The organism is Sulfurospirillum sp. 1612 (assembly GCF_036556685.1).
In the GTDB taxonomy this organism is placed as follows: domain Bacteria; phylum Campylobacterota; class Campylobacteria; order Campylobacterales; family Sulfurospirillaceae; genus JAADIZ01.
Map to the genome: position 1 here is coordinate 1,325,065 of NZ_CP140614.1, position 57,671 is coordinate 1,382,735.

Genomic DNA, 57,671 nt, shown 5'->3' on the forward strand with positions numbered 1-57,671 from the left:
AGATACTATCGCGGGATATTTTCTAGAAAAACTTCACAATACATCACCTCGTGAAGATCAAATACGCTGCATGCATGTCTCTTTGATCTTATATGCAGAACATGAATTTAACGCATCCACGTTTGCCGCTAGAATTTGTGCCTCAACACTCTCAGACACTTATAGCACAATCACCACAGGGATTAGTGTATTAAGAGGACCATTGCATGGTGGTGCCAATGAAGCCGCTATGAAATTAATCGACTCATTTGCCAATGAAGAAGAAGCCACTAAAGGTGTGTATGAGATGTTAGAGAAAAAACAGTTATTGATGGGATTTGGACATAGAGTCTATGGATTAGGCGGAGACCCAAGGAGCCCTATCATCAAATCGTGGTCCAAAAAATTAGGAGGCGACACAGCAACCTTTCGTATTAGTGAGACCATTGAGGCTATCATGAAGAAAGAAAAACCACAATTACCAACCAATGCGGACTTTTTCTCAGCCTCTGCTTATAGATTCTTGAATATCCCAACGGATTATTTCACGCCAGTGTTTATCATGAGCAGAACGACCGGATGGGCCGCACATGTCAAAGAACAACGCGCCAACAACAAACTGATCCGTCCAAGTAGTGAGTATAATGGACCTGACAACCGCGAATATATCGCATTAGACAAACGATAAAAGGATGAAATTTGAGTAGTGAATTAGGAATATTAGAGACTAAAAGACCAGAATTTGACCAAATTTTGACAGACATCGCACACTATGCACATGATTATGTCATCAAAAGTGATGAAGCCTATGATACGGCACGATATTGTCTTATGGATACCATTGGATGCGGATTATTAGCGCTAAAATACCCAAACTGTACCAAACTTTTGGGACCGGTAGTACCCGGAGCTAACTTTCCAACGCTGGGTGCAAAAGTTCCTGGAACCTCATACCAACTCGACCCAGAGCGTGCCGCTTTTAACATCGGAGCAATGGTGCGATGGCTGGATTATAACGATACCTGGCTTGCGGCAGAATGGGGACATCCGAGTGATAATCTAGGAGCTATTTGGGCGGTGGCTGATTATTTGAGTCGCAAAAATCTCAGCGTTGGCAAAGCACCACTCAAAGTGAGAGATGTGCTCACCGCAATGATTAAAGCGCACGAAATCCAAGGGGTATTGGCACTAGAGAATTGTTTCAACCGCGAAGGGATGGACCATGTGCTCTTAGTTCGCATCGCCTCCACAGCAGTGGCTTGCGCGATGATGGGTGGCAGTTTTGAAGAAATCCGAAATGCAGTCAGTCATGCATTTATAGATGGTGGCGCTCTGAGAACATACCGCCATGCTCCCAATACGGGATCTAGAAAATCATGGGCTGCTGGTGATGCTAGTAGTCGTGGTGTCAATCTTGCCCTTAAAGCATTGAGTGGTGAGATGGGCTATCCCTCTGCCATCAGTGCCAAAGCGTGGGGTTTTGAGGATGTCAAGATGCGCGGTAAAAAACTCAGCGTTCCGCAACCTTATGAGAGCTATGTCATGGAAAATGTCCTTTTCAAGATCAGTTTTCCTGCTGAATTTCATGCACAAACCGCATGTGAGTGCGCCGTGACACTTCATGATGAGGTCAAAGACAGACTCAATGATATCGAGAAGATTGTCATCACAACGCAAGAGTCCGGACATCGTATCATCAACAAAGTCGGACCGCTAGCCAATCCAGCTGATCGTGATCATTGTATCCAATATATGGTGGCCATTCCACTTATTTTTGGAGAATTAACCGCTGATTATTATGAAGATGAAGCCGCATGCGATCCACGGATTGATGCCTTGCGGGATAAGATGGAGGTCGAAGTTGATGATGATTACACCAAAGAGTATCTTGAAGCAGATAAACGCTCCATCGCCAATGCCGTGCAAGTCTTTTTTAAAGATGGTAGCAAAACGGACAAGGTTGAAGTGAGATATCCGATAGGACACAGAAGAAGACGTCACGATGGTATTCCATTATTAATCGAAAAATTTAAATCCAATCTCAAAACAAGATTATCTCCTAAAAATTCCGCTTTAATCGCAGAAATCTGTGAGTCAAAAGAGGCACTAGAAGCGATGAACTTTAATGAGTTTAGCGATTTATTCGCCCTGTAATAGGAGCATTAGAGGTGCCCATGGCACCTCTAAAAACAAGCCTTTAGATTAACTACAAATAACGACTGATTTGATTTGAGTATATTCTTCTTCGAGGGCATATTTTGGCCCTTCTTTGCCGATACCACTCTCTTTGATACCACCATATGGCTGAATATCAAAACGCAATGTTGGAATGTCATTAACAACCACACCACCCGCATCTAGTTCATCAATCGCACGTTTTGCTAGTGATAAATCATTGGAGAAGATAGAGTGTTGCAATCCGTAAGGAGAATTGTTCATCTTTGTTTTAGCTTCATCAAAATCCTTGACTTTTACGAGTGAAACAATCGGAGCAAACACCTCTTCACAAACGATGTTCATCTCTTCAGTCACATCACTCATGATAGTCGGTGGAAACATCAAGTTTTCACAAGGCTCCCCATAAAAGAGTGTCGCGCCCTCATCAATAGCATTTTGAATCCAACTTTTTGCTTTAGCAACTGCCCCCTCATTAATCATCGGACCGATGAATGTTTCATCATCATAAGGACTGCCGACTTTAAGCGCTTTACTCTCTTTAGCAAGAGCGCTTGCAAAGGCATCATAAATACTTTCATTAACATAAATACGTTGCAAAGAGATACATACTTGTCCTGAGTTGATAAATGCACCCAATGCACACTTTTGTGCGGCCATGTCAATATCGGCACTTTTGTCGATATAAGTTGCGGCATTACCACCAAGTTCTAAGCCTAATTTTTTGATTCCGGCATGACGGGTAATATCATTTCCAACGGGTACAGAACCGGTGAAACTGATGATTCTTGGAATCTTACTTTGTACCAAAGCCGCATTCACACCTTCACCACTATACACAACACTCAAAGCATCTTTGGTAGCAAAAGGACTCTCGATAAACATTTTAGCAAATTTAAAAGCCGTCAAAGGAGCTGAACCGGTCGGTTTTAAGACCACGCTATTACCTGCTACTAATGCGGGAGCAATTTTATGGGCTACAAGATTGAGAGGGAAATTAAAAGGGGTGATAGCCAAAACGACACCGACAGGCTCACGTTTATAAAAAGCAAGCGTCTCTTTACCACTAGGTGTTGCAGTCGTATCAAAAGTCTCTCCATGGAGATTCATCATCGCATGGGCAGAGAGTCGTACGGTCTCAATACAACGGTCGACTTCACCACGTGAAAAACGTATTGGTTTACCCACTTCATCGGTCATGGTTTTTGCCATGTCTTCTTTATTTTTTTCAAGTTGCTCTGCTACATCCAAAAGCCAACTCACTCGTTGATGAAGAGGAGCTTTTTTTGCCAAAGGAGCACTTTTCTTTGCAATTTCCAACGCTTTTTGCGCATCTTCGGCAGTACAAATGGCAACTTCTGAGGCCACTCTACCATCATAAGGACTCAATACTTTTTTATGCGCCATTCGCGCTTCACAAGTAGAACCAAAATAAATCTCTGCTTTCATCTTATCTTTCCTTTTTTCTATTTTTTATTGTGAACATTATCGCGTTCGTTATAAATTGTCAAGTCGAATCACAAAGACAGAACATTTTGCGTGACGAATGACACGCTCTGCTGTACTGCTTATAAAATAGCTACCAAAACTAGGTTTTGTTGCCATCATAACAATAGCATCTGCATTCATATCTTTGGCTTGCTCAAGAATTTGTTGGTGTACTGCACCATGTCGTACTATCAATTCCACTCGCTCTAAGGGCAACTGATACTCAGAGGCTATCTCACTTAAAAGCTTCAAAGCCTCTTCTTTGTAATCACTATCATGATCTTGATTTAGGATTGGTGAAACCCCTGCATGTGCACTACTTTCATCAACGTTAAACAATGAAATCTTTCCCGTTTCCTTGTTCAATACTTCAAGCGCACCCATCAATAACTTTTTATGGTTTTTTTTGTATTCCAAATGAATTGGAACTAAAATATTTTCAAACATGCTATGCTCCTTTATCCCATCACCAAATTAGGTAACCACAGTACGATTTCTGGGAATATCATACAACTGGCTAAGACAACCAAATTAATAATGACAAATGGGGTGACGGATTTATAAATCTCACCCATACCAACATCTGGTGGGGTAATTCCTTTAAGATAAAAAAGGGCAAACCCATAAGGAGGTGTTTGCACCGCAATCAAAATATTGATAATCATCAAAACGCCAAACCAAATTGGATCATACCCCAAAGATACTGCAATCGGAGTAAAAAGTGGCGCACACATCAATACAATCACGTAATCATCAAGAATAAATCCTAGCAATATCATGATGAGTTGAAATATCATGATAACAACAATCGGTGGTAGATTTAATCCTCTTGTAAAATCAGCAATCATACCTTGAATTCCCATCAATAACTGAAAATTACTAAACAATGAAGCCCCGAGGATAATCCACATCGCCACACTAATTAAAGCAGCGCCTTGAAACCCGGCTAATTTTAAAATACGAAATTTAAACCGTTTAAAATACATCGCCAAAAGCACGGCACCAGCAACACCCAAAGCACCTGATTCTGTAGGGGTAGCAATCCCGGCTATAATACTACCAAGTACAAGAAAAATCAAGCCAATCGAGAAAAAGCCATCTCGGGCAATCTTAAATTTTTCGCGCGTATTGAGTACTGGCAACAAATCGGTTCTCTCACTCAATAGTGGAGCACGTTTTGGATTGAGCTTGGTACTAATAAGAATATAAAGCACAATCAATGTAATCGATAAGAGCGCGGGCATAATACCGCCTATAAAGATACGACCAATGGAGTTGTGTGTGGAGGCAGCAAACATGACCATAGGAATACTCGGCGGAATCAAAATCCCCAAGGCTCCTCCTGCCATAATGGTCCCAAGTGCTAATTTTCGATCATACCCAGCATCCATCATCGGCTTGAGCGCAATCGTACCAGAACTCATAATCCCAGCACCAATGATGCCGACCATCGCACCAATCATCGCACAGATAAATACCACACTAATAGCAAGTGATCCGCGCACTTTACCAATCATCATCTGACTGGCTTTAAACATCGCCTCACCAATACCCGTATGAGCCAAAAGTTGTCCCATGTAAATATAAAGAGGAATGGCGAGTAAAATATAACTAAAATATGTCCCTTCTATCGTAGTGGGAATCACATTGAAAATTCCTGCACCCCAAGAAAAATATCCTACCAACATCGCGATACCACCCAGGGCTAAGCCTACTGGCGTGCCAATCACGAAGAAAAACAAAAGGCATAATAACAAAACCATCGTTAAGGTTTCAATTCCCATTTTCAAGCTCCTTTTCCAATAGTGACGAACCGGTAAATAAAAAATAGAGTTCTACAATCATATCGCGAAGTAATTGAATCGTAAAGAGTGCACTTGCAATACAAAACATCAGCCAAAAATGCCACATTGGCGGGGCCCATTCACTTTGACGGTGATAATTAAACTTGATCGCTTCATTAAATTTTGTCACACTAAGATAAAAAACAACGACCAGAAAAAAAATGGCTAAAGTATAAGAGATCACATCAAAAATCGCTTTTACTTTAGGAGACACTCTCAAATAAAAGATATCAACATTAATATGTGCTCTTTTTTGCTGTGCGTAAGCGCCTCCTAAAGCAGCAGCATAACCAAATAAGAATAGCGCCGTATCAAATGTCCATATAGGAGGAGCATCAAAGAGATATCGGGCAACTGTTCCATAAAAAACGACAAAGGCCAGTATGGGCACCAATATTGATGCCCCCTTGCCGAACCACATAACCACTTGATCAACAGTGATACAAAATAATTGTAAGGTTCTTTTTAACATGATAATGCCTATTACAATTTAATTATTGATTTTCTGTTTTTTTAAGAACGTCTATCAACTCTTTGCAATATGGACCTTTTTTAGAGTATTCTTCCCATAAACCTGCCCCTGCTTTCTTCCATGCAGCTTTATCTGCAGCCGATGGTTTTGGACTCCATTTCAGACCTTTTTTAATCATTTCATTGAGTGCTTCTTGCTCCCATTTTCTAGATTTTGTTAACTGTTCTTTTGCATGATCTACTGTTGCAGCATAAACCTCTTTTTGCAATTTTGGAGTCAATTTATTCCAAGCTGCTTGATTGACAAGGATTGGTAAGACTTGAGCACCAGCCTCTGGTAGTGGATACATATATTTTGCTACTTCTTCATGATTACCATCACGGTGATCGATCATATTACTACCGATTGAGCCATCAATAACGCCGGTTGCCAAACTGGTATAAATTTCACTCCACGCCAATGAAACAGGAGACGCACCTAAATTTCTAAGAAATTTACCGTAAGCACCTGGAGCTCTGATTTTAAGTCCTTGGAAATCTTTTACTGATTTGATTGGTTTTTTGGTGATGATATAAACTGCCGGTTGGATGTATGGTTCTAACCAAACCAAACCTTGTGTCGCATAAGCTTTTTTCAAGATTTTACCCCATCCGTCTTTATGAAAAAGTTTTTGTAATTTTGCAGGATCATTGGTACCACCGGGCAATCCGAGCTCTATAACGCCAGCAGGAAATTCGCCTGCATTCATCGCTTGAAACGGTGCAATCATTTCGATTAAACCCGTTTTAGCCGCTCCAAAAAGTCCTTGTGTTCCAACACCTTCACCAGAAAAAAGTACTTGAACTTTGATTGCACCGTGAGTTCTTTTTTCGATATCTTTTGCTAGGTCTTCATAGATTTTACCAAAGGCAGTACCCCGTCCATAAAGATTAGCAAATCGCCAATGATATTGCGCCGCTGCAAAAGCAGACTGGCTCATCATGATAACTCCAAATAATGCAACTAATATTGTAGCAACTGTATTCTTTTTTACATTTCCAAATAAATTACTCATCTATCTTCCTTCCTTTTTTTGATTTTTTTAAATAATGCAACTTTTAGCGCACAATCACCCTCTTGGTGTTTGGGCTAAAAATCAATTACAATCCTTCTACTGTTTGTGCTCATCTCCTCCTTTATATTATTTTTTTACCAAATCTGCAAATAAGGCACTAAATTTATCCAAGCCTTCATTTACCAATGCATCACTAATGGTTAAAGCTGGTAGAAATCTAATAACATTACTATTAAAACCACAAGATAACAGTATCAAACCATACGCTGTCGCATGCGCAATTATCTCTTTGGTTAATGCCGCATTAGGTTTATCTTTGTCCCCATCAGACATTAATTCGATGGCAATCATAGCACCTTTGTTTCTGACATCACTAATAAGCTCTGGATATTGTGCTTGCAATGCTGTTAATCTTGTATGAAATAATGTGCCTATTTCATTGGAGCGATTGATTAAATCTTCATCTTTCATGATATCTTGCACCGCTAGTGCTGCAGCACATGCAACTGGTGAGCCACCATACGTACCACCTAGTCCTCCCGCAACTGGAGCATCCATAATCTCTTGTTTCCCGACTACGGCTGAGAGTGGATATCCTCCGGCAATTCCTTTGGCTACGGTCATCAAATCAGGTTCAATATTACTATATTCCATACAGAACATTTTACCCGTGCGACCAAATCCGGTTTGAATTTCATCCGCTATCATGACAATATTATGCGCATCACAAATGTCTCGCAATGCTTGTAAAAACTCTATTGGTGCTGGATAAAATCCACCTTCCCCTTGAACGGGTTCTACGATAATAGCCGCAACATCATCGGATGAAATATCATATTTAAAAAGATTTTTGATGGCTTTGAGAGAATCTTCAACAGAGACACCATATGCAGCTCCAGGAAAAGGAACATGGTAAATTTCACTAGGAAAAGGTCCAAAACTATTTTTATAAGGGGCCATTTTGCCAGTGAGTCCCATCGTCATATTAGTACGACCATGGAAGGCACCATTGAAGGCAATAATACCTCTTTTACCCGTATAGGCTCTGGCAATTTTCACAGCATTTTCCACAGCTTCTGCCCCTGAATTTAAAAAGATTGCCTTTTTCTCCGTTGTTCCTGGTGCTAATTTTGTTAATTTTTCAGCAAGCTCAACCGCTACTTCATAAGGGTTAACCATCAAGCACGTATGACTAAATTTCTCTACTTGTGCTTTTACAGCTTCAACAATCTTTGGATGTGCATGCCCCGTGTTACACACAGCAATCCCCATACCAAAATCAATATACCGATTTCCATCAACATCCCAAACTTCAGAATTTTTTGCATGGTCAACAAAAACAGGATACATATTGCCCTGTCCTCTTGCAAAGACTTTATTCTTACGATCTTGTAACGCTTGGTTCTTCATGTTTCTTCTCCTTTTCTTATTTTTACGTACACCTTACACTCTTTAAGTGTGCTATAAGTGTGTACTTGCAAAAATGCACATAAAAAAATTATGAAATAATCACGATGTAACAAAAAGTAAATTTTTATTATGATAGGATTCCAAAGTTTTTTAATTTTATTTTGGGGTGCTTGATGCAAGAGATAGACTATGGAGATGATATGTTTAATGAAAAAAATATTCCAAGACTCATTATCTTAACACCAATTCTTACGATTATTGTCTTAGTCATTTTGATACTCTACTCCTTTATCAAAACGCAACAAGATTATTTTCTACAAGAGAGTACACAACTAGAAAAGAATTATTTAGCACAACAAAAAAACTTATTGCAAAAAGAGGTTGATGATGTCTTCTCTTATATCAAATATCACAAAAATTTGATGCTTGAGAATGAGAAAAAAGACATTGAAATACAAATGAAGGCCTTTATGAACGTCATTTTGAGCCAAAATGCCACGCCAGATAAATATTTGACCTACATCAAACAAAATTCCAATGATGACACGGATTTTATCATCTATGATGTACGACATGACCGATTGATTCAAGATGAAAATGTCTTTTTCGATAAATCACAACTGCCACTACACCGCAAGATGGATGGCACCTTTATGCTAAAAGATACGATTGATCTCTTCTTCTTCCGTTATATTCCTAGTAGAGAGATTTTAATTATACTAGAAAAAGATATTTATTATAAATTAGCAGATTTAAAAATTTCCATTGCACGATGGATAGAAAATATTCGATTTGGTAACAACAACTACTTATGGGTTTATTCCAATACCAATAAATTAATCGCTAACCCCTATAGAAAAGAGGATATTGGAAAGGATGATACCTTTACCAAAGATGCTAACAACACTTTTTTTGTTCAAAAGCTTGTCAATCTTGCCATAAAGAATCCTAAGGGCAGTTTTTTTGAATTTTATCCTATTGAATCCAATAAAAAACACCAAAATGAGCAATTGGGATTTGCTAAATATTATAGTGAGTGGAACTGGATTGTGGGGTGTGGTGTCAACACAGACCAAATGCAAAAAAATATCAAAGATAATAAGCTTTTATTGGAACAAAGAATCAACAAGTATATTCAAAGTACCGTTTTTATTGCACTGTTGTTAATCTTTTTGATTTCAGTATTATCCATTTTGACCTCTTACAAAATCAACAAAACCTTTAAAGCCTATCAAGATAAAGTCAATAAAAAAGAGATGGATTTACAAGGAAAGATTGAAAAAGCGCTCCTTGAAGCAAAAGAAAAAGATAAAGCGATGTTGCATCAATCACGCTTGGCGCGTATGGGAAATATCATCAATATGATTTCGCATCAATGGCGCCAACCGCTCAGCCAACTCTCCGGTATCATGATGGAATTAGAAACTACGGTAAAGTTTAAAAAGGCAGACGATAAATTTCTCTTTGCTTGTGCTAATGATGCATCAAAAATTATCCAATTTATGTCTTTGACCATTGAAGATTTTAGAAACTTTTTCAAACCTGACCGCGACAAACAAGACTTTAGTATCGCTGATGCCTGCGATGGCGCTATTGGCCTAATCAAAGCATCGCTCAACAATCAACACATTACTTTGAATTACGAAGTCCAAAATGACAAAATGGTCACGGGATATAAAAGAGAATATTCTCAAGTTATTTTAAATTTATTGCTCAATGCTAAAGATGCTATAATTATGAATAATATAAAAAATGGAACCATCAATTTAAGTGTGAGAACCGAAGAGAACCGATCAATTGTAACGGTACAGGATAATGCCGGTGGCGTTGATGAAGAAAATATAAATTCTATCTTTGAACCCTATTTTTCAACCAAAAAATCACAAGGTACCGGCTTGGGACTCTACATGTCCAAAATGATTATTGAAAAAAATATGCAAGGCCAACTGAGTGTAAAAAATGATGAATTTGGCGCAATATTTACCATACTTTTATAAGAACAAAGGCGAATGATTATGGATCAACTCGAACAAATACTCTCAAAATGTACTGTCTTATTGGCAGAAGATGATGAAGAGGTCAGAAAAAGATTAAAAAATACATTGCAATTTTATTTCAAAGCGGTTTATGAAGATAGTAATGGCGATGATGCGTATGATACCTTCATTGAAAAAAAACCGGACTTGCTTATTTCTGATATTGAGATGAGTGATGGTGATGGTATTGAACTTGTCAAACGCATCAGAAAAGTCAATCTTAATACTCCTATTATCATCCTGAGCGCTTACTCCAAAGAGGAGTATTTACTCAAGCTCATCAACCTCAAGATTGACCATTATATTTTAAAACCAACAAATAACAAACAACTCTTTGAAGCGATTTCAAAAGCGTTGCTTTCAGAAAATAAAAAAATTTTAGAGCTCTCTTCTAAACTTTATCTCAATATTGATGATAATACCCTCTCCTATCAAGGACAAAAGATTATCTTGCGAAAGAAAGAGAAAGATTTCTTGGAGCTTTTATATCAAAACAAACATAGAATCACAAAGTATGATATTTTGCAAGAGTATATCTGGGGTGATAAAATCATGACACAAAATGCGCTCAAAACATTTATCAAAGAATTAAGACGCAAACTTCCTATTGATATTATCAAAAATGTCAAACAAGAAGGCTATATTATCACCACAGAAAATTAGAACATTTTTTACTTTAAATTTTGATGATGGCACGCCCCACGCTTTGACCTGCTAACATCGTTTGAATCAAAGAAGGAATCTCTTGTAGTGTATGTTCGTGCACCACGTCGCTAAGATCAATCTTCCACTCATCAGCCAATTTATTCCACAATGCAAACCGTTGCGTATTTTCAAGTTCCGCTGAATCAATACCTAAGAGATTATTACCCCGCAAAATAAAAGGAAACACGGTCGTATTGAGCTTCGGTGAGCCAACCAATCCACAGATTGCTACGCTACCTGAGTGTTTGATTTGCTTCAATATATTTTCCAAAAGCACCCCACCGACCACATCAATCGCCCCATCATAAAGCGGCTTTAGAAGTGGCCTTTTTGCATCCATCACAAAATCATCTTTGAGAATCACCGTATCGGCACCAATTGAGTATAAAAACTCTTTTTTGTCTGCCTTAGAACTCAGTGCTGCCACTTTGAACCCAAGATGGTGCAAGAGCTTCACACTAAAACTTCCCACCACGCCAGTTGAGCCTGTTACTAAAATCGTATTGCCTTTTTTTTGGCCGTTTTTAAGTAGTTTATCCACCCCAATGGCTGCGGTCAAACCCGCTGTTCCAATCGTCGCGGCTTCTTTAAGACTCAAATTCTCAGGCAATGGCACGACCCAATGAGAGGGCACACTAATATATTCACTAAAAGCCCCATTGGTATTCATCCCCAAATCAAAACTCGTCACAATGACCTCATCACCCACTTTAAAGGTATCATGATTGCTTCGCACCACAGTGCCCGCAGCATCAATCCCCGGTGTATGGGGGTAATGTTTCGTTACCCCTTTATTGCCAATACAACTCAGCGCATCTTTATAATTGAGAGCACTGTATTTCACACGTACTAAAATATCATTTTTATCTAAATCTTCTAGCAACAATTCTTCAATGGTTTGTGTAAATTTTCCATCAACTTCTTTGACAACCAGAGCCTTATAAGTCATCTTTGTTCCTTTTTTTCTTTCGTAAATACAAAAGCTTTATAAACTATAAAAATGATACCTATTTCTAACAATAAAAGCAAGATATATAAATCATACACTTGAGTCTGTTTATCGATGATTTCCATAAAGTCTAAGGTTTTGTAGAAGCCATACGACAAAACCAAACCACTCAGATAACCTTTTTGCTTCATCGCATCAGCCCATGAGAGGACTCTTGTTTTGTGTAAGGCAATCGTCTCCATTCTAACAAGGTAACTCCCAAAGACAAAAGTGAGCTGATAGCCAATATACACAAGCAAGGCACTGTGATAGGAATATTTTAAAATCAAAAAAGCCGCTACAAAAGCCAATACGATACTCTCTACTAAAAAGGTAATATAAAAGAATGCCCTTATATTCATAATCTTATAATAAATTTTTGCCAAAGCCAACATTCCCAAGGCCAAGACAATCCCACCGATGGAATAAATAGAAGGCTCAAGCGGTGTGTACAAAACAAAGACACTCCCCACACTCAAGCCTAAAAATAGTGAATTTAAAAATTTGTAATAGAGATAATATCGTATTTTAATATTTTTCAAAATCGTGCACTCAATCCAACATAAAAGCTGCGTTCATAATTGACAGGATAGACACCTAGATTGTAACCATCATAGGCAAACAACGCATTTTTTCTCCCAAAGATATTGTTAATCTTGGCAAAATATTGAAACTGTTTGTAATGGTATGTGATGGAGAGATCAGTAGAGTTATATGAGGGCATCTTGCCCAGATTTTCTTCAAAATCACTCATGGCATAGGCTTTTGATTTGTAGATATGAGAGAGTACCACATTAAGCCGATAGGTTGGTTTATACATCAATGAGAGTTTAATATTATGTGCCGCAACTCCGGGGATTTCATTGCCTACAATGCTTGCATTGGCACTATCAGAGACAATTTTTGTCTTGACAAAAGCATAATTCACACTCAGTGCTATATTGTAGAAAATATTATATTTGTCATAAACTTCAAAGCCATATTTTCTTGTTTTATCTAAATTAGTATTGGTATAGGTTGCGCCATTGTAATAAATTTCATCTTTTATTTTAGAGTAAAATAGTGAAATTTTTGTTTTATTTGGATACCCTAAATAATTATATCCCATATTGAGTGTTTGCACCTTCATCGGCTTGATAAAACCATTAAATGTATTGGTAAAAGCATTAAAAAATCTGTCAACATCGGGTGCTTGAAAGGATTGGTTTGCATTGATAAAGATTGAGGATATTTTATCAAATTCATAATTATATCCCATATCATATGCTTGTAAAAAATAACGATCTGAGAGTTCGCTTGAAGCCGTATGGTAGCGATAATCCACCCGCTCACCTCTTGCCCCAAAGGAAATCGTACTGTGGTTTTTTTGATAATCTACTTTTGCATAGTAGCCTAGATTATTTTTTTGTGTGCTTTTGGTATCGTTGTAACGCTCCCCATCAAACTGTTGAATCCCCAACACACTTTTGAACCCATCTTGGGTGTAATATATCTTGGTATCATAGGTTTTATAATCATAATAGTTTATCGAATTATAGGTGATAAAATCTGAGGTTTTATCTTCGTTGGTGCCTTGAAATGCTATGGTTATCTTCTTGTTTAATTTATATTTGAGACCATAACTCAAAACATCAGATGACAGCGATTGCTCTGAATAATCTGTCCCATAACTGGACGCAGGAATACTATTGGCACTTTGATTGTATTGTTCCCACGTCAACGCATTGGGATATTTAAAGTGCATTTTTGAAAATGTCTTTCCCAAATGCAAGGTCACATTCTCTGTTGGTGTAAATATTCCTTTGATGCCTTTATTGGTGCTAGAACTATCATTTTTGGTTCCATCAAGTGCAATCTCTTTTTCGCCATTACTCTGCATCCCATCAACATAACCACTAATTGAAAATTTTTCTTTTTTGATACCAAGCGCAAGCGCCCCATAGCGAAGCCCATTGCTTCCGATATAAGTTTTTACTCCCACTCCTGTATGGTTTTTGGTCATGATATTTATCACTCCTGCATTGGCACCATCGCCATATTCTACAGAACCGGAACCTTTGATAATCTCAATCTTTTGAATATCTTCAAGGGGAATCGAAGATAAGAGTTGGGGTGTCAGATCAATGTTATTAAGTCGTTTTCCATCGACATTGACGACGATATTTTCATATCCATTTTCAACACCATAGCCTCTTAAATCTAGCTTTTGGGTAAATTGATTGCCGAAACTTGGCATGGTTGAGATTGAAGTCTGAGTATTGAGAAAGTCGTATAAATTTTGAGAGTTGGATCTTTTTATTTGTGCATTTGTATAAATTTCTGATGCAAATGGAGCATTGAGAGATTTAACTTTAATCGCCTTAGATATGACGACAACGGGGGCTAATTCTTGTGGGGGTGTCTCTTCTTCGCTTTCGCTGTATGTCTCTTGCTTTTGAGTTTGATTGACTGAATCAGTGTAACTTTGAGTGGAACGCGCCAATGTTACAGTCGTACTCACAGCAAGAATAGCAGCAAGTGAAAAATACTTCCCACGAAATCCTTGTGGATTTTTCATTTTTTCTCCTAAGATTAATTTGAATTCAAATTCTACACAAATACGGCTTAAAAATTATGATACAATTCGACAAAATATAACCAAAGGGATATCATGCAATACAATAAACTAACACCAGAAGAAGAGAGAGTGATTCTCGAAAAAGGTACAGAGATGCCTTATAGTGGCGAATATGATGCTTTTTATGAAGAGGGGATCTATCTTTGCAAACGTTGTAATACTCCTTTATTCACATCAAATGCAAAATTCAAATCAGGCTGTGGTTGGCCGAGTTTTGATGATGCCATTGATGGGGCTGTTCATGAAACACTAGATGCTGATGGCAGAAGGACAGAAATCACTTGTGCCACTTGTGGGGCACACTTGGGTCATGTTTTTGAAGGAGAAGGATTCACCCCTAAAAATACGAGACATTGTGTCAATTCTATCTCATTAAAATTTCAAAAAAACAAGTAAGGCTATCATGATAAAACAAGAATTGAAAAATTATCTTTATATACTCTTAGGCTCTATTATTTTGGCCTTTGGTGTTGTATGGTTTTTTGCTCCCAATCACATGATTACAGGTGGTACGGCAGGTCTTGCCTTGTTGATTCACTATATCAGCCCTTTTAGTATCGGATCACTCATCATTGCTATTAATATCCCTCTTTTGATTATTGGTATCAAATACTTAGGGAAAATGTTTGCCATTCGTACGATTATCACACTCGTATTGATTTCTACATTTATTGATATCATGATTAGATTTTTTCATCTTAAAGCCCTTGTGATGGATACCCCCCTTGCCGCTATATTTGGAGGTATCTTTATCGGTGTGGGCATTGCCATCATTATCAAAGGCAATTCAAGCGCAGGAGGCTCTACGATTATCGCGAGAATTGTTGCTTCAAATACCGAAATCAAACCGGGACAAGTATTATTGTTTTTAGATTTTTGTATTGTCTTTTCGGCACTCTTTATCTTAGATGATAATGTGAGAGTGTTATGGAGTATTGTGAGTATCTATATCACCTCTCGCGTGATTGATATGGTCTTGACCGGAAATCTCAACAAAAAAGTTGTCAATATCGTCACCGAAAAAGCAGACCTCTTAAAAGTACGAATTCGGGAAGATTTGGGAGAATATGGGACGATTATCACAGGAGATGGTTTGTATGGAGAACACAAAACGATGATTCTCATCATCGTGGAAGTCACCAAATTACAATACCTCCGAGAACTTGTAAAAAACAATGACCCGGAGGCTTTTTTGATTATTTCAGAAGCAAATGAGATGCTAGGACGCGGCAATTAAATACTAAAATAGAGTGCTTCTTGATGATGTACGACCATCGCGGTGGTACTTTGTTCTGGGTGAATCTGAAACGTTTCACTCAGTTCAATACCAAACTCTTCAGGTTTCAATAAATCAAAAATCACTTTTGAATCACTGAGTTCCGGACAAGCCGGATAACCAAAAGAGTAACGACATCCTTGATACGCCCGCATTTTGACATCTTTGAGGGCATGTCCCTCTTTTTCGGCAATACCCAAATCAAGTCGGATTTGTTTGTGCGCTACCTCAGCCAACGCTTCTGCTAGTTCAATACTCAAACCATGCACCAAATGATACTCTTTGAAATTTCCTTTGTCATAGAGCTCTTTTTCATACGCACTAAAACGACTCCCAGCACTCACACAAGTAAAGGCCACCACATCATCTCTTTCTGATGAGAAAAAATCACTCAAACATCGAAACGGTTTGCGTGTCTGTCTTGGAAAATCAAGCGTATGCGTGATGTCAGCCTCATGTAAAGCGTCACGATTGACTTCATTGTCACTAAAATATCCTCGATTTTCATCCAAAATATAGAGTTTATTTTCATCACTGCGACAAGGATAATACCCATAGATGATGGTCGGGTCAAACAAATCCATCTTTTCTATGTCTGTTTTCAATCGCTCATAAAGTGGCCACAAAACCTCATCCCTTTGTTTTAGTTTCGCTTCGCGCCCCATGCCCTTGCCACTATAACCCCAAGCACGAGAGAAAAGAATTTTATGATTAATCCACTCATAAGCAATCTGTTTAAGATCAGCTTGTAGCGTTCGTCTTCCCCAAAAAGGAGGCGTGGGGATTGTAATATCACGACGCGGCATCTTAATCTCATCATAAGGAGGTATGTCTACCTTTTTCTTTTTGACTTTTACGATATTTTCATCCGTTTTTTTACGCTCAAAGTCGGTATTGAAATTCCCTTTTTCGATGCGTGTCATGGCCTCAATTCCCTCAAAGGCATCTTTACAATAAAAAATCGGACCATCATAAATCGGCCGACAAAAATCTTCAACAAAATTATCCGTCAATGCAGCTCCTCCGAGTATGACCGGCACCTTCAGACCGATGGATTGTAGTTTTTCAAGATTCTCTTTCATCACACCGGTTGATTTCACTAATAACCCACTCATACCAATCGCACTGGCTTGGTGCTCATTATAGTTTTTAATAAAATCATCAATATCTACTTTAATTCCCAAATTAATCACTTTAAAACCATTGTTGGAGAGGATAATATCTACTAGGTTTTTACCGACATCATGAACATCACCTTTGACCGTGCCGAGTATGAGCGTCGTATCGCTGGCTTTGTCGATTTTTGGTAAATACGGATTGAGAAAATCGACACTGGCTTTCATCACTTCAGCAGATTGCAATACAAAAGGTAGTTGCATCTGTCCACTTCCAAAAAGCTCACCCACCACTTTCATCGCATCAATTAAAATCTTATTGACGATAATCTCTGGAGCAATGGTCTCTTTAACGCGATCAAGCAAGGGCATCATCCGCTCTTTATCACCATCAATCAAAAGTTTTGCCAGTTTTTCTTCATCACTAAGTTTTAGATAAGCCGCATCTTCTTCATCTTGATTGACCTCTTTAACATCTTCAAAATATTCAATAAATTTAAAAAGAGGATCCCCTTCACTGCGATTATTAAAGAGTAAATCTTCACAGATTTTTCTTTGTTCATCGGTGATTTTATGCATCGGGATTGTATTTTTAACATTCACAATTGCCATAGAGAGTCCGGCTTGAACACAATGATATAAAAATACGGAATTGAGATACTCTCGTGCTTTTTTGGCCAACCCAAATGAGATATTAGAAACGCCTAGCACAAAACCGACTTCAGGGTGCATCTCATGAAAAGCTTTGATTGCTTCGATGACATCAATCGCCGCGGTAAAATACTCTTCATCCCCACTTCCTACGGTAAACGTCAGCAAATCAAAGACTAAATCATTAGGATTGATACCATGCATTTGTGTGGCACGTTCATATATTCTTTGTGCGATTTGGATTTTTTGCTCTTTTGTCTTAGCCATCCCTTTTTCATCGATGGTCAAACAAACCAAAGCACAGCCAAAGCGTTTAGCAAGAGAACAAACTTTATCGAATTTTTCAATACCATCTTCTAAATTGACTGAATTAATGATGGGTTTACCACCAATATGTTTGAGTGCTACCTCAAGAGCATTAAGCTGTGTGGTATCGGGCATCAAGGGTAAGGAGATTTTTTGTGTATATCTACTGACCACTTCTTGCATATCACGACTCTCATCGCGTCCGGCAAAACCAACACTCACATCAATCCCATGGGCGCCACTTCTCACCTGTTGTTGCGCGACAGACAAGGTGCCATCATAATCACTACTTAAGAGTAATTCACGAAATGCTTTTGAACCCGTCGCATTGGAGCGCTCTCCTACGAGAAAAGGGGCAGGGTCTTGTTTGATTGATCGTGTTTCAAATAATGACGCAATAGAAGTCGGAACACTTCCTTTTGGGGCACGGGGTACTTTTCCTTCTATTCTTTTGGATAATTCTAAAATATGTTGCGGTGTTGTGCCACAACATCCACCAAGGAGGCTCACGCCATCATATTGTAAAAATCCCTCTTGCAGTTTGGCAAACTCATCAGGTCCCATCGGATAAAAGGTGTAACCTCCCCTATTTTGCGGTAATCCTGCATTGGCATGAACGCTAATAGGCTTGCCCCAAACTTCACTCAAAGTTTTGACATGCTTGTCAATTTGTTCCGGTCCGGTACCACAGTTAAAACCAAGGCTCATGATATCAAAAGGCTCTAATATGGTGGCGATGGTTGTCGCATCGGTTCCGATTAACATCGTACCTGAGAGTTCAATCGTGACCGAGACCATGACCGGGAGCTTGGTGTTTTTTTCTTCTTGTATATCTTGAATCGCGTGCAATGCGGCCTTAATTTGCAATGGATCTTGGGCTGTTTCTATCAAAAACAGATCAACCCCTCCGTCAATCAAACCCGACGCAGCGATTTTATAGCCCGCATACATATCATCATAACTAATATGCCCTAAAGAAGGCAGTTTTGTACCCGGTCCTAATGAACCCGCACAAAATCTGGGTTTGGTAATCGTGCTAAATGTATCACACGAATCCTTAGCAATCATCGCTCCGTTTTTTGCCAATTCATACGTACGTTCTGCAATATCATAATCATCTAAAACCCAAGGCAAAGCCCCAAAAGTATTGGTCTTAATAATATCAGCACCCGCTTTGAGATACCCTTGGTGTATTGTTTCTATCACCGCTTTGCATGTCGTATTTAAAAGTTCATTACATCCCTCTAATGAACCACTCCAAGCATCTTTTGGTATGGTCGATGCTTGTATCTGTGTACCCATAGCACCATCTATTAGTAGTACTTTTTGGTGTATCAATGTTTCTAATTTCAAAATCAATCCCATAAATTTTTGTCACAATAGCTATTTCTTCAAAGAAGTGCATGATGTGCTATAGAAGAAAGTTATTATAGTATTATAATTATATCATATTATACTTGTTTGCAGCTATGGTCAATTTTTAACCACTTTTTTTCGATTTAGTGATTATTTATGTGATAGAATTTCTCAACTTAAAAAAACAAGGAGAGAAAATGAAAAAATGGTTATTACCTATTTTGTTACTGTTACCCTCACTGGCGTTAGCAGAAGACAAACTAGATACGGGTGACACAGCTTGGATGATAATGTCGAGTGCATTGGTACTCTTGATGACTCCTGCGGGATTGGCATTATTTTATGGTGGGATGACACGATCAAAAAATATTCTTAATACTTATGCGATGGTATTTGTAGGCTTTGCAGTCGCTTTTGTGACTTGGATTGCTGTGGGTTATTCTATTGCATTTGGTACCTCAGCAGGGGGATTAAATAACATCATGGGTGGTTTTGCTAATACCTTTTTAAATGGTATTTCATATTCTGATTTAAGCGGAAGTTATCCGACCTATGTTTTCATATTCTTTCAAGCAACTTTTGCGGGTATTACCGTAGCGATTGCAAGTGGTTCTATTGTCGATCGTATGAAATTTTCAACATGGCTCATCTTTACCGCACTTTGGATTGCAATTGTTTATGGTCCAGTAGCGCACATGGTATGGGGTGGCGGCTATCTGATGGCTCTTGGCGCACTTGATTTCGCCGGTGGTACGGTTGTTCATATGAATGGTGGACTTGCTGGTTTGGTTTTGGCCTACTTCGTCGGTAAAAGAACCGGTTATCCAACATTGGCAATGAAACCAATGAGTGTCATGCTCACAGCACTCGGTGCAGCGCTCCTATGGTTTGGTTGGTATGGTTTTAATGCCGGGTCTGCTTTTGGTGCCAATGCCATCGCGGGACTTGCTGCTTTGACTACGACCATCGCAACTGCTGCTGCGGCTGTAACTTGGATTTTAATCGAATGGGTTATCTATAAAAAACCTACACTGCTAGGTGCGGCTTCTGGTGTTGTAGCTGGATTGGTTGCTATTACTCCTGCTGCTGGTTTTGTTGGTGTCGGTGGTGCTTTTATCATCGGGATTGTAGGCGCCTTTGTCGGACACTTTGGTGTCGCAACCTTGAAGAAAACATTTGGTTACGATGATAGCTTGGATGCCTTTGGTATTCACTTCCTTGTTGGTTTATGGGGTGCTATTGCTACGGGAATCTTCGCACTTAATGACAAAGATTTATTATGGGATGGTCCTTTAAAGGATAGTGGTGATAGAATGGGTCAAGTCATGATACAATTAGAGTCAGCTGCTATTGTTACGGTTTATACTCTAATCGGTACGGTCATCGTTTACTTTATCGCTTCAGCAATCACAGGTGGTGGTCGAGTAGATGAAGAGACAGAAGCCGTAGGACTTGATGAAGCAATTCACGGAGAAAAAGGATTAAACCTCTAATCCAAATGCAGTGTATCTTGCCAAAATCTAACGTTGGCAAGATCAATTTTCATTGGGTTATCGCCCAAAAAAGGAGCAAATAAATGAAAAAAATCGAAACCATAATCAAACCATTTAAACTAGAAGACGTCAAAGATGCCCTATCAGAACTCGACATCACAGGAATGACTGTTTCTGAAGTAAAAGGCTATGGAAGACAACAAGGACATTCAGAACTCTATAGAGGCGCTGAGTATGTTGTAGACTTCTTACCAAAAATCAAGATTGAAGTTGTCGTCAAAGATGAAATCGTAGATTCTGTCATTGAAGTCGTATCTAAAAGTGCCAAAACCGGAAAAATCGGTGATGGTAAAATCTTTGTCTATGATGTCGAAAAAAGTATTAGAATTCGAACTGGCGAAACAGACGAAGACGCACTGTAAGCCTTATAAATAAAGAGAGACAAGTACACTAGGTATTTGTCTCATTCTTCAAATAGTGGCGTTTTGTTGGCAATATGCCATCGTTGCATCCCTTCCCATGCTTCTTGAGCATTTTGGGCATACCAAAAAAGTTCACGATCTTCAAAATCAATCACCCCTTCTAGCATCAACTGTTCAAAGTTAATCAATCGCTCCCAATACTCTTCTCCTATCAACACAATAGGCAATGGCGGCATTTTACGGGTTTGAACCAACATCAACACTTCAAACAATTCATCCAATGTCCCATATCCTCCAGGAAACACTAGCAAGCCACACGCACGTTTTAGAAAATGCATCTTGCGTGTCGAAAAATAGTGAAATTGAAAACAAAGATCTGGCGTGATATAAGGATTAGGAAATTGCTCATGAGGCAGAGAAATATTGAAACCAATCGTCTCCGCCCCTACATCAAAAGCACCGCGATTTGCTGCTTCCATGATGCCAGGACCACCACCGGTCGCCAAAGCGATTGTTTTATCATGATGCTCCTGACATGTCGTAGCGACCAAGCGTCCAAACTCTCTGGCTATCTCATAATATTTTGCTTTTTCTAATAACTTCTCAGCAATCTCTACATTACGTTTCAAAGTCTTTGAGTGAGGCTCTTTGCAATATGCCGCTTGTGCCTTTTCGAGATTTTTGATAGCAGTGGATTTCTCTTTGATTCGTGTGGAGCCATAAACGACAATGGTCTTTTTGATTTGATGTTGGCGCAGCAAAGATTCTGCTTTGAGATAATCAAGCTCTAAACGGATGGATCGTGTTTCATCTGAGAGGATAAAATCCTGATCCTCTTCTGCTAACGCATAGCTTTTGCTGTGCTGAATCGCTTTTATATATTGAGAAGCCTTTGGGTCTTCTTCAGGTGATTTTGGTGCTTCTTCAGGTAGAGCACAATGTCGTTTCTTTTTATTGACAGGTTTTTTAAATAGTTTGTTTTTCATCACGTATCTCATTTTTTAAAATCTAATAACACGAAGATTATAGCACTTTTTAAAGCGTTTGTTAATGTAAAAGATGTAAAATCGAAAAAAGGAGATGTTATGGCAAAAATACAATCATACGGAGCCACTGAAGTTGTTACCGGTTCTTGTCATGTCTTACAACTCAAAGATGGAAGGCATATCATGATAGATTGTGGTATGTTTCAAGGAAGAGCAGAAGAACGCAATCTTGAACCCTTTGGATTTGATCCAGCAGACATTGATATTTTACTGATTACACACGGACACTTAGATCATGTCGGACGCATACCGAAACTTGTCAAAGAGGGTTTTAAAGGGGAGATTATCACGTTGCGATCAACGATGGATTTAGCCGAAGTCGTGTTGCTTGATAGTGCCAAACTTATGGATATTGACTACCAAACACGGTATAGAAAAGCCCAAAGACGGGGAATGGAACAATCGATTAGACCCCCGCTTTATACCCTTGATGATGTGAATGCCTTGTATCAACTTCCGATGCACTTTGTACATTATGAAGAAAAACTTGAACTCAAAAATGGGCTGAGTGTCATGTTTAAAAATGCAGGTCATATCCTAGATTCAGCAATCATTCAAATCACATTTGAAGAAAATGGCGTAGAGAAAACTGTTGTCTTTAGTGGAGATTTAGGCAATAACAATGACATTGTCATGCCCCTTCCGCAAACATTTGACGAGGCTGATGTCTTATATATCGAATCTACCTATGGAGACCGAAATCACAGAGGCATTCAAGAGAGTTTAGTAGAATTCAAGACCATCATCACAGAGACATTAAAAAAAGATGGCAATGTTGTGATTCCCTCCTTTGCTATCGATCGCGCACAAGAGATATTATGCACCTTAAAACAAATGTATGATGATGGTGAGTTGCCTGAGTGCCACATCTACTTAGATTCACCGATGGCCATTCGGGCTACGGAACTTTATAATACCTATCATGATGAGCTCAGCCAGCACTGTCAAGACAACCTATTGCGAGATGGTTCGGTCTTTGGTTTTCCCTATCTGCACTACACCTTAGAAGCTGAGGAATCAATGAAAATCAATGAAAAAAAATCCCGATGTATCATCATAGCCGGTTCTGGTATGTGCAATGGCGGACGCGTATTGCACCACTTCAAACATCGATTGTGGGATGAAAAAAATGCACTCATAATCGTCGGATATCAAGCTGAGGGAACACTGGGCAGACTCCTTGTCGATGGAGCCAAAGAGATTAAAGTTTATGGCGAAGAAGTATGCATCAAAGCTCACGTTCATACGATCAATGGATTTTCTGCTCATGCGGATCAAAAAGAGTTAATCCATTGGATTCGAACATTCAAAAGATTAGGTAAAATCTTCATTGTTCACGGAGAGAGACAAAAACAAGAGATTTTTCAAAAAGCCATAGAAGAGCAGTTAGGCAAAAAATCACACATAGTAAAAGCAGGTGAAGAGATTGGTGTATGAGATTGATTTTGCATTCTAGTATTTTAGGTTGTGAGGAACAGGTTCATCTATGAGGATATGATCCTAATGATGAACCCTCACCTTGATGTTGAAGGCAATGCCTTCGTTTTGTTATTGGTTATAAATCGCCCGATATGAAATCACGAGGTTAAAACAAAGTTCACCTATCATGAACAAATCCCACAGCGTCACGACATCCAAAAAAGCATCCCCTTTTTTGAGGGATAAAAAATCAATACCAATATCCAAACCATATTGGCTATTAGGCGGTGAGATTTCTGGTAACGTTTCGCTATATCGAAATGAAAGCGTCACTTTTTCATTGCGTCTCATACGGCGAATTCGCTTGAGCGTACCATCAAAATCTTTGTCATTGAGTCTGATTTCTGCATGTGTGTTATGAGAGAGAACATTGCGTATAAAAGAGAGAATATCAAAGAAATTTTCATACTGATCTTGCATTTTATCTTTAATATAATCTTGAAAAGGACTCTCTAATCGCAAGGATTCAACCATCGCCATACAAATCCCGCGAAATGCGTTAAATTCGACAAAATATTCAAAAAAAGACATCTCTTCATTTTTATATTCTCGTGCATTTTCTAAAAGTTCATAAATAATTTCGGCATTGAAGTAATACGCTTGCCCCTCGCTACATTTTTTCACGACAAACAAACTGCGTTCGCTCAAATTCTCTGTCTTGGCAATTTTACCTAAGAACTCACCCATATTTAAAAAATAAAAATTTTGCTCCACCAAAAGAAGTGCATCTTCGAGTAATACGTCAGTATCCATCATATCTTTTCCAAATCAACCTTTATATCTTGATAAATAGCACAATCTCCCTCATCACTGACACGACTTGGCGTCAGGACATTACTGTTTTTACCGCCTGAGAACAAGGCCAAGCAATCATCTCGTAAACTTGGATCTACCCGTACTTCATACTCACAACTATAATCATCCCGACGCAGTCGAACGCGCTCACCATCTTTTAAGTCCAAAATAGTAGGAACACGTAAAAAGTCATCCGTCATAAATTGGGAATTGAGCGATTTATTTTGTTTGACGGCCAAGAGATAAAAAGCTCCCGCATCATCGTCAAATTCATCATCAAAATCATCGAAAAACTCAAACTTTCCACTTTGGGTATAAAACGTCTTTTCATAAGGCCGTGTTTCAAAATACTTTGAAGCCAAAAATCCATCTTTTTCAAATGTATTGGACGCAATAATATCATCAAGATAATCCGTGTCTTTTTTGAGTGCGTCAAAAGCAAATTTTTCCAATAAAAATTGACTCAGTTCATACTCACTGACACAACTGGAATTCTCAAATATTTTGGGCATGCGTCCGACATACTCATGTCCATAGGAGAGTTTGAGATCCTCTTTTTCCAAAAAGTCTTTGGCAGGGATAATCAAATCGGCTAATTTTGAAGTCTCATTTTCATACAATCCAAAGTAAACAACAAAGCGTGCTTTCTCAAGCCCGGCTTTGACTTTTGGAGTGGAGGGGAGTTGCGTCATCGGATTACTCCCTTGGATAAAGACAATATCAAATGCTCCAAAATCAACCGTTGCCATCATAACCTTGCGCTTGGGCTCAGTTTTAAAAGGCTTGGCAAAACCATAACTACTATCATCGATGTAGCCGACACCACACCCTGCTTTGCCAAAGAGCCCCAACATCGCAGCAAAAGAGTCAATCGCACGTAGGACACTATGTCCAAAATCATACTTTTGCACCCCAATTCCTGTCAATATAGAGACTTTTTTACCCTCTATTAAAGACAATATTTTGCCAATATCAATGAGATCAACGCCAGATTTTTCAATCAATTCCCGAATTTGAATACCCGTAATCAAATCCACATAATTATCAAAATTATCACATCTTTGCGCTATGAAATCCACATCTTCTAATTGTTCCATATAAGCCACACGAGCCAAAAGTAACGCCAGATAAATATCGCGGCGCGGTTTGATTTGGATGTGTAAATCCGCTTTTTTTGCAAGATTTGTGACACGAGGGTCAATCACAATCAGTGTTTTGCCTTTGAGTGCTGGTAACATGTGAGAATTAGTCACAGAAGAATTTCGCCCCCCAAAGAATCACGACATCGCTCTCTTTGACAATATTAGGAGAGAGTGCCAAACTCGCACCTCTGCCCTCCTCGATGCCATAGGTACCTGCATCTTCGCACAGACCACCTCGCGTAAGTGTCGCACCATATTGAGAAAAAAAGACCTTTGGGACACTTTGCATGCATCCTAAGTTGCCACTGCCTTTAAAATATAAAACCTTCTCTGGCTTTGCAGATGCTAGCTTTGTAGCCAATATCTCCAATGCTTCATCTTTACTAATATCACGTCCCTGAAATGAGGCTTTTTGAATTCTGGGAATCTCATGATAGTGATTGAGATGATGACAAAGATACCCTTGTGTGATTGGATGATTTTTGTTGCCATGCAGGTGACCCTTTTCATCAACAACAATACTACAACTATCAAAACAATCCAAAGGACAGGTACTCACGCGCATTACTGTTCCTTAAATTCAATTTTAACAAGTTTTGAAAAAAGCTCAGGTGCCTTAATCCAAATCTCTGCTTTATATGCTGAGATATTTTCAGTATCACTCACCTTCCAAAGTTTATTGATGTGATACGCTGTTTTTTTGTCATTGATATAAATGCTACCCTTTTGAGCGAGGGCATAATCATCTTTTGAGACATAAACAATCAATTTCCCTTTGGAGACATCATAAGCATCAGCCAATGTCATTCCCGTCGTCACATAATCATCTTTTAAAACATACAATTTATAAATCAAAAAACCTTTTTGTATCATGATACGTTTCTTTTGAATCTGATCTTTGAGCGATTGAATCTTATAAACTTGGGTGTCAATTTGTCTCTTTAAACTCTCCAAACTATTTTCAAGATTCAACATCGCATCTTCTGCGTTCACCATCGTCACAAGACTGGCATCTTTATCGATACGTGATTTGGTTTTGAGATTTTTGATTTTATTATAATTTGTTTCCCTGATTTTGGCTATAATTTTTGCATTAGCTAAATTCTTTTTTGTGATTTCGAGTACTTTTTTCAAAGATACTAACTGCGCTTTAGAACTTTTCAAATCTTCTTGTGCCAAAACATCATCCAATTGGATTAATACTTGTCCCTTAGAAATCGTACCTTCTGCTTTTTTGTCAGCATCCAATACCTTACCACTTGCGGCCGCTTTAATCGTATAGGTTTGCAAAGGTTCAACTTTAGCATAATAAACACTCGCATCAAGACTCAAACACAGCACAAAAAACATCGCTATATATTTCATAAAAATTCCTCTATTACTTTTTTGTATTATACATTATTTATGTCAATAAAATAAAAAAACTTTTTATAATTTTAAAGCATTTTCCCTTCTAGCATACTTTAAAAAAAGCCTTTTTGTATCCAATCGCTTAGGAATAGCAACATGATGACAAATATTATCAACCAAAATACGCGCCGTGCTAGGAGCCAATACAAATCCCCGCGCACCGTGTCCACTATGAACATAAAGATGAGGATAGTAATGATAGCGCGTACTGGGGACTTTGGAACCTTTTGCTATATACGGATAAGCTTTGAGTGTTGCCTTAGCATCAATCAAAGCACCCAGCACTGGAAAAAAATCAATCGTAGCAGAACGCACACCAAAATGTACTTTTTTAATCTCATACGCTCCCAAATCCACATAAGATTCTACTGCTTGTAGGAGGGTATCGATTTCACTGGTGAAATCCTTTGTCGCATCATATTGATAGCCAGGAATATGCGTAGCTCCGATAGATATCATCTGGTTCTCACTCGCACTCACCGAATACTTTTTGTGAATATGAAACGGCAAAAAGGCCGATGTTTGAATATCCAAACGGTGCCCGTAAATCTTTTTGAGCATGCAATAATCACTCTGAGGAAATCCTTCATTATGGCCCGCACACAAAATCACGCCTCGGGCTTTTATGGAGCCGATTTGATACCCTCCATCCTCAAAAATCAATGACGTTACTTTTGTGTTTTCAACGACTTCTATATCTTGTAACATCGCATCAATAACACCGACACTATCGATGATTGTGCCCTGATCAAAAAAATATCCACCGTATCGGCAAGCCTCTTTCTTGATGTGAGATACCTCTTCTGCTTTGAGGTATGTAAAATGGCGCGGGAGTTTTTGTTCATGTGCTTGGCATTTTAGAATATCAGAGGGTGATCTCAACAGTCGCAACATTCCGGGTTTTTTCAAAAATTTTGGGAACTGTTTTTGATAAAAATCTAAAGAAAATTGAAAAGAATCATTGATAAAATGTGAGTAATCAGAATCTGATCCGATTTTGGGAGACAAGAACGCGCCTGCAGCACCACTGCCGCCGCTTGCGCTCTTGTCTTGCTCGATTACGATAACTTTTTTGCCGGCTTGTTTTAGAAAAAATGCGACACTGGCACCGCTAATACCCGCACCGATAATCGCAAAATCAAACACTTATCTCTTTGATATCGGCAATGGATTTAAATTCACTGTAAATTGAGGCGATGAGATTTTGTCTGTTGCGTTTTAAGCTGGCATCTTCTACATTGACCATCACATTGTCGAAAAATGCATCAATCTCAGGTTTGAGTGAAAAGAGTGCATCGAGTTTTTCTTCATAAAGAGTATAATCTTCATTTCGTACGGCGATAAAACGCGCATAAAGATTTTTTTCTTCTTCTTGTTGCAACAACGCTGTCTCAATATCTAAATCTTCTAAAGTAAGATTTTTGATGATATTGGCCACCCGCTTGAAAGTTGAAAAACTGTCTTGAAATCCTTCTGCTTTGACAATCTGACTCAAGGCTTTGATTTTCAAAGATAATGTCACAATATCACGTTCACCACTACTTAACACCGCTTGGATAACAGAAGCATTAACATCAAAAAATTGGTTGATTCGCTCTAAAAAGAATTGTTTCAAGCCGTTGACATCAAAACTTTTGTAATGTTTTGCCAAAGCATCAATATCTTTGTCAATGTCAAAGGCCAGACGATATTCTAAAACAATCTTAATAATACCATTGACGGCTCTTCGAAGTGCATAAGGGTCTTTGGTACCGGTAGGAATTCTATTGATACTAAAAAGTGCCAATACAGAATCTAGCTTATTCGCCAATGCTATAATAGAGCTAAAAATCGTGCTAGGTAGTTCGCTGTCTTCACTGTTGGGAAGATATTGTTCCTTAATCGCACGATACACCAGCGCATCTTCTCCGGCGGCTTTGGCATAATAATATCCCATCAACCCTTGAAGTTCTGTAAACTCATAGACCATCTCACTCAATAAATCCGCTTTGGCAAATAAGACAGAACGATTAAGCAAGTCTTGTAATTTTTCTTTGGTTGGATTTTCTGCTGTAAGTTTATCAAGGTATTTTTCATACAGATAATCTGCAACACTTTTTTCGCGCATCGTTTTATCAAATACGGTACCCAATCCATCCAAAAAGACGACATCTTTCAAGCCAGAGAAATCCAAGCCATTTTTGAGGTCATTATCATAGAAAAAGAGAGCATCACTCAATCTCGCGCGCAATACTTTTTCATTTCCGCTTACGATGAGATCATAATTATCACAGATGGCGTTGGAAACAACGATGAAGTGATTGGTCAGAGTCCCTTCTTTAAAAACTGGAAAGTAGCGTTGATGCTCTTTCATCGATGTCATGATAACTTCAGGAGGTAATCTGAGAAACTCTTCATCAAAGCTTCCCAATAAAGCACGCGGATGCTCTGTAATCGCCACGACTTCATTGAGTAAATCTGAATCTTTTTCAATGCTAAGGTTATGATTAGCCTCAATCGCGTCAAAATCAGCCAAAATTTTCTCTCTTCTCTTATCAGAAAACAACATCACGCCATGGTCTTTGAGCTTATCAAAATACTCTCCAGCAAAATCATAGCTAAATGGCGCATATGAGACATGACGATGGGGATAAGATTGGTTTGATGATTCCAAGTCAAAAGCTCTAAATTTGACAATTTCATGCCCCAACATACAACCAATCCAGCGAATTGGTCGGATAAAATGCTCATGAGAACTTCCCCATCGCATGGATTTACCAAAATTAAGACTCTTCAAAAAGGTCTCAACAATAGTACCAATAAATTTGACGGACTCTTCACCATGCGTGATGTGCTTGAAGTATAACACTTCTTTGCCACCTTTATTGGCCGTTTGTAAATTTTCGATTGTAGTGCCACATTTTTTGGCAAATCCAACAGCCGCAGGGGTTGGGACACCATCTTTATACGCAATACTTATCGGTGCACCAAAAAACTCTTCTTCTTTGTCTTCTTGGGAAAGTGGAAATTCTGGATGCCATAACACTAATCTTCTTGGCGTATAGTAAAATTCAAACTCACACAACAGCGCATTGGATTCCAATACTTTTGTATATTTTTTTTCGATATTTGGCAACTCTTTCAAAAACGGAATCGCCGGCAATTCTTCAACACCAACTTCTATCAGTAGCGGTTTAGTCATATAAAAAACCTTTTAATTATATATATTTTTGGGATTATAGTCTCTTTTTTATTCTCAATGCCATAGCGTCATACGAGATAAAATGTATTAAAATTTTAACAAAAATCTTCTTTTATTTATCTTTCCTTTGCGTTTGTCTAAAAAATCCTATCATGACCCAAATCAAGAACAAGACAAATGCCACCATCATAAATGTATCAAACATGTTATTTTTCACCTTTTTTATAAGTTTTTAGGATTTTACAAAGACTGATTTCAGTACTTCTTTTATAATTTTGAATCCTTTGGACTAGTATATCATATCTCTCACCCTTTTTAAAGGTTTCATCGGGTAGATAAATTTTAATTCTTTCACCACCATCGCCAATCAAAACACTATAAGCATCGACGCGTATCACCGTGACATTTTTCAAAATAGCAGGCAAAAGATCATTATACATTTTTTTCAAATAAGAGATACTCACCGTACGTATCTTCGGTTGATGATACGGAGGTGTTTGAAATGTAGCATAGATTGGCAAATGATCCGAATACCCTACTCCTTTGTTTTTGAAATCTTTCGTCACGACCCATCTTTTAGGATATCTGTATTTGTCTAACAAATAATTGCTACGCAAAACACCAAAAGATTTGGGTTTGTATTCAATCTTAGAATGATCCAGTAAGTTTTTGGAAATAATGATATGATCTAGCGTATTTTTAGTCCGTTTATACACATATGTGTAGCGCATATTTGGCGGTAATTCATACCACAGATCATACAGCGATTTATCACGATTTCCTATCCCTAGCGTATTGACTAAACTCGCACCCCATTGATCTTGTCTGATTTTATAAGGGGCATTAAAATCACCCATAATAATCGACTCATCATTAGGGTTTAGAATACTTTTGAGTTTTTTAGCATAAGCATTTCGTGCCTTTAATCCGTGCTTAAAAGCCGGCCAATGATTGATATAAATCATCAATTTTTCATGATCAAAATAGAGTTTTAATACATCAATCCCTCGGTTAAAACCCTCCACATCCACAGAATATTTATGGGCTACTTTATACCGTGAAAACACGACATTGCCGACAACGTGTTTGTTTTTTTTGAAAAAAGTATAAATATAAGGATATTTTTTATCTTTTAATACCCGATTTAAAAGCACTGCCACATTGAGATTTTCGACCTCTTCCAATGCAATGACATCTGCATCCAAATCTCTAATAACTCGTGCAATATGTGCCAATTTGAGAGCCAATGTCTTTTGATTCCAATTTGTCTTCTCTGAAGCAATATACTCAGGGTATTCGTGTCCGTCTTGCTTTAAATCAAATAAATTTTGAACATTATATGTTGCAATTTTTATCTCTTTTGAAAACAACGAAGAGAAGATTAAAAAAATTAAAATCAAATGTCTCACATATTATCCTTTATCTTTTTGTTAAATACTCTGCTAAAACTTTCGCAGATGAAAAAGCCCACTGGAAATTATATCCACCAAGCTCACCGGTAACATTGAGGACTTCTCCTATGAAATATAAGTCCTTTTTTTTCAGGCTTTCAAAGGTGTCCATATTCATCTCACTCGTATCAACACCACCACGAGTTACTTCCGCCTTAGTATAGCCAAAATTTCCTGCCGGAGGCAATTCATAATGGTGCAATTTTGTCAATTTTTCAATTTCTTGTGGCGTTAAACGCTTGATGGGTACATCGTCCAAATCCACAGATTTTAAATACTCTTTTATAAATCTTTTAGGCAGGGGAAGAAGACTGCTGATTTGCTTGTCGCTTTTTTTGGCAATCAATTTAGCGATGCGCACTTCGGGCAAAAAATCTATCATGATAGTACCTTTTTCCCAATATAAAGACCCCGATAATACCGCCGGACCGCTGATTCCTTTATGGGTAAATAAGAGTTGGTCTTTGAAAATCTTCTCTCCCACTTGCAGGGATACCAAGAGGGAAATACCACTCAAACTTTTCATCCAAAATTGATCTTTTTGCACCGTAAGTCCCACAAGAGCTGGCTGCGGTTTGATGATGGTATGACCAAAAGATTGGGCGATTTTAAAGCCTATATCTGAAGCACCCACGCTCGCATAACTCAATCCTCCACTTGCAACCACTAAACGTTTCGCGTGAATGGTACCTTGATTGGTTTCGATGATAAAATCATCCTCATAAGTCACCTCTTTGACAGTATGATTCAATAACATATCACAATGCTTTGTTAATTGAGAAAAAATTTTGATAATATCCTTAGCACTATTTTTGCAAAAATATTTCCCATGATCGCGTCGTTCGTAAGATAAATCTTCTTTTTGAAAGAACGCCAATAAATCTTTTTGGTTAAAAGAAGCAAAACATTTTTTGATTGCTTTTGCATCACCACGATAATGTGTCTCACTGATATCATGATTGGTGAAATTACATTTTCCACCCCCTGAAATACGTATCTTAGGTGCTAAAGTCTGCGATGATTCTATCAGGGCAATGGATTGATTTTTGATCCCAGATGCACACATCAATGCACTCGCCCCTGCACCGATAAAAGCGATATCAAAAGTTTTCAAATGCTGCTAATTCTTTGAAATTTTGTCGGATAGCATCATATAGGACAATACCTACTGCCACCGATTGGTTGAGACTGCGTCCATGCTCACCCATCGGGATGGTAATCGCATGGTTCCAGTTTTTTTGCATCAAATCCATCGGTAGCCCGGTAGATTCACCACCAAAAAAGAGAAAATCTCCATCTTTCATCTTGGCATCAAAATATGGCAATTTACTTTTAGTCGTAGCAAAGAAAAAACGATCCAAATATTGCTCATTGGCGGCCATAAAATCATCCAAACTCTCCCACACCGTCACATCTAAAAGATGCCAATAATCAAGCCCTGCTCGCTTGACATTTTTATCATTGATTTCAAAACAAGTCGGCTTGACAATATGTAACTTAGAGTCAGTATTCACACAAATTCTACCGATGCTACCGGTATTTTGTGGGATTTGAGGATGTACAAGTACGATATTAAACATGAGTCATCCTAAAATACAATTGTTTTGTTCGCATGAACAAAGATTTTATCATCAAAAACCAAATCCAACGCATTGGAGAGTACGGTCTTTTCTACATTTTTACCGGCTCTTTGCATATTTTTCCAATTAAGCTCATGATTGACAGGAATCACATCTTGGGCAATAATAGGACCCTCATCTAGATTGTTATTTACAAAATGTGCCGTCGCTCCAATAATCTTCACCCCACGTTTATGGGCTTGTTTGTAAGGATTGGCTCCGATGAAAGCCGGTAAGAATGAGTGATGGATATTAATAATCCTTTGATCATATTGTGACACAAAATTCTCAGATAAAATTCTCATATATTTAGCCAATACCAGATAATCTACATCATAACCTCCTAGCACTTCAAGGACAGCTTTTTCATGCTCTTCTCGGCTCATACCTTCACTTAAAACACAATGATACGGAATATCAAATTTCTGACATAATGGTCTTAAAATATCATAATTTGAGACCACCGCTTGAATATCGGCATTTAGCTCTCCGCTGTCGTGTTTGAGCAAGATATCTCCCAGACAATGGGACTCTTTTGTCACCAAAACGATGATTTTTTTCTTGACTTTTTTGACTAAGGTAATCTCAGCATCTTTGGGCATCACTGCCTTTAATTCTGAAACAATTTTTTGGCTATCAATCAATCCATCAATGCGCGCTCTAAAGAAAAATTTCTTATTTTCACCATCCACAAATTCATTATTTTTTTCAATATTTAAATCATTTGAATAGAGTACATCTGCAATCTTATGAATCAATCCCTTTTCATCGGAACATTTGATTTTTAAAACATATTTATTCACTTTGTATCACCTCTAATTTCCTTCTTTTTAGTTCTTTTTTTATTGCTTCTTTCTCAAAACCATCTGCGATGACACTCTGAGTCGTAATACCACCGTCAAATACTTTATCGAAAATATCCAATCTTTTTGCTCGCGCAATCACACCTTTTTTGTAATTGCCAAGCCACAATGAAATCGGCAAATCTATCGCAATTTCTTTCAATTTTGCATCACTCACATCCCCTTCGATATAGGGCTGATATTTGAAGACATGACGATACTCTCGTGGCATATCTAAGTCTTTTATCATTGTTTTAATATCGATTTTACCGATGTTCCCGATAAAATACATAAAATAATATGTATTTTGTTTTGGGAGAAAATTTTTGCGATTTCGTGCCATTTCAAGTGCCATTTTGAGAAAGGTATCTTTTTTAAAATCCATTTTGAAAAGTTTCTCAAAAATACCCAATTTTATCAAATAATAAAGCCCATAATGTAAATACTTTGCATTAAATAATTTTTCTAATTCCCAAAATATTCGCGTCTTACTCAAATCATCTAAAGCCAAAGCATCCATCACGCGCAATGTCTCTTTATCGATCTTATATCCCAATCTTGCACTAAATTGAATCCCTCGCAAAACACGTAAACTGTCTTCTTTGAAAGAGGTCGCATCCACGAGTGAGATTTGACGATGCAAAAGACTGCTTCTGCCTCCATAAAAATCTAAAAGCTCTTGTGTGAAAATATTCAGCATCATGGCATTCATCGTAAAATCGCGACGCTTGGCGGCTTGTTTTTCATCATGACACACCTGCACATCAAAAGCCTTGTGCCCCTTGCCTACTTTGCGCTCAATTCGCGGCAATGATAAATCCACATCACCATATTTATAGACAAAAAAGCTCTTGCCAACACCAATCGCTCCTAGGTTTTGCATCAATCTTGCAAAATCAGCTTCACTAACATCATAGACTTCAATATCAAGATCATGTAAAGGCACTCCTAGCATCATATCTCTCACACCGCCACCAACCAAATAGGCACGTTTGGTAACGCTTTGAAGCAATGATTTAACACGATAAAAAGGTGCTTTTAAATGATGAGGGAGGGCATGTTCAATAGTCATGATTTGGGAGTTTTTATATGTTCCAATCGTTCGTCAATCCTAGCTAAGAGATATTCTAAAAAATTAAGTGTCAAGTCAATCTTGGCTTCTATATTTTTATTATTTGGAGCCTGAAAACCTTCAAAAATCACTAGCAATTTCTCACGAATATTTTCATAAAATTGTTGTTCACTTGTCTCAATTTTCACATCATCACTCTCTTCTGTAGCGGTCGCAATTGGACTTGTCATCTCTTCTGTGTCAATCACTTCTTGGTCATCTTGTGTCTCTGTCGATGGCTCTTCTTCTAGCTCTGATAGCGTCATCATCACCATTTCTTTTAATTCCATTGTGCTTCCTCACCCCTTAAAGTCTTAACAACCATCTCTCAAACTCCAGAAATTCCACTTCAGTTTCCATCTCAATAAAAAAATTCTTCATCTCTTCATTGACGCCATAATACTTTTTTCTAATACCGCTTAATCGTCTTATGGCTACCCTCGCTTCTTTGTTATTGACATCATTTTTGAGAATCTCTTTGTAAATCTCAAGAGCCTCTTCTTTGAGGCCTTGAAGTTCATAAATTGAAGCGAGTGTTAGCGTCTTTACCATGATTGTATTCTAATCCTCTTGTGCTACATATTTGGCGATAATCGATCCAATTTGCTCTGTGGTACAGACTTCTTTTGCATTATAGCGTGCCAAATCTTTGGTTCTGTACCCATCTTTCAATACGTGCTTAATCGCATTATCAATGCGATCGGCCGCTTTGATTTCACCAAGAGAAAATCTTAGCATCATCGAAGCACTCAAAATCGTCGCAATAGGATTAGCAATACCTTGTCCAACAATATCTGGCGCGGATCCATGAATCGGCTCATACAAACCAACACTGCCCCCAATGGAAGAAGATGGTAACAAGCCGATGGAGCCACTCATCATACTCGCCTCATCACTCAAAATATCACCAAAGATATTTCCGGTTAAGAGGACATCAAACTGTTTTGGTTCTCTCACGATTTGCATCGCGGCATTGTCTACATACATATGGGTTAATTCTACTTCAGGATATGAAATGGCTACTTCTTCGACAACACTACGCCACAAACGACTCACTTCCAAAACATTGGCTTTATCTACCGAACAGACTTTTTTCTTACGCTTCATAGCAGATTCAAAAGCCACTTTTGCGATTCTTATGATTTCTTCTCTCGTATAGACCATCGTATTGTAGGCTCTTTGACCATCATTTTCTCGTGGCTCACCAAAGTAAATGCCACCGGTCAATTCTCGCACGACCAATAAATCAACACCTTTTAAAACTTCTGGTTTCATACTACTTGCATCTAAGAGTTCATCAAAAACTGCAACCGGTCGTAAATTGGCAAAAAGTCCCAGTGCTTTTCTGAGTTTCAAAAGTCCCGCTTCAGGTCTCAGTTCACTGGCTAGATTGTCCCATTTATAGCCACCAATCGCGCCAAAAAGAATCGCATCGGATTTCAAACATCCCGCAATCGTAGCATCAGGGAGTGGATTTTTTGTCGCTTCATAGGCAACACCTCCCATCAAATATTCCTCATAATTGAGAGTAAAATCTTCTTTTTCAGACACAGCATTTAAAACTTTAACCGCCTCTTCTACAATTTCAGGGCCAATGCCATCCCCTCTTATTAATGCGATATTATATTGTTTGTCACTTTGGCTCATGATGCACTTTTCCTTTTAATCTCTTCTTTTGCATAGTTGATAAGACCGCCACTTGCGATAAGTTCTTGCATAAAAGGAGGAATCGGTGTAAATTTATAAATTTTATCTTTTGTCTCATTGATGATTTCACCTTTTTGCATATCAATTTTGAGCGTATCTCCCTCATCAATTTCATCTGTCTCATCAAGCTCAAAAATCGGCAATCCCATATTGAAAGCATTTCTGTAAAATATCCGTGCAAAGCTTTTGGCCACAACTGCTTGAATACCCGCTGTTTTCAAAGCAATAGGAGCATGTTCACGACTGCTTCCACAACCAAAATTTTCTCCGGCTACAATGATGTCACCTGCTTGCATCTTATTGACAAATTCAGGATCAGCATCTTCCATAACATGCTGTGCTAATGCTTCTGGATTTGATGTGCTCAAATATCGTGCTGCGATAATCAAATCGGTGTCTATATTATCTCCAAATTTCCAAACTTTTGCATTTTCTGTGCTCATGGCCATCCTTAATGATTGATATAAAATAACTTCTAATAGCATTGCTACTGTGATATCAAAACGCGTATAGAAATCGTGTTAGAAGTCTGGTAATTATTTTACCTAAAAAGAAATTAAATATTTATTTTATCCAAAACAGTAGCATCAGATTCAAACCATTCTTCTGATATAAACGCATCATCTGTTATTTGTTTGAGCGCTCTTTTGAGATATTTTCCTGAAGCACTCACCGCAACCGTCCCATCGGGCAGATAAATTTCCCCAGTTCCTTCAAAAACCCTACCCCGATCACGATCAATACGTCCGACCACTTTGAGTTCTACGTCTGTAGGTACAGGCTTTTTATACTTGATATTGAGCTCCATCGTCACGCCAAAACTCTCTTGTCCGTATGCGTTCATGATAGCCCGACCAATGGTCTCATCTAAAATCGTCGCCGAAATGCCTCCGTGTAAAATCCCCGGATAGCTTTGGTACATCTCATTGGGCGTGAAGATGGCAATGGTCTCATTTTCTTGAGTCGCATAAAATTTAGCTTGCAAACCGATAGGATTTTTGATGCCACAGACAAAACAGTGATTTGAAATATTTTGTCGTTCTTTAATTTGAAATTCCATATTTTTTTCCTTGTTGATATAAATAGATAATCGAGCTCATACCCGCACTTCCCAAAACCATCGCCATCACGACGATTTGATAACGCACCGCAATAATCGGATCGATTCCTGAGAGAATTTGTCCGGTCATCATACCCGGAAGTGAGACCAAACCAACCGCTAAAAATGAGTTGATTTGAGGTATGAGCGATGCTTTAAAAGCATTGGCTCTTGCTTGGGGATAGGTTTTGTTTTTAATCTCATTTTCAAATCGCTCCGCTACCAAAGAAATCGCATTCATGGAGTTGGCATAAATCATTCCAGCAAGAGGGATGATGAATCTCGGCTGGTAAAATGGATGCAAATCCAAGACAAAATAAAGTACCAATAGAAGGTTGAAACTCCCTCCAATGGCAATAGAAAGCAAGATTTCATAATAGACTTTGAGATTGCGTTTTTCTATATTTCGAAGCGCTATAAAACTCGAAGCACCAATCATAAATAAGATAATGACAAAACCCAAGATGACATGATTATTGTTGAAGATAAACGTAAGACAATATCCGATGATAAGCAACTGTGTGAGCATACGAAACGTCGCTAAGACAATCTCTTTGATATTTTGAGTCCAAAGAAAATAGACGTAGGCGACTATACTAATGGGAATCAACATATAAAATAAATGTGTTATTGTAATTAAATGCATGATAAGAATTTTATCATACTTTTTCTAAATTATGCGCACCCGTTATAATAAAGGGGTCAAAATAGTATATTATGGTGATTCCTTATGCTTTTTTGGGTATATTAAGCAAAATTTATAATAATATGAGGATAGCATGCGTGTTTGATACAAAAAAATATGACGAATGGCTACAGGTTTCACGGGTTTTTCAAATTCGCTACGTTGCTATTTTGACAGCGCTTTTATACTCTTTGGTTGCCATACTTGATAGCATAATTATCCCTTCAGAATACCAATCATTAGTCCATTTTGTTCACTTATGTATCCTCACGCCAATTTTACTATTGATTGCAAGTTTGTCTTTTTTTAAGAAATATTATAACACAATGATATATCTGCTTATTTTAGCTCCAGCAAGTGCAGCAATTGGAAATCTTCTCATTACATCACAGATTAATACACCCAATCTGTATTTACCCGAAATCTATCTATGTATATTTTGGATTTTCACCATTTCTGGGTTAAAACTTTTTCATGCTACTATCAGTGCGAGTATCGTCATCATGATATCTAGTTTCTCTTTTTTCTATTTAACGCACCAAGAATTTATCATGCACTTATTTTGGATTCTCTCCGCCACTTCTTTTGGTTTTTTGGGAGCTTTTTTACTTGAACGTGCTAACAAAAAAAACTTTTTGCATACAAAAGCTCTTGCAAAGTCTGCACAAACTGACACACTCACCAAATTGTACAATCGTGCTAAATTTGATAATGTATTGTCTTATGAATTGCAACGCAACAGGCGACGCAATGATCCAATAGGCTTAGCGATGATTGATATTGATTATTTCAAATCGGTTAATGACACTTTTGGTCATCATATTGGAGATATGTTTTTGATAGAAATTTCTCAACTCATCAAACACAACATCCGCGAGACAGATTTCTTGGCACGTTGGGGAGGTGAAGAGTTTGCATTGATTTGTGTCGAAACAGATATCGAGGGAATGAACACTTTGGTGGAAAATATTCGCATCGCGGTGGAACAGCATTCATTCCAAACAATCGGTAAAAAAACTATGAGTGCTGGAGTCAGTGTGTACCACGAAGGTGACACCAATACCAGCCTCACCGCACGTGCTGATCAAGCGCTCTATCTGGCAAAAAATAGCGGTAGAAACAATATAAAAATTCTCTCTTAAACTTCTACATACTCTCTCTAGCGGCATTGCAGGCCTTGATGATATTAGGAAGATTTTTTATTGTTGCAGCATGCCCATCAACAGCGCACTTATATGTTGTATATCTTTTATTGCAGATGACTTTATCATATTGGACTTGACCGTTTTCTTTTTCAAAGACGATGGTTTCATAAACTTTAACATACGAATTTTGATTGAGCCATGCGTGTCTGACTTCCATCTTGATAGTAGAGACCAAATAGCGTATGCCCTCCACTTCCACAACATCTTGCAATTTTAAATCAGGCTGTTCATTTGGGTTCATCGATAATCCTTTGTTTTATTTGAATCAATTATATAACAAGCGTATGATATTTTAATGACCATTTCATACTAAACGAAAATTTTTTGAACCAAAAACATATACACCAATGTCGCAGAAATAATACTCAAGAGAGCATTGCTGTATTTTAAATGCATCACAACCGCAATAAAAACACCAATAATCTCAGGTACACCAAAAGGATAGAGTGCCCACTTGACATCTTTGAGTGCATAAAACACCAAGATGACCATGATCATGATAGGCATATTCCATTCGATATAGCGTATGGTCGCAGAAGGAGGCTTATTTCCAAAAAATAAAAAAGGAGTAATCCGTGTGATATACGTCGCAATGGCTGCGATTGCAATGGCTGCGATTAAATATTCATGACTCATTTTCTAATGCCTTTTTAAACAGTATCAACGTAAACATCGCCAACCCTAAGGAGAGAATCAACATCTTATCGCTTGGGAATGTCAACATCCCAATAAAACCAATGGCAGCGGCTATCATGAAGGGTTTGTGTAGTTTACTTTTTTTGTATAAATCAATCGACAAAACCACAAAAAGCGCGGTGAGTGAAAATTCTAATCCTTTATAATTAAACGGCAGAATATTTCCTAACAAGGCACCAATCACGCTCCCGATTACCCAATAGCTTTGATTTAATGCCGTGATGATCAAATAGATTCTTTCGCGCTCTTTTTCGCCCACATCCCGTGTCTTTAACAAAGCAAAGGTTTCATCTGTGAGCCCAAATATCAGGTAGTGCTTTTTCCAAGAAAAGTCTTTGAATACACTCACCATCGAAAGGCCATAAAACATATGGCGCAAGTTTAATAAAAACGTAGCAATACCCACTTCTAAAACCGTAGCTTGAGAAGCAAACAGTACTAATGCTAAAAATTGTGCACTTCCAGCAAAGATAAAAATTGACATAAAAAAAGCATAATACCAAGGAATTAAAAGCTTTGAAAGCAAGAGTCCAAAGGCCATACCAAGGGGAACATAGCCCATCAATACCGGTATGGTTATCTTAAAAATCGAAAAAAACTTCATAGCTCTATTCTTTTATATATTTATCGATATAGTGATTGGTTTTGATTGATGTATTGACAGATTTTTCTATCTGCTTTGGCGCACGCAAATCTTTTGGTTTTGTATCGCTATAATAGATGCTATTAATCGCGACAATGGTCAAAATAATGATTAAAAAAGGCAACAATAAAAGCATGGCATTACCGTTTGAGTCCATTGACCGTTTGCAACATCTCGTCACTGGTCGTAATCGCTTTAGAATTGGCCTCATAGGCACGTTGTCCGGTAATGAGGTCGGTCATCTCTTCGACAAGTTGCACATTACTCATCTCGACAAATTGCTGTCTAATTTCACCCAAACCATTGAGCCCTGGGGTACTTGTAATAGCATCTCCTGAGGCTGTGGTATTGATATAATCGTTATTTCCCAAAGAGTGTAATCCAGCAGGATTGACAAAATTAGCCAGTTCAATTTGACCCACTTCAGACATTTGTGTTTGTCCTGCTTGCAGAACTGAAACCGTACCATCGGTTCCTATTGATATCTGCGTTGCATCTTGCGGAATAGTAATCTGAGGAAGCAATTGATAACCATCGCTATTGACCATATTACCATCAGCATCGAGTTTGAAAGAACCATTTCTCGTATACGCGGTGGTCCCATCTGGAAGTTCGACTTGAAAAAATCCTTGACCGGTGATAGCCATATCCAGTGAATTACCAGTCTCTTTAAAATTACCTTGAGTAAAGAGCTTCGATACAGCGGTAGGTCGCACACCCAGTCCTACTTCAATGCCCGTAGGCGATGTTGTCGTAGCGCTCGTAGATGTACCGGCATACTCCATCGTTTGATACATCAAATCGGCAAATTCAGCACGTTGTTTTTTATATCCGATGGTGTTGACATTGGCAATATTATTTGACGTGGTATCGATTTGTGTCTGCTGCGCAATCATCCCTGTGGCTGCTGTATAAAGTGATCGTAACATCTTATTTCCTTGTTGATTTATATTCTGTCATTTACGCTGATACGGATGCTAACTTGTTGATGGCATCGGTATTTAAATCATTCATATGTGAATTCATAACTTTTTGATACATCTCCACCATACGATTGGCCTCTATAAGATGCACCATTTCCGTGACCGGGTTCACATTGCTACTTTCTAAAAACCCTTGGGCAATGGCATCGGTATTTTCTGATTGTTTGATGGCATTGATATCAGGGAATTTATAGAGATTATTGCCCTCTTTTTGCAACCCTTTTATATCTTCTGTATCGGCAATATAAAGTTGTCCGATTGGATTTCCATTCGCATAAAGTATGCCACTTTGGTCTGCTGTAATTTGTGCATTTTGGGGAATACTAATCAATTGTGAATCTTGAAAATAATTTGAGGGTAATACCGGATACCCCTCTTTGGTTGTGAGATTCCCATTGCTATTAATCACAAAAGAACCATTTTGGGTTAATCGTGTTCCATTGGGTGTCTTTACCATAAAGAAAAGTTTAGAATCTTTCAGAGCAAAATCCAAACTATTGCCGGTTCTTTTCATAGCACCTTGTGAAAACTTAGTGTATTGCTCAGAAATCTGAGGGACTGTATCAATACTTGAATTTAGAAATTTGGCGGCTTCTTTGGTGTTATCTGCGATGGGCATGTTATCTTGTGTTTCTTGAAAAATTCTCTTGAAATCTCCAATAATCACTTTATCCTTCTTAAATGCCGTCGTATTTAAATTAGCCAGATTATTTGATATCACATCTAATCTGTTAAACTGCGTCACCATCCCGCCGGTTGCGTCATAATATCCACTTTGCATAGCATATCCATTGTGTTAATTTACAGATATAAAGCAACAAATGTTCCAACTTCGATTTTTTCTGATATTAATTTACTTTTAAATAATTTTGGGTATAATCCTATCTTTAAACTCCAATATCTCAAAGGAGCTTCAGCTCATGTCTACAAAAGAAATATACGATCGTATAGAAGAAATATTTAAAGAGAACGAGAAGGGTTATGTTGTTTATGAACAAGTCATGAATGTCTTTCCAAAGCAGCCAACTGCCTCAAGTGCTAAGAAGATTTTAGCCTTAGTTAAAAAATATCAAGTAGCACTCATTACCTCTGCCGAAATTGCAAAACTCCGAAATAGAGAAGAAGCCAAACGACGAGAAGAAGAGCGACAAAAACTACAAGATGAAGCACTTGAAGATGAATTTGATCTTGCCAGCGAAAAAGAACTCTTAGAGTGGTCTCGAAGTGATAGCCCGGTACGTATGTATTTACGTGAAATGGGACAAATCTCTCTGTTAACTAAAGAAGAAGAGATTGATATTAGCAAGAAAATCGAATTTGGTGAGGATATCATCATCGATGCATTTTGTTCAGTACCCTATCTCATCGATTTCATCCTTGATTATAGAGAAGCATTAATCAATCGCGAAAGAAGAGTAAAAGAACTCTTTAAAAGTTTTGAAGATGATAGTGATGATGACGATGATGGTGATGATAATGGCGACGATGATCACAACAACAAAAAGCCAACAAAAAAAGACGACAGTCGAACCGGTAAAGTGTTAGAAAGCTTCAAAGCTTTGGAAAAAGCCAAAAAAGATTGGATGAAAACACTGCTAAAACCACTCGAAGATGATGCCGATGAAGAAGCACAAATGGCTTATGATCTCACCCTCGCGTACAAGAAAAAAGTCTTAAAAGAAAAATTAATGGAATTGGGACCAACGAGTAAGTTGATTAACGAGTTGGTACGTTCGATGGAAACGGCACTAAAAAGTGATACCGAATTTGAAAAAGAGTTAAAAAGACTCGAATACATGCTACCACTTTTCAATGAATCTCTGAGAAAAAATCATGAAAAAATTCTCAGTAAAATCGTCAAAATGAGTAAAGAAGAAGTGACCGCAGAAGTGCCTGAAGCGACGATGGTCTCTACCTATATGAAAATCAAAAAATTGTTTCAAACCAAAGAAGCGAGTAAACAAGGATTTGATTTAGAAGAAGACAGACTCAAAGAGATTTTAGAACAAATCAAAAGAGGTAAAAAAATTGCCGATGGAGCAAAAACAAGAATGGCAAAATCAAACCTCAGATTGGTTGTCTCTATTGCCAAACGCTACACAAACCGTGGTTTGCCATTTCTTGATTTAATTCAAGAAGGTAACATTGGCTTGATGAAAGCGGTTGATAAATTTGAGTACAAAAAAGGCTACAAATTTTCGACCTATGCCACATGGTGGATTCGTCAAGCGATTAGCCGTGCCATTGCAGATCAAGCTAGAACCATTAGAATTCCAATTCATATGATTGAGACTATTAATCGTATCAATAAAATCATACGAAAACACTTACAAGAAAATGGTAAAGAACCGGATGTTGATAAAATCGCAGCAGAAGTCGGTCTCAGCGTTGACAAGGTCAAAAATGTGATTAAAATCACCAAAGAGCCTATCTCACTCGAAGCACCTATTGGCAATGAAGAAGATGGTAAGTTTGGAGATTTTGTTGAAGATAAAAGCAGTATCTCTCCGATGGAAAACATTTTAAAACACGATTTAAAAGATCAAATCGACGATGTGTTAGAACAACTCAATGATAGAGAAAAAGCTGTCATTAGGATGCGATTTGGACTTATGTTTGACGAAAGTGATCGTACGCTTGAAGAAATCGGTAAAGAGTTAAGCGTCACGAGAGAACGTGTCAGACAGATAGAGAGTTCCGCCATCAAAAAACTCAAACATCCAAAAGTCGGTAGAAAGCTAAAGAATTACATTGAAAGCTAATACGGAATTGGAAATGACTTTTAACGAAGCATGGATTGAGTATGATTACAATCCTTTTATAACTTTTGACACGGATGAAAAGGTTAAGTCCTTGAACCAAGAAGCCCAATATCTCTTAGGTGAAGTCTCACCTAAGAAGATTTTTGAACTTGCAAAAACCTACGCCAGCATGTCTTATGGATTTAAAACCACCATCTTAGACCTCAATTTTGGTCCTTATACGTTTTATGCTATCACCGTAGGATATTTGGATGAGAGTGAAATCGGCATCAAACTTTACAAAAAAGCAGCCAAGAAACTCTCATCAATCGACGAATATGGCGAAATTGTCAATCTCTATTCACTACTTGACCTTTGCATTAGTGCATCAAGTGCCAGTCGCAGTCACATCAAGCATACCAAAGTTTTTGATCCTACATTTCCGGAAATTCGTCTGAAGATTGAGGATTTTACGAGATTATTAAACAAAATCTATTCTTCTTACTTAGAATCTGATACCATTACGTCAAAATTGATGCTCAACACCGGGGAATACATCAAATTTGACAATAAAAAATATCCAATTTTTTCAATATATATCACCGGAGAACGACGCGATAAAAAACTTGCATCAAATATAGAAGAGATTTCACAACAAGCAAACTCATTCGTACAATTTAAAGATAATACGACAATTTTAAGCTCTGCTTTAGTGTCGGGAGAAACCGGACAGTAAACTTACCACAGGCACCACACTCAATCCTATAAAAAAAGGAACGGCTGCAAAAATATCATGACGTATCAAAAACAGTATCATGATAAAGAGTACCCCATAAGCCAATGCCCTATAAAGGCTCAAAGCGCCGCTGATTCCACTCACTAAGCCAGAGATCATAGTTCTTAGTTTCGTCGGTTTTTTAGCGTCTTGAGCCTCTTGAATTGGCATCTTCTGTTCATCTTCTTCAAAAAGATTATAAGGGTCTTCAAGTTTATCATACGCATCGTTATCTTCGCCGTAATCTTTGGCGTCAATTTTCTTCTCAATCATGATTTTATAAGAAAAGAATGATGCAAAGGTAATCAGCATCGAACCGATAAATGCCAATTGGGTGTTAATCAGCCACCAGCCACCTGCAAAGAGAGATACGGCAATCAAAATAACATCGACAATGACATAAAGAAAAGAAAGCTTACGAATCGTCATCATCTTCGTCATCATCGCTTTTTGTTTGTTTGTATCGTACGTCATCTTTGAGTTCATCCAAAGATTTCATCTGTTTTTTATACGCTTTATAAACATTAAGGATAGCTGCGCTAATTCCCCAAAATACACCCAACCATAAAAGCCATGTTTGATGGAAATAGTTTTTCATCAAAAGCCCTAATCCTACGCCGATTAAGACGGCAACCACCATAGAGATGCCAAGCGATAATTGCTCTGCACCTTCTATGATAGGAGCAAACTTTGGTTTTTTCTTCTCACTCATTTAATCTCTTTAAAGACTGCTTTAGCCGCATCAAGTGTTTGCTCAACAATAGAGTCATTGATTTTGGTACAAATAAATCCCGTTTCAAATTGAGAACATGCAAAATAAAAACCACGCTCTAACATTCCTTGATGAAATTTTGCAAACATTTGGGTATCAGATTGTAATGCATCTGCGAAATTTTTCACTTCATGAGCATTAAAGAAAAACCCAAACATACTGCCGCGAACATTCACTTGCAAGTCAATACCCTCACCCTTTGCTGCTTCTTTTAATCCATCGGTTAATTTCTTTGCTAATCGACCAAATTCTGCGTAAATTTCAGGATGTTCTAAAATTTTACTTACGGATGCAAGTCCCGCATTCATAGCCACAGGATTTCCACTAAGCGTTCCGGCTTGATAAATCGGACCATCTGGACTGAGTTCATTCATGATTTCTTCTCTTGAGCCAAAAGCACCCACAGGCATTCCCCCACCGATTACTTTACCATACGTCATGATATCAGGTTTCACCCCAACTAAACCGGTCGCACCTTTGAGTGATGCCCTAAATCCACTCATCACTTCATCAAAAATTAATAAAGCGCCATATTCATCACACAGAGCCCGTAATCCTTCCAAGAAATCAACATCTGCGGGGACCAATCCCATATTACCAGCCACAGGCTCAATAATCACACAAGCCACGCCTTTAGAATTTTCAAAACATTGTTTGACACTTTCAATATCATTATATTTAGCCAAGAGTGTGTGTTTTGTAATATCAGCAGGAACACCAGGAGAACTCGGAGTCCCAAATGTCACGGCGCCACTGCCAGCTTGGACTAAGAGAGAATCACTATGTCCGTGATAACAGCCTTCAAATTTGATAATATCATCTCGGTGTGTATAGCCTCGAGCCAATCTGATTGCACTCATAACCGCTTCAGTACCGCTACTCACAAATCGTATTTTATCAATACCATCAAAAAGGTCACTGATTTTTTTTGCCAATACGGTTTCTACTTGTGTGGGAGCTCCAAAACTCAAACCTTTTTTAACCGAATCAATCACTGCTTTTTCGATTGTAGCATCACAATGTCCAAAGATGAGTGGCCCCCAACTTTGTACGTAATCCACATAACGGTTGCCGTCAATATCAAAGAGATAAGCCTCTTCACCTCGCTCAATAAAAGGAGGCACGCCCCCAACACTTTTAAACGCGCGTACCGGTGAATCTACACCTCCGGGGATTACTTCTTGTGCTTTTTTGAATGCTTCATGACTTTGTTTTGTGTTCATTATTTATTTCCTTCTTTATTGATTATATTAATGCTTTCTTTGACTTCATCCAACAATTGTAAAGAGGCTTCAATTTCAACTTTTCGAATCGCTACGCTCTCTACATTACAACCTATTGGAATCCCTTTTTCTTTACCATATCGATAAAGTGCCTCAAAATTCTCACGAGACAATCGTACCGATTCTTCGAGTATATCATCGGAATTTTTTAATTTTTCTTCTAAGACTACGGGAATATTGACACCCAACCACTTCATAAATTCTAGTGTCTTGGTTGAACCACAAGGTGTCAATGTAAAGATAATTGGCACTAAAGGTTTGTGATGGAGGGTCGCATACTCCAGATAATCATCTAAAAATTGCTTTGCTGCTGCGAGATTATAAACCGCTTGCGAGATAAAAAACTCACATCCCCTATCAATCTTAGAAAACACCCGCAAATGTTCATCGCCTTTGCTCATGTGACGCTCAGGAATCACGATTCCTCCTAAAATAAGATCTGGATTGATCTCTTTTTTGAGCGCATAAGCGTCTCGCATACTTAAATTTGTCTTGCTTTTTTGTGATGCCGCGCCGACAAAAACAGAGTAGAAATCTTGATTTTTTGTAGATTCCAACCAATGTGAAAATGCATCTTTTTTGTATTTGCCCACCGCTTTATAAACGATAACTGGCACCCTGATGTCTTGAAGAAAATGTTCCTTATAATAAGAAGAATCAAGCGTTTCTACAAAAGGAAATGGCCTAATTTGCGAAGTTCTATCTGATTCATCTTGTATATCATACAAGACTAAAGCATCAATATCTAGCGCATTAATACGCTGAATATGTGTCGCAGCAATGGTGTGAATCTCTTCTGTTGTATGTTTCATTTTGGGTGGTGTAATACCATAGAGAAGAATACCATGTTTGCGTGAGCGAATTTTATCTTTTAGCATAAAAATTCCTGAAGTCTAATTTGGATGATATTCTACAAGTATGTTGGTTAATAACTGATTAATGTGATAAGGATGCCAACCACGATATCATGGTTGGCATTTGTGATTAATCGACGAGTTCGTAATCTTCTATAAGATTAAAGTTCAAATATTTATATACTTGATCCGCTTTACCTTCGAGTTTTTTAGGTACGAGCTTCATATACTCTTCCACACTTGGCAACCGACCCAAAAGGGCACATAATGCGGCAAGTTCTGCACTTCCTAAATAGACTTTAGCATCCATTCCCATTCGGTTGTCAAAGTTTCTTGTACTGGTTGAGAAAACGACTGCACCATCTTTAACACGCGCTTGATTTCCCATACAAAGAGAACAGCCTGGTATTTCGATTCTGGCACCCGCTGCTCCAAAAATTGAGTAATACCCCTCAGCAGTCAATTCCGCTTTGTCCATTTTTGTTGGCGGTGCAACCCAAAGTTTCGTCGGTACTTGACCTTCACCTCTTAGCACTTCCCCCAATGCTCGATAATGCCCAATATTGGTCATACAACTTCCGACAAACACTTCATCGATATGATGTGGTCTGCTAGGATCTGCCAAAATTTCACTTAAAGTAGCAACATCATCAGGATCATTAGGACATGCCAAAATTGGTTCGGTGACTTTATCCATATTGATTTCGATAACAGCCGCGTACTCAGCATCTGAATCGGCTTTTATCAAACTAGGATTTGCAATCCACTCTTTCATTTTACCGATACGTCGTTGCAATGTATCCGCATCACCATATCCTGCTTTGATCATTGAATCAAGTAAGGTAATATTGGATTTTAGATATTCAATCACCGGTTCTTCATTGAGTGCAACACAACAAGCAGCGGCACTTCTCTCAGCACTTGCATCACTGAGTTCAAAGGCTTGTTCGGCTTTAAGATCAGGTAAGCCTTCGATTTCTAATACTTTACCGGCAAAGATATTTTTCTTGCCTTTTTTAGGTACGGTGAGTAATCCTTGCTTGATAGCAAAATAAGGGATTGCATTGACAAGGTCACGCAAGGTAATGCCCGGTTGGAGCGTACCACTAAAACGCACTAGTACAGATTCTGGCATATTCAGAGGCATACTTCCAGTCACCGCCGCAAACGCGACCAAACCACTTCCGGCAGGAAATGAAATCCCGATAGGAAATCTCGTATGGGAATCGCCACCGGTTCCGACTGTATCAGGAAGTACCATACGATTGAGCCATGAATGAATAACACCATCTCCGGCTTTAAGGCTCACACCGCCACGTGTTCGCATGAAATCTGGTAGCGTATGTTGCATCTTGACATCTGATGGTTTAGGATACGCAGCAGTATGACAAAATGTCTGCAATACTAAATCTGCATTGAAGCCCAAAGCTGCGAGTTCTTTAATCTCATCTCGCGTCATTGGTCCGGTAGTATCTTGACTTCCCACAGTAGAAGTCATTGGCTCGACATACATACCCGGTCTTACACCTTTCATTCCACACGCTAAACCTACTATTTTTTGCGCTTGGGTATAGCCTTTGCCATTGTCTTTTGGTTGTTCTGGTTTTGCAAAAATCTCTTCAGGAGGCAATCCCAATGAGGCTCTCGCTTTAGATGTCAATCCCCGTCCAATAATCAAAGGAATACGACCACCAGCGCGATATTCATCTGCTAAAGTATTTGGAGTGAGCTTAAAAGTAGAGACCACTTTACCATCTTTTTTAATCACCCCTTCCAATGGATAAACATCAATCAAATCTCCAGTTTCTAGCGCTTCAACATCTGCTTCTATTGGTAAAGCGCCACTATCTTCTGCTGTGTTAAAAAAGATAGGTGCAATGGTTTTACCAATCACTAACCCGCCGGTTCTTTTGTTTGGAACATGAGGAATATCGCGTCCCATCCACCATTGCACTGAATTAATACCCGATTTTCTACTACTTCCCGTTCCCACAACATCACCGACATAAGCAACTTCATAACCTTTTGCTTGAAATTCTTTAATTTTTTCTAAAGATCCTGGCAATCTTTTGAGTAGCATGCATTGTGCATGAAGAGGAATATCACTTCTAGTAAATGCTTCACTAGCAGGAGAGAGATCATCGGTGTTGGTTTCACCTGGCACTTTTAAGACTGCAACCGTTATCTTTTCAGCGATAGCAGGTTTTTCATTGAACCATTCTGCATTTGCCCAAGATTCTAATACTTCTTTTGCAAATTTATTGGTTTTAGATAATTTTTCGACATCATTAAAAGAACTGTAGACAAGAATCGTATGCTTGAGTGCATCACATGCAGCTTGTGCAATTTGGACATCACTATCTTCAAGCGCATCAACCAAAGGCTGTACGTTATAGCCTCCCATCATCGTGCCTAGGATTTCGACCGCTTTCTTAGGAGAAATAACATTACATGTTGTTTCTTTCTTGATAATCGCATTTAAGAATGCCGCTTTGACATAGGCCGCTTCATCGACACCAGGGCTTACTCGCTCTTGCAATAATTCTAAAAGGATTTCTTGATCGCCGGTTCCTTTTTTGAGCATTTCCACAATCATCGCTGTTTGCGTAGCATCCAAAGGAAGTGGAGGAACGCCTAGGTTCGATCTCTCAAGAACATGTTGATTGTATACATCCAAATTGTCCATATCTTATTTCTCCTTGTATTCTTAATATAAGTATACGGATTGTAGCACAAAGTTATTTAAAAATTATAAAAGATTATAAAATTTCTCTCTGTCCTTTGGAGTTAACTGATGATAATATCCCAGTCGCTTCTAATTGCTCGACAATTCTCGCCGCACGATTATAGCCGATTTGCAATCTTCTTTGAATATAACTGATAGAACATTTTTTTTCATTGATGACAATATTTTTCGCATCTTCAAAAAGTTCATCAATATCTTCATTGGCAATACTACTACCACTAAAATTGCTCTCTTCTTCTTTGAGAAAATTATCATCATATTCGACTTTACGCTGTTTTTTCAGATATTCTACAACTCTTTCAATCTCTTCTTCACTGGCATAAGGGGCGTGGAGTCGTATGAGTCCTGAAGTCGATGGTGGCGTAAAAAGCATATCCCCACGCCCGAGTAAAGAGTCCGCACCACTCGCATCTAAAATCACTTTACTATCAATCTTTTGTCCCACTTTGAAACTAATACGTGAGGGAAGATTGGCTTTGATTAATCCGGTAACAACATCCACCGAAGGGCGTTGTGTCGCAACCAGTAGATGAATGCCACTAGCACGTGCCATTTGTGCCAGTCGTGAAATATAAAATTCAACCTCTTTACCACTGGTCATCATCAAATCTGCCAATTCATCAATAATTACCACAATATAAGGCAGTGGTGCCCCACCATGCTTTTTGACTTTTTCATTATAATTTTCGATGTTTTTAGTGCGCGATTGGGTGAGAATTTTATAACGTCTCTCCATCTCATTGACCATATTAGAGAGTGCGACTATGGCATGTTTTGGTTTGGTGATGACGGGAGTGAGAAGATGGGGAATGTCATTGTATATCGAAAATTCCAACATCTTAGGATCAATCATGAGGAGTTTCAGGGTATCAGGAGAATTTCTATATAACAAAGAGAGTAGCATGGCATTAATCCCCACACTTTTTCCGCTCCCTGTCGTACCGGCGATTAATAGATGCGGGAGTTTTTTGAGATCGGTCACAAAAGGATTGCCCACAATATCCTTACCCAATGCAATCGTCAAAGGGGAAGATGATTTTTTGAAGATATCACTTTCTAAAATTTCTTTGAGATAAATGGTCTCGATGCTCTTATTGGGCACTTCGATACCGACAACATCTTTACCAGGGATAGGCGCTTGGATACGGATGGTTTTGGCTTTTAATGCCATCGCCAAATCATCTTGTAGTGTTAAAATTTTTGACACTTTGATGTGCGGAGCGGGTTTGAATTCAAATGTAGTCACCACAGGACCTGAGTAGGTCCTCACCACATCGCCATCAATCTTAAATCGTTTGAGTTTATCGAGCAAATTTGAGATTTTTTGGTCAATTTCACTTTCATTAATATGGTGATTTCTCTTTGGAGGATTGGCTAAAAACCGCAACGAAGGCAATTCATAATTTTTAGGCTTATCTACCCTGCCCTTTTCAATTTCATCTAATAATTTTTTGTTCTCTTCTACTTCATTTAATATTTCGGATTTTTTCACGATTGACGGTGACGCAGTGGTAGATGTATCGGGTGTCGTTTCACTCTCCGTTTGTGCTAAGTCATCATGAGAGGTTTGTCTCTCTTCGCTCACTTCTTCTTTTGTTTGCTTCTTTTCATTGGCTTCTTGGCTCTCGTGGACTTCTTTGTTCTCATGGACTTCTTGCACTTCAAAATATTGAGAATCATCATCTTGTTCTGCTTCACTATCACTATCATGATCTTTTTTTAGTGATAACAGTATCTCATCAAATCTCAAATCAAATAACATCACCACGCTCAAAGCAGTAATCGCAATGATACAAATCCAAACACCAGCAATACCAATATATGCGATAATAGACTGCGTGATAGAGTACCCAATATAACCATTGCCATCAATCACAACAGATTGAATCATTAAGAGTGCCAAAAATAGAAGGATTGAAGCTAAATAAATCTCTATTCTACGCGTATCAAAGACAGAATTTTTATAGATAAAATATGCTAAAACGATAAATAAAAACGGATAAACATAAGACAAATAACCAAATAATTTATAATTCTCACCCCCCAATGCAGCACCATATAAGCCGACGATTGATGTATCACCAAGTACCGTGGAGAGCCCTAAAAAAACCAAAAATGCAGTCGTTACTATGAAGATAGTTTCTTTTAAAATATTGTATCCTTTACATATTAATCAGAAAGGTATTATAGCAAATATTGCTGGATTTACATATAATTCAATAAGGACATAGAATTTATTTTGGCCACAGTAGAGAGCATGGCTTGGTAATTATTACTAATTTGAGTAAAGTTCATGTAAGCCTCCGCAATATCAACATCAGCTATTGAACTTTTTACTTTTGTGACATTGAGACTGAGGAAACTCGCCCGCTCATTAGCACTTTGTAAGGCATTGGAATAGGTCCCGATTTTAGTATGCATTTTGTCCACATGGTCACTGATATGATCAAGTTGTAACATTGCATTTTGAATACCGGTATTGCGAGGGTCTGATGCCGTGGAATCCATAGTGAAATTACCCTCTCTCACAGCGGCAATCATCGCATCAAGTTGTTGAAACATACTGACATTCGGTTCATCGACAGTAATTGCATCATTGGCCATGAACGTCATAGCTGGAGCGGTTGTACCATCAAAGTTATTGGCATCACTATCATACATCGTAAAATCAATTTTGGATGCTGAGTTATTATTGTCTTTGATTTGCATCTTGCCTTGATTATCAAGTGTCACACTGACACTTTGTTGTGCACTTGCGACTGCGGTGTTATAATCTGTCGCGGTATTGCTTGTCGGCAATGTATTTGATGTCACCATACTCACGACATCGTTGAGTTGTTGGTAGGTCACTTCATCTGCAGGCGTTGCATTACCATTGGCATCAAAGAGTGTGTAATTGGTCGTGCCGCCATCGAGTGAAAAAGTTGAACCTGTTGAGCTGAGATCAACTTGTACATTAAAAGATGTACCATTGATATTAGTACCTGTTAATAGAAACTGTTTTCCATCAAGTGAAGCAGAGCCTGCTACGTCTGAGAGTTTTGTCGAAGCCGTGGCATAATCGCCAGTAGATTTGACAAATTGCGAGACATTAGCACTCAATTGATCCCCATCTTTTTCAAATCCTCGAATGGAGTAGTTAGAAGCATCACTCAACGCGGTATCAGAACTAGAAAAATTGCTCTTTAAAAAAGAGATGATTTCTACATTTGGCTGAGATGAGAGATTATCAATATCATTTTGATCGGCTCCCCCTGTATTTCCCGCCCCTGCACTCCTATCGATAGCACCAAAGAGGTTCATTTGAAGCAAGGTATTGCCTTTTTGTAAATCTTTGACTTCGATTTGACCATAATCATTCATACTAACATTGACAATCTCATTATCGGTTGTGTTGCCATAAGCCGTGCCAATTTTATCTAAGAGATCTGAGACTTTTGATGTCGTACTGACTTCAAATTTCGTATTAAAAGTCTCGCCATCTGGCTTTCTTCCTGAGAGATAAAATACAGGTGTTCCATTAGTAGTGGCATCGCCACCCACCATATCTTGGATACTATCGCTTGATTGTAGCGCCACTTGCTCTGCACTATTAGCTTCAGTCGTTTGATTGTACATCTTCACATTGGTAGAGACTATTTTGGAATAATCACTATCTTTGCCTAAAAAAAGAGATTGTCCATCTATGTTATAAGGCAACTTTACTTCTGAGCCTATCACGGCATTTAAATCATTGCCATTACCATTGTATGTGCCATCAGTGCTAATTGGCTTTACATTAAGTGCTGAGCCTGAAAATAAAAACTGCCCATTAATCGAGGTATTCGCGATACTGACCATACTATCACGTAGCGATTGTAAATCATTGGCAATTGCATTCAAGCTAGTTGTTGAATTCACGCTACTGGCTGCTTTGATAAGTTTGGTTTTAAACTGTGTCAGCGCATCTGTCATCTGATTCATCGACGCATCTGTATTATTGGCAAAAGTTTGCGCTTTTGAACTGCTATCTTGAACTTGTTGCAAAGTAGAGAGTTCACTATCTAATCGCATCGTTTCTGAGTAAATGCCACTATCTTGATAACTGTCTTGAATCTTTGTCCCTGAAGAGATTTGATTGTTGACATCATATAAGTTTTTCATGCTATTTTGATAGTTTGCCACCGTATTTAAATAAAAAAGTGAATTTGTAATCCTCATCAATATCTCCTCATAATCTACAATGCCCATATATAAGCAAAAAAGGTTCCTTGTGACTCAAATATCGGTTTTTTTATGATTTTGTTTAATTTTTAATAAAAATTGTTGTTTTTTTTAAAAAAAAATTGTACAATGCCTAAATTACATTATTTCTAAAGGATTGTAGAATGAAAAAAGCAGAATTTGTACAAGCTGTTTCAGAAAAAGCGGAGCTTTCAAAAAAAGACACTCAAAAAGTTCTTGATGCGGCCATAGAAGCGATAGAAGAAGCATTGGTTGCAGGTAAGAATGTGAGTTTTATTGGTTTTGGTACTTTTAGTACTGCAAAAAGAGCAGCAAGAAAAGCAAGAGTTCCTGGAACTGACAAAGTTGTCGATGTCGCAGCAACTACTGCAGTAAAATTCAAAGTGGGTAAAAAACTTAAAGATTCAGTAGCAAAATCTTAATAATTCAAATATAAAAGCTTAAAGAGGTGATATAAAGACTCTTTAAGCTTTTTTTTTGTAATATTCCATTCTCTTTTAGGTGCCTGAGTGGTGAAACTGGTAGACGCGCTAGACTCAAAATCTTGTGAGCTTTGCTCGTGCCGGTTCGAGTCCGGCCTCAGGTACCATCTTATTTTAGACTCAAAAACTATTTTAAAATCGCATTTTCTTGTTTACTCTGTATTTCGTCTTTTTTATCATGATTTATCTCGTTCATTTGCACAGGTGACACAAATCGTTGATTCTGGCATGACGCAAAGTCTCTCATAGGGTATCTCTTCCTCACAAATTGTACACAATCCATAATCCTCATGATCGATTTTATCCAAGGTAAATTGGATTTTTTTTAGGCGAATCCTCGCTTTTGCTAAAATGGACTCATTGATGCTTTTTTCTTGCATCGCATCCAATCTGGTTAAACGCCCCAAAGAACAATCCGGTGCGATGGGTTGGGTCTTTTCTTCCAACTCTTTTATCTCTTCTGTAATATCCTTATATAATTGCGTTACAATGGTTTTGAGCGTATCTTTTTGTACAGATGTCATAAAATATAGTAGCCTTTCTATTAATGTATCATGATAATTATAACCAATTGATTTTAAATAGAGTTTTTTTATACTGTTAAAAGAATTTTTCAATCAGCATGGATACAAAATTTTCACATATTCCCACTTCAAAATTAAACAAATCCGCTATAATATTACATAAATATGGGGAGAAAATTTTCTCCAAGAAATCTATGGGAGACTCATTGGAAACACAACTAAGAGAAAATATAGAGTTAACTTTTATCAGTCTTGATGATTATGAAGAGATCAAAGAGGCGATGATTGAATCTTATGGTATGCTCCCTGAGGCATATTGGAGAAAAGATCAAATCCAAACGCTCATATCCAAATTTCATGATGGACAAATCGTCATCAAAGTAGATGGTGAGTTGGCAGGATGTGCCTTTTCTATCATCGTCAATCATGATACATTTTCAAATCATCACACATACAAAGAGATTACGGGAAATTTTACGTTTAATACGCACAATAAAAACGGCAATATTCTCTATGGCATTGATGTATTTGTCCGTCCAAAATTTAGAGGATTGCGTCTGGGAAGACGTCTTTATGATTATCGAAAAGAACTCTGTGAAAATCTCAATCTCAAAAGTATTGCTTTTGGAGGACGGATTCCCAACTATCACAAATACGAATCAGAACTCTCACCAAAACAATATATAGAAAAAGTAAAAAGAAAAGAGATTCATGACCCCGTGCTCAACTTTCAAATCTCCAACGATTTCCACCCCTCAAAAATCTTGAAAAATTATCTTGAGGGTGATA

Annotated in this window: 56 protein-coding genes and 1 tRNA gene (2 of these 57 only partly in view); 15 read left to right on the forward strand and 42 right to left on the reverse strand. The window is 38.2% G+C overall.

The annotated features are described in order from the left end of the window. Positions 1-667, forward strand: the 3' portion of a protein-coding gene (locus SFB89_RS06610; RefSeq protein ID WP_331773895.1) for a citrate/2-methylcitrate synthase. It extends 449 nt beyond the left edge of the window; the window shows 667 of its 1,116 coding nt (coding positions 450-1,116); its start codon lies off the left edge, out of view; it ends in the stop codon at positions 665-667. An 11-nt stretch (positions 668-678) separates the two neighbouring features. Continuing rightward, positions 679-2,133 (forward strand): 2-methylcitrate dehydratase, encoded by a 1,455-nt coding sequence (gene prpD / locus SFB89_RS06615; protein ID WP_331773896.1) that lies wholly within the window; start codon positions 679-681, stop codon positions 2,131-2,133. 48 nt (positions 2,134-2,181) lie between these two features. On the opposite strand, the gene SFB89_RS06620 is transcribed toward prpD, so the two are convergent. From SFB89_RS06620 to gabT, 6 genes are all read right to left on the reverse strand, one after another. Continuing rightward, positions 2,182-3,603 carry an aldehyde dehydrogenase family protein gene (locus SFB89_RS06620; RefSeq protein WP_331773897.1) on the reverse strand — a complete coding sequence of 474 codons (1,422 nt, stop codon included), beginning with the start codon at positions 3,601-3,603 and terminating at the stop codon, positions 2,182-2,184. A 48-nt stretch (positions 3,604-3,651) separates the two neighbouring features. Beyond that, positions 3,652-4,089, reverse strand: coding sequence for a universal stress protein (locus SFB89_RS06625; protein WP_331773898.1), 438 nt, complete (start codon positions 4,087-4,089; stop codon positions 3,652-3,654). A gap of 11 nt (positions 4,090-4,100) precedes the next feature. Continuing rightward, positions 4,101-5,426 carry a TRAP transporter large permease gene (locus SFB89_RS06630; RefSeq protein WP_331773899.1) on the reverse strand — a complete coding sequence of 442 codons (1,326 nt, stop codon included), beginning with the start codon at positions 5,424-5,426 and terminating at the stop codon, positions 4,101-4,103. Continuing rightward, positions 5,416-5,958: a TRAP transporter small permease subunit gene (locus tag SFB89_RS06635; RefSeq protein ID WP_331773900.1), complete on the reverse strand. Its 543-nt coding sequence runs from the start codon at positions 5,956-5,958 to the stop codon at positions 5,416-5,418. Before SFB89_RS06635 ends, SFB89_RS06630 begins: the two co-directional genes overlap by 11 nt. 22 nt (positions 5,959-5,980) lie before the next feature. Continuing rightward, complete coding sequence (gene dctP, locus SFB89_RS06640) at positions 5,981-7,012, reverse strand: TRAP transporter substrate-binding protein DctP (protein ID WP_331773901.1); 1,032 nt, start codon at positions 7,010-7,012, stop codon at positions 5,981-5,983. Between the two features lie 126 nt (positions 7,013-7,138). Next, on the reverse strand, positions 7,139-8,422 hold the full coding sequence (gabT, locus tag SFB89_RS06645; RefSeq protein WP_331773902.1) for a 4-aminobutyrate--2-oxoglutarate transaminase: 1,284 nt from the start codon (positions 8,420-8,422) through the stop codon (positions 7,139-7,141). 173 nt (positions 8,423-8,595) lie between these two features. On the opposite strand from gabT, the gene SFB89_RS06650 reads away from it, so the two are divergent. Continuing rightward, positions 8,596-10,419 (forward strand): sensor histidine kinase, encoded by a 1,824-nt coding sequence (locus SFB89_RS06650; protein ID WP_331773903.1) that lies wholly within the window; start codon positions 8,596-8,598, stop codon positions 10,417-10,419. Between the two features lie 18 nt (positions 10,420-10,437). Further along, positions 10,438-11,121, forward strand: a complete 684-nt coding sequence (locus SFB89_RS06655) for a response regulator transcription factor (protein ID WP_331773904.1) — start codon at positions 10,438-10,440, stop codon at positions 11,119-11,121. A 13-nt stretch (positions 11,122-11,134) separates the two neighbouring features. On the opposite strand, the gene SFB89_RS06660 is transcribed toward SFB89_RS06655, so the two are convergent. Genes SFB89_RS06660 through SFB89_RS06670 form a run of 3 tightly spaced genes read right to left on the reverse strand, consistent with a single transcriptional unit; the run spans position 11,135 to position 14,708 of the window. Continuing rightward, positions 11,135-12,112 carry a YhdH/YhfP family quinone oxidoreductase gene (locus SFB89_RS06660; RefSeq protein ID WP_331773905.1) on the reverse strand — a complete coding sequence of 326 codons (978 nt, stop codon included), beginning with the start codon at positions 12,110-12,112 and terminating at the stop codon, positions 11,135-11,137. After that, a complete protein-coding gene (locus SFB89_RS06665) occupies positions 12,109-12,693 on the reverse strand; it encodes a hypothetical protein (RefSeq protein WP_331773906.1) in 585 nt (194 codons plus the stop codon). Before SFB89_RS06665 ends, SFB89_RS06660 begins: the two co-directional genes overlap by 4 nt. Then, positions 12,690-14,708 carry a TonB-dependent receptor plug domain-containing protein gene (locus SFB89_RS06670; protein ID WP_331773907.1) on the reverse strand — a complete coding sequence of 673 codons (2,019 nt, stop codon included), beginning with the start codon at positions 14,706-14,708 and terminating at the stop codon, positions 12,690-12,692. The genes SFB89_RS06665 and SFB89_RS06670 overlap by 4 nt, the downstream gene beginning before the upstream one ends. A gap of 93 nt (positions 14,709-14,801) precedes the next feature. Here SFB89_RS06670 and SFB89_RS06675 point away from each other — a divergent pair, with 93 nt between their 5' ends. Both SFB89_RS06675 and SFB89_RS06680 read left to right on the forward strand, forming a co-directional pair. Beyond that, a complete protein-coding gene (locus tag SFB89_RS06675; RefSeq protein WP_331773908.1) occupies positions 14,802-15,164 on the forward strand; it encodes a methionine-R-sulfoxide reductase in 363 nt (120 codons plus the stop codon). A gap of 7 nt (positions 15,165-15,171) precedes the next feature. Beyond that, complete coding sequence (locus tag SFB89_RS06680) at positions 15,172-16,005, forward strand: YitT family protein (RefSeq protein WP_331773909.1); 834 nt, start codon at positions 15,172-15,174, stop codon at positions 16,003-16,005. Here SFB89_RS06680 and metH read toward each other — a convergent pair. After that, positions 16,002-19,481 carry a methionine synthase gene (metH, locus tag SFB89_RS06685; protein ID WP_331773910.1) on the reverse strand — a complete coding sequence of 1,160 codons (3,480 nt, stop codon included), beginning with the start codon at positions 19,479-19,481 and terminating at the stop codon, positions 16,002-16,004. The two genes, SFB89_RS06680 and metH, sit on opposite strands and share 4 nt — an antisense overlap. Positions 19,482-19,669: 188 nt before the next feature. On the opposite strand from metH, the gene SFB89_RS06690 reads away from it, so the two are divergent. Beyond that, the gene (locus tag SFB89_RS06690) at positions 19,670-20,965 is read left to right on the forward strand and encodes an ammonium transporter (protein WP_331773911.1); all 1,296 of its coding nucleotides are present in this window, start codon (positions 19,670-19,672) and stop codon (positions 20,963-20,965) included. Positions 20,966-21,048: 83 nt separating this feature from the next. Further along, entirely contained in the window at positions 21,049-21,387 is a 339-nt protein-coding gene (locus SFB89_RS06695) for a P-II family nitrogen regulator (protein WP_331773912.1), read from the forward strand. A 41-nt stretch (positions 21,388-21,428) separates the two neighbouring features. On the opposite strand, the gene SFB89_RS06700 is transcribed toward SFB89_RS06695, so the two are convergent. Continuing rightward, positions 21,429-22,373: a TIGR00730 family Rossman fold protein gene (locus SFB89_RS06700; RefSeq protein WP_331773913.1), complete on the reverse strand. Its 945-nt coding sequence runs from the start codon at positions 22,371-22,373 to the stop codon at positions 21,429-21,431. Positions 22,374-22,472: 99 nt separating this feature from the next. On the opposite strand from SFB89_RS06700, the gene SFB89_RS06705 reads away from it, so the two are divergent. Further along, positions 22,473-23,870: an MBL fold metallo-hydrolase gene (locus SFB89_RS06705; RefSeq protein WP_331773914.1), complete on the forward strand. Its 1,398-nt coding sequence runs from the start codon at positions 22,473-22,475 to the stop codon at positions 23,868-23,870. Between the two features lie 111 nt (positions 23,871-23,981). Here SFB89_RS06705 and SFB89_RS06710 read toward each other — a convergent pair whose 3' ends face one another. The 17 genes from SFB89_RS06710 to SFB89_RS06790 form a co-directional block, all read right to left on the reverse strand. Further along, positions 23,982-24,668 carry a hypothetical protein gene (locus SFB89_RS06710; RefSeq protein WP_331773915.1) on the reverse strand — a complete coding sequence of 229 codons (687 nt, stop codon included), beginning with the start codon at positions 24,666-24,668 and terminating at the stop codon, positions 23,982-23,984. Next, positions 24,665-25,960 (reverse strand): molybdopterin-dependent oxidoreductase, encoded by a 1,296-nt coding sequence (locus SFB89_RS06715; protein WP_331773916.1) that lies wholly within the window; start codon positions 25,958-25,960, stop codon positions 24,665-24,667. The genes SFB89_RS06710 and SFB89_RS06715 overlap by 4 nt, the downstream gene beginning before the upstream one ends. Next, the gene (locus SFB89_RS06720; protein ID WP_331773917.1) at positions 25,953-26,414 is read right to left on the reverse strand and encodes a hypothetical protein; all 462 of its coding nucleotides are present in this window, start codon (positions 26,412-26,414) and stop codon (positions 25,953-25,955) included. The genes SFB89_RS06715 and SFB89_RS06720 overlap by 8 nt, the downstream gene beginning before the upstream one ends. Next, positions 26,414-27,214, reverse strand: a complete 801-nt coding sequence (locus SFB89_RS06725; RefSeq protein ID WP_331773918.1) for a hypothetical protein — start codon at positions 27,212-27,214, stop codon at positions 26,414-26,416. Before SFB89_RS06725 ends, SFB89_RS06720 begins: the two co-directional genes overlap by 1 nt. A 63-nt stretch (positions 27,215-27,277) precedes the next feature. Continuing rightward, entirely contained in the window at positions 27,278-28,405 is a 1,128-nt protein-coding gene (locus SFB89_RS06730; protein ID WP_331773919.1) for an NAD(P)/FAD-dependent oxidoreductase, read from the reverse strand. Then, on the reverse strand, positions 28,398-30,440 hold the full coding sequence (gene glyS, locus SFB89_RS06735) for a glycine--tRNA ligase subunit beta (protein ID WP_331773920.1): 2,043 nt from the start codon (positions 30,438-30,440) through the stop codon (positions 28,398-28,400). Before glyS ends, SFB89_RS06730 begins: the two co-directional genes overlap by 8 nt. Positions 30,441-30,646: 206 nt before the next feature. Beyond that, entirely contained in the window at positions 30,647-31,849 is a 1,203-nt protein-coding gene (locus tag SFB89_RS06740; protein WP_331773921.1) for an endonuclease/exonuclease/phosphatase family protein, read from the reverse strand. Between the two features lie 10 nt (positions 31,850-31,859). Further along, positions 31,860-33,005: an NAD(P)/FAD-dependent oxidoreductase gene (locus SFB89_RS06745; protein WP_331773922.1), complete on the reverse strand. Its 1,146-nt coding sequence runs from the start codon at positions 33,003-33,005 to the stop codon at positions 31,860-31,862. Beyond that, a complete protein-coding gene (locus tag SFB89_RS06750) occupies positions 32,992-33,471 on the reverse strand; it encodes a tRNA (cytidine(34)-2'-O)-methyltransferase (protein WP_331773923.1) in 480 nt (159 codons plus the stop codon). Before SFB89_RS06750 ends, SFB89_RS06745 begins: the two co-directional genes overlap by 14 nt. 8 nt (positions 33,472-33,479) lie before the next feature. Then, entirely contained in the window at positions 33,480-34,313 is an 834-nt protein-coding gene (gene purU / locus SFB89_RS06755; protein WP_331773924.1) for a formyltetrahydrofolate deformylase, read from the reverse strand. Further along, positions 34,306-35,424: a CCA tRNA nucleotidyltransferase gene (locus SFB89_RS06760; protein ID WP_331773925.1), complete on the reverse strand. Its 1,119-nt coding sequence runs from the start codon at positions 35,422-35,424 to the stop codon at positions 34,306-34,308. The genes purU and SFB89_RS06760 overlap by 8 nt, the downstream gene beginning before the upstream one ends. Further along, the gene (locus tag SFB89_RS06765; protein WP_331773926.1) at positions 35,421-35,753 is read right to left on the reverse strand and encodes a CiaD-like domain-containing protein; all 333 of its coding nucleotides are present in this window, start codon (positions 35,751-35,753) and stop codon (positions 35,421-35,423) included. The genes SFB89_RS06760 and SFB89_RS06765 overlap by 4 nt, the downstream gene beginning before the upstream one ends. A gap of 16 nt (positions 35,754-35,769) precedes the next feature. Next, positions 35,770-36,015: a hypothetical protein gene (locus SFB89_RS06770; protein WP_331773927.1), complete on the reverse strand. Its 246-nt coding sequence runs from the start codon at positions 36,013-36,015 to the stop codon at positions 35,770-35,772. Positions 36,016-36,024: 9 nt separating this feature from the next. Next, positions 36,025-37,110: a 3-isopropylmalate dehydrogenase gene (gene leuB / locus SFB89_RS06775; protein ID WP_331773928.1), complete on the reverse strand. Its 1,086-nt coding sequence runs from the start codon at positions 37,108-37,110 to the stop codon at positions 36,025-36,027. Beyond that, positions 37,107-37,613, reverse strand: coding sequence for a 3-isopropylmalate dehydratase small subunit (locus SFB89_RS06780; RefSeq protein WP_331773929.1), 507 nt, complete (start codon positions 37,611-37,613; stop codon positions 37,107-37,109). The genes leuB and SFB89_RS06780 overlap by 4 nt, the downstream gene beginning before the upstream one ends. Positions 37,614-37,726: 113 nt before the next feature. Beyond that, complete coding sequence (locus SFB89_RS06785; protein WP_331773930.1) at positions 37,727-38,230, reverse strand: PaaI family thioesterase; 504 nt, start codon at positions 38,228-38,230, stop codon at positions 37,727-37,729. Continuing rightward, positions 38,214-38,915, reverse strand: a complete 702-nt coding sequence (locus tag SFB89_RS06790; protein ID WP_331773931.1) for an ABC transporter permease — start codon at positions 38,913-38,915, stop codon at positions 38,214-38,216. The genes SFB89_RS06785 and SFB89_RS06790 overlap by 17 nt, the downstream gene beginning before the upstream one ends. A 137-nt stretch (positions 38,916-39,052) precedes the next feature. On the opposite strand from SFB89_RS06790, the gene SFB89_RS06795 reads away from it, so the two are divergent. Further along, positions 39,053-40,096 (forward strand): GGDEF domain-containing protein, encoded by a 1,044-nt coding sequence (locus SFB89_RS06795; protein WP_331773932.1) that lies wholly within the window; start codon positions 39,053-39,055, stop codon positions 40,094-40,096. A gap of 4 nt (positions 40,097-40,100) precedes the next feature. Here the strand turns inward: SFB89_RS06795 and SFB89_RS06800 are convergent, their stop codons facing one another. The 6 genes from SFB89_RS06800 to SFB89_RS06825 form a co-directional block, all read right to left on the reverse strand. Then, entirely contained in the window at positions 40,101-40,400 is a 300-nt protein-coding gene (locus SFB89_RS06800; protein WP_331773933.1) for a hypothetical protein, read from the reverse strand. Positions 40,401-40,468: 68 nt separating this feature from the next. Beyond that, entirely contained in the window at positions 40,469-40,795 is a 327-nt protein-coding gene (locus tag SFB89_RS06805; protein WP_331773934.1) for a branched-chain amino acid transporter permease, read from the reverse strand. Then, positions 40,785-41,459 carry an AzlC family ABC transporter permease gene (locus SFB89_RS06810; protein ID WP_331773935.1) on the reverse strand — a complete coding sequence of 225 codons (675 nt, stop codon included), beginning with the start codon at positions 41,457-41,459 and terminating at the stop codon, positions 40,785-40,787. Before SFB89_RS06810 ends, SFB89_RS06805 begins: the two co-directional genes overlap by 11 nt. Positions 41,460-41,463: 4 nt before the next feature. After that, a complete protein-coding gene (locus SFB89_RS06815) occupies positions 41,464-41,655 on the reverse strand; it encodes a hypothetical protein (protein WP_331773936.1) in 192 nt (63 codons plus the stop codon). Beyond that, a complete protein-coding gene (gene flgG, locus SFB89_RS06820) occupies positions 41,639-42,427 on the reverse strand; it encodes a flagellar basal-body rod protein FlgG (RefSeq protein ID WP_331773937.1) in 789 nt (262 codons plus the stop codon). Before flgG ends, SFB89_RS06815 begins: the two co-directional genes overlap by 17 nt. A 31-nt stretch (positions 42,428-42,458) precedes the next feature. Continuing rightward, entirely contained in the window at positions 42,459-43,262 is an 804-nt protein-coding gene (locus SFB89_RS06825; protein ID WP_331773938.1) for a flagellar hook-basal body protein, read from the reverse strand. Positions 43,263-43,401: 139 nt separating this feature from the next. On the opposite strand from SFB89_RS06825, the gene rpoD reads away from it, so the two are divergent. Next, entirely contained in the window at positions 43,402-45,243 is a 1,842-nt protein-coding gene (rpoD, locus tag SFB89_RS06830; protein ID WP_331773939.1) for an RNA polymerase sigma factor RpoD, read from the forward strand. After that, entirely contained in the window at positions 45,233-45,958 is a 726-nt protein-coding gene (locus tag SFB89_RS06835) for a hypothetical protein (RefSeq protein ID WP_331773940.1), read from the forward strand. The genes rpoD and SFB89_RS06835 overlap by 11 nt, the downstream gene beginning before the upstream one ends. Here SFB89_RS06835 and SFB89_RS06840 read toward each other — a convergent pair. The 7 genes from SFB89_RS06840 to SFB89_RS06870 form a co-directional block, all read right to left on the reverse strand. Continuing rightward, complete coding sequence (locus tag SFB89_RS06840) at positions 45,932-46,471, reverse strand: hypothetical protein (protein ID WP_331773941.1); 540 nt, start codon at positions 46,469-46,471, stop codon at positions 45,932-45,934. The genes SFB89_RS06835 and SFB89_RS06840 overlap by 27 nt on opposite strands. Further along, positions 46,413-46,709 (reverse strand): AtpZ/AtpI family protein, encoded by a 297-nt coding sequence (locus SFB89_RS06845; protein WP_331773942.1) that lies wholly within the window; start codon positions 46,707-46,709, stop codon positions 46,413-46,415. The genes SFB89_RS06840 and SFB89_RS06845 overlap by 59 nt, the downstream gene beginning before the upstream one ends. After that, entirely contained in the window at positions 46,706-47,992 is a 1,287-nt protein-coding gene (gene hemL, locus SFB89_RS06850; RefSeq protein WP_331773943.1) for a glutamate-1-semialdehyde 2,1-aminomutase, read from the reverse strand. The genes SFB89_RS06845 and hemL overlap by 4 nt, the downstream gene beginning before the upstream one ends. After that, the gene (locus SFB89_RS06855; protein WP_331773944.1) at positions 47,992-48,930 is read right to left on the reverse strand and encodes a methylenetetrahydrofolate reductase; all 939 of its coding nucleotides are present in this window, start codon (positions 48,928-48,930) and stop codon (positions 47,992-47,994) included. The genes hemL and SFB89_RS06855 overlap by 1 nt, the downstream gene beginning before the upstream one ends. 106 nt (positions 48,931-49,036) lie before the next feature. Then, positions 49,037-51,592 (reverse strand): bifunctional aconitate hydratase 2/2-methylisocitrate dehydratase, encoded by a 2,556-nt coding sequence (gene acnB, locus SFB89_RS06860; protein WP_331773945.1) that lies wholly within the window; start codon positions 51,590-51,592, stop codon positions 49,037-49,039. Positions 51,593-51,665: 73 nt separating this feature from the next. Further along, positions 51,666-53,765, reverse strand: coding sequence for an FtsK/SpoIIIE family DNA translocase (locus SFB89_RS06865; protein WP_331773946.1), 2,100 nt, complete (start codon positions 53,763-53,765; stop codon positions 51,666-51,668). A 92-nt stretch (positions 53,766-53,857) separates the two neighbouring features. Next, on the reverse strand, positions 53,858-55,852 hold the full coding sequence (locus tag SFB89_RS06870; protein ID WP_331773947.1) for a flagellin N-terminal helical domain-containing protein: 1,995 nt from the start codon (positions 55,850-55,852) through the stop codon (positions 53,858-53,860). Between the two features lie 167 nt (positions 55,853-56,019). Here SFB89_RS06870 and SFB89_RS06875 point away from each other — a divergent pair, with 167 nt between their 5' ends. Together SFB89_RS06875 and SFB89_RS06880 are read left to right on the forward strand one after the other, a co-directional pair. Continuing rightward, positions 56,020-56,298 carry an HU family DNA-binding protein gene (locus tag SFB89_RS06875; protein WP_331773948.1) on the forward strand — a complete coding sequence of 93 codons (279 nt, stop codon included), beginning with the start codon at positions 56,020-56,022 and terminating at the stop codon, positions 56,296-56,298. 81 nt (positions 56,299-56,379) lie between these two features. Further along, a tRNA-Leu gene (locus SFB89_RS06880) sits at positions 56,380-56,465 on the forward strand. A 69-nt stretch (positions 56,466-56,534) separates the two neighbouring features. Here SFB89_RS06880 and SFB89_RS06885 read toward each other — a convergent pair. Further along, positions 56,535-56,882, reverse strand: coding sequence for a TraR/DksA family transcriptional regulator (locus tag SFB89_RS06885; protein ID WP_331773949.1), 348 nt, complete (start codon positions 56,880-56,882; stop codon positions 56,535-56,537). Positions 56,883-57,088: 206 nt separating this feature from the next. Between SFB89_RS06885 and SFB89_RS06890 the strand changes: the two genes are divergently transcribed. After that, a protein-coding gene (locus tag SFB89_RS06890; RefSeq protein WP_331773950.1) for a carbon-nitrogen hydrolase family protein crosses the window boundary here: on the forward strand, positions 57,089-57,671 show its 5' end (the start). The gene runs 947 nt beyond the window's last position; the window shows 583 of its 1,530 coding nt (coding positions 1-583); the start codon lies at positions 57,089-57,091; its stop codon lies beyond the right edge, outside the window.

Bases quoted from the DNA above. Each gene is read 5' to 3' on its own strand.
- SFB89_RS06620 (WP_331773897.1), bottom strand. From the start codon at position 3,603: ATGAAAGCAGAGATTTATTTTGGTTCTACTTGTGAAGCGCGAATGGCG.
- SFB89_RS06625 (WP_331773898.1), bottom strand. From the start codon at position 4,089: ATGTTTGAAAATATTTTAGTTCCAATTCATTTGGAATACAAAAAAAAC.
- SFB89_RS06630 (WP_331773899.1), bottom strand. From the start codon at position 5,426: ATGGGAATTGAAACCTTAACGATGGTTTTGTTATTATGCCTTTTGTTT.
- SFB89_RS06635 (WP_331773900.1), bottom strand. From the start codon at position 5,958: ATGTTAAAAAGAACCTTACAATTATTTTGTATCACTGTTGATCAAGTG.
- dctP (WP_331773901.1), bottom strand. From the start codon at position 7,012: ATGAGTAATTTATTTGGAAATGTAAAAAAGAATACAGTTGCTACAATA.
- gabT (WP_331773902.1), bottom strand. From the start codon at position 8,422: ATGAAGAACCAAGCGTTACAAGATCGTAAGAATAAAGTCTTTGCAAGA.
- SFB89_RS06650 (WP_331773903.1), top strand. From the start codon at position 8,596: ATGCAAGAGATAGACTATGGAGATGATATGTTTAATGAAAAAAATATT.
- SFB89_RS06655 (WP_331773904.1), top strand. From the start codon at position 10,438: ATGGATCAACTCGAACAAATACTCTCAAAATGTACTGTCTTATTGGCA.
- SFB89_RS06660 (WP_331773905.1), bottom strand. From the start codon at position 12,112: ATGACTTATAAGGCTCTGGTTGTCAAAGAAGTTGATGGAAAATTTACA.
- SFB89_RS06670 (WP_331773907.1), bottom strand. From the start codon at position 14,708: ATGAAAAATCCACAAGGATTTCGTGGGAAGTATTTTTCACTTGCTGCT.
- SFB89_RS06675 (WP_331773908.1), top strand. From the start codon at position 14,802: ATGCAATACAATAAACTAACACCAGAAGAAGAGAGAGTGATTCTCGAA.
- SFB89_RS06680 (WP_331773909.1), top strand. From the start codon at position 15,172: ATGATAAAACAAGAATTGAAAAATTATCTTTATATACTCTTAGGCTCT.
- metH (WP_331773910.1), bottom strand. From the start codon at position 19,481: ATGGGATTGATTTTGAAATTAGAAACATTGATACACCAAAAAGTACTA.
- SFB89_RS06690 (WP_331773911.1), top strand. From the start codon at position 19,670: ATGAAAAAATGGTTATTACCTATTTTGTTACTGTTACCCTCACTGGCG.
- SFB89_RS06695 (WP_331773912.1), top strand. From the start codon at position 21,049: ATGAAAAAAATCGAAACCATAATCAAACCATTTAAACTAGAAGACGTC.
- SFB89_RS06700 (WP_331773913.1), bottom strand. From the start codon at position 22,373: ATGAAAAACAAACTATTTAAAAAACCTGTCAATAAAAAGAAACGACAT.
- SFB89_RS06705 (WP_331773914.1), top strand. From the start codon at position 22,473: ATGGCAAAAATACAATCATACGGAGCCACTGAAGTTGTTACCGGTTCT.
- SFB89_RS06710 (WP_331773915.1), bottom strand. From the start codon at position 24,668: ATGATGGATACTGACGTATTACTCGAAGATGCACTTCTTTTGGTGGAG.
- SFB89_RS06720 (WP_331773917.1), bottom strand. From the start codon at position 26,414: ATGCGCGTGAGTACCTGTCCTTTGGATTGTTTTGATAGTTGTAGTATT.
- SFB89_RS06725 (WP_331773918.1), bottom strand. From the start codon at position 27,214: ATGAAATATATAGCGATGTTTTTTGTGCTGTGTTTGAGTCTTGATGCG.
- glyS (WP_331773920.1), bottom strand. From the start codon at position 30,440: ATGACTAAACCGCTACTGATAGAAGTTGGTGTTGAAGAATTGCCGGCG.
- SFB89_RS06750 (WP_331773923.1), bottom strand. From the start codon at position 33,471: ATGTTTAATATCGTACTTGTACATCCTCAAATCCCACAAAATACCGGT.
- SFB89_RS06760 (WP_331773925.1), bottom strand. From the start codon at position 35,424: ATGACTATTGAACATGCCCTCCCTCATCATTTAAAAGCACCTTTTTAT.
- SFB89_RS06765 (WP_331773926.1), bottom strand. From the start codon at position 35,753: ATGGAATTAAAAGAAATGGTGATGATGACGCTATCAGAGCTAGAAGAA.
- SFB89_RS06770 (WP_331773927.1), bottom strand. From the start codon at position 36,015: ATGGTAAAGACGCTAACACTCGCTTCAATTTATGAACTTCAAGGCCTC.
- leuB (WP_331773928.1), bottom strand. From the start codon at position 37,110: ATGAGCCAAAGTGACAAACAATATAATATCGCATTAATAAGAGGGGAT.
- SFB89_RS06780 (WP_331773929.1), bottom strand. From the start codon at position 37,613: ATGAGCACAGAAAATGCAAAAGTTTGGAAATTTGGAGATAATATAGAC.
- SFB89_RS06785 (WP_331773930.1), bottom strand. From the start codon at position 38,230: ATGGAATTTCAAATTAAAGAACGACAAAATATTTCAAATCACTGTTTT.
- SFB89_RS06790 (WP_331773931.1), bottom strand. From the start codon at position 38,915: ATGCATTTAATTACAATAACACATTTATTTTATATGTTGATTCCCATT.
- SFB89_RS06800 (WP_331773933.1), bottom strand. From the start codon at position 40,400: ATGAACCCAAATGAACAGCCTGATTTAAAATTGCAAGATGTTGTGGAA.
- SFB89_RS06805 (WP_331773934.1), bottom strand. From the start codon at position 40,795: ATGAGTCATGAATATTTAATCGCAGCCATTGCAATCGCAGCCATTGCG.
- SFB89_RS06810 (WP_331773935.1), bottom strand. From the start codon at position 41,459: ATGAAGTTTTTTTCGATTTTTAAGATAACCATACCGGTATTGATGGGC.
- SFB89_RS06815 (WP_331773936.1), bottom strand. From the start codon at position 41,655: ATGGACTCAAACGGTAATGCCATGCTTTTATTGTTGCCTTTTTTAATC.
- flgG (WP_331773937.1), bottom strand. From the start codon at position 42,427: ATGTTACGATCACTTTATACAGCAGCCACAGGGATGATTGCGCAGCAG.
- SFB89_RS06825 (WP_331773938.1), bottom strand. From the start codon at position 43,262: ATGCAAAGTGGATATTATGACGCAACCGGCGGGATGGTGACGCAGTTT.
- rpoD (WP_331773939.1), top strand. From the start codon at position 43,402: ATGTCTACAAAAGAAATATACGATCGTATAGAAGAAATATTTAAAGAG.
- SFB89_RS06840 (WP_331773941.1), bottom strand. From the start codon at position 46,471: ATGACGTACGATACAAACAAACAAAAAGCGATGATGACGAAGATGATG.
- SFB89_RS06845 (WP_331773942.1), bottom strand. From the start codon at position 46,709: ATGAGTGAGAAGAAAAAACCAAAGTTTGCTCCTATCATAGAAGGTGCA.
- hemL (WP_331773943.1), bottom strand. From the start codon at position 47,992: ATGAACACAAAACAAAGTCATGAAGCATTCAAAAAAGCACAAGAAGTA.
- SFB89_RS06855 (WP_331773944.1), bottom strand. From the start codon at position 48,930: ATGCTAAAAGATAAAATTCGCTCACGCAAACATGGTATTCTTCTCTAT.
- acnB (WP_331773945.1), bottom strand. From the start codon at position 51,592: ATGGACAATTTGGATGTATACAATCAACATGTTCTTGAGAGATCGAAC.
- SFB89_RS06870 (WP_331773947.1), bottom strand. From the start codon at position 55,852: ATGAGGATTACAAATTCACTTTTTTATTTAAATACGGTGGCAAACTAT.
- SFB89_RS06875 (WP_331773948.1), top strand. From the start codon at position 56,020: ATGAAAAAAGCAGAATTTGTACAAGCTGTTTCAGAAAAAGCGGAGCTT.
- SFB89_RS06885 (WP_331773949.1), bottom strand. From the start codon at position 56,882: ATGACATCTGTACAAAAAGATACGCTCAAAACCATTGTAACGCAATTA.